This window comes from Streptomyces xylophagus (genome assembly GCF_000716435.1).
GTDB classification, from domain to species: Bacteria; Actinomycetota; Actinomycetes; order Streptomycetales; family Streptomycetaceae; genus Streptomyces; species Streptomyces xylophagus.
The window spans coordinates 685310-741732 of record NZ_JNWO01000007.1 but is presented as its reverse complement, the minus strand read 5'-3'; the positions used below and the strand labels follow the sequence as shown (position 1 = coordinate 741732).

Annotated in this window: 51 protein-coding genes and 3 tRNA genes (1 of these 54 cut by a window edge); 27 read left to right on the top strand and 27 right to left on the bottom strand. The window is 71.2% G+C overall.

Annotation, left to right across the window (positions count from 1 at the left end; translation table 11 throughout):
• Positions 1 to 724 carry the end of a phosphocholine-specific phospholipase C gene (locus OO70_RS18285; protein ID WP_043671637.1) on the top strand. It extends 1331 nt beyond the left edge of the window, so only the last 724 of its 2055 coding nucleotides appear in the window; its start codon lies beyond the left edge, outside the window; its stop codon occupies positions 722 to 724.
• Positions 725 to 776: 52 nt separating this feature from the next.
• Positions 777 to 1607, top strand: a complete 831-nt coding sequence (locus OO70_RS18280) for a phospholipid scramblase-related protein (protein WP_043671634.1) — start codon at positions 777 to 779, stop codon at positions 1605 to 1607.
• Between the two features lie 6 nt (positions 1608 to 1613).
• Here the strand turns inward: OO70_RS18280 and OO70_RS18275 are convergent, their stop codons facing one another.
• The gene (locus OO70_RS18275; protein ID WP_043671629.1) at positions 1614 to 2579 is read right to left on the bottom strand and encodes a DMT family protein; all 966 of its coding nucleotides are present in this window, start codon (positions 2577 to 2579) and stop codon (positions 1614 to 1616) included.
• On the bottom strand, positions 2576 to 3373 hold the full coding sequence (locus OO70_RS18270) for a phosphatase PAP2 family protein (protein ID WP_043671626.1): 798 nt from the start codon (positions 3371 to 3373) through the stop codon (positions 2576 to 2578). Before OO70_RS18270 ends, OO70_RS18275 begins: the two co-directional genes overlap by 4 nt.
• A gap of 235 nt (positions 3374 to 3608) precedes the next feature.
• Between OO70_RS18270 and OO70_RS18265 the strand changes: the two genes are divergently transcribed.
• Entirely contained in the window at positions 3609 to 4268 is a 660-nt protein-coding gene (locus tag OO70_RS18265; RefSeq protein ID WP_051741346.1) for a TetR/AcrR family transcriptional regulator, read from the top strand.
• Positions 4269 to 4554: 286 nt separating this feature from the next.
• On the opposite strand, the gene OO70_RS18260 is transcribed toward OO70_RS18265, so the two are convergent.
• From OO70_RS18260 to OO70_RS18250, 3 genes are all read right to left on the bottom strand, one after another.
• Positions 4555 to 5610, bottom strand: a complete 1056-nt coding sequence (locus OO70_RS18260; protein WP_043671624.1) for a DUF2510 domain-containing protein — start codon at positions 5608 to 5610, stop codon at positions 4555 to 4557.
• A 219-nt stretch (positions 5611 to 5829) separates the two neighbouring features.
• On the bottom strand, positions 5830 to 6984 hold the full coding sequence (locus OO70_RS18255) for an anhydro-N-acetylmuramic acid kinase (protein ID WP_043671621.1): 1155 nt from the start codon (positions 6982 to 6984) through the stop codon (positions 5830 to 5832).
• Entirely contained in the window at positions 6905 to 8275 is a 1371-nt protein-coding gene (locus tag OO70_RS18250) for an MFS transporter (RefSeq protein WP_043672728.1), read from the bottom strand. Before OO70_RS18250 ends, OO70_RS18255 begins: the two co-directional genes overlap by 80 nt.
• Positions 8276 to 8432: 157 nt before the next feature.
• On the opposite strand from OO70_RS18250, the gene OO70_RS18245 reads away from it, so the two are divergent.
• Positions 8433 to 11117: an ATP-binding protein gene (locus OO70_RS18245; protein WP_043671619.1), complete on the top strand. Its 2685-nt coding sequence runs from the start codon at positions 8433 to 8435 to the stop codon at positions 11115 to 11117.
• 361 nt (positions 11118 to 11478) lie between these two features.
• Here OO70_RS18245 and pcaDC read toward each other — a convergent pair whose 3' ends face one another.
• From pcaDC to OO70_RS18210, 7 genes are read right to left on the bottom strand one after another with little or no spacing between them, the layout of a single operon-like run.
• Positions 11479 to 12597 carry a bifunctional 3-oxoadipate enol-lactonase/4-carboxymuconolactone decarboxylase PcaDC gene (pcaDC, locus tag OO70_RS18240; RefSeq protein WP_043671616.1) on the bottom strand — a complete coding sequence of 373 codons (1119 nt, stop codon included), beginning with the start codon at positions 12595 to 12597 and terminating at the stop codon, positions 11479 to 11481.
• Positions 12594 to 13928 carry a 3-carboxy-cis,cis-muconate cycloisomerase gene (pcaB, locus tag OO70_RS18235; protein WP_043671613.1) on the bottom strand — a complete coding sequence of 445 codons (1335 nt, stop codon included), beginning with the start codon at positions 13926 to 13928 and terminating at the stop codon, positions 12594 to 12596. Before pcaB ends, pcaDC begins: the two co-directional genes overlap by 4 nt.
• On the bottom strand, positions 13925 to 14530 hold the full coding sequence (gene pcaG, locus OO70_RS18230) for a protocatechuate 3,4-dioxygenase subunit alpha (RefSeq protein ID WP_043671610.1): 606 nt from the start codon (positions 14528 to 14530) through the stop codon (positions 13925 to 13927). Before pcaG ends, pcaB begins: the two co-directional genes overlap by 4 nt.
• Before the next feature lie 6 nt (positions 14531 to 14536).
• Positions 14537 to 15310: a protocatechuate 3,4-dioxygenase subunit beta gene (pcaH, locus tag OO70_RS18225; RefSeq protein WP_043671607.1), complete on the bottom strand. Its 774-nt coding sequence runs from the start codon at positions 15308 to 15310 to the stop codon at positions 14537 to 14539.
• Positions 15311 to 15318: 8 nt separating this feature from the next.
• Positions 15319 to 16521: a thiolase family protein gene (locus OO70_RS18220; RefSeq protein WP_043671603.1), complete on the bottom strand. Its 1203-nt coding sequence runs from the start codon at positions 16519 to 16521 to the stop codon at positions 15319 to 15321.
• The gene (locus tag OO70_RS18215) at positions 16518 to 17162 is read right to left on the bottom strand and encodes a CoA transferase subunit B (protein ID WP_043671600.1); all 645 of its coding nucleotides are present in this window, start codon (positions 17160 to 17162) and stop codon (positions 16518 to 16520) included. The genes OO70_RS18220 and OO70_RS18215 overlap by 4 nt, the downstream gene beginning before the upstream one ends.
• The gene (locus OO70_RS18210; RefSeq protein WP_043671598.1) at positions 17162 to 17923 is read right to left on the bottom strand and encodes a CoA transferase subunit A; all 762 of its coding nucleotides are present in this window, start codon (positions 17921 to 17923) and stop codon (positions 17162 to 17164) included. The genes OO70_RS18215 and OO70_RS18210 overlap by 1 nt, the downstream gene beginning before the upstream one ends.
• Positions 17924 to 18145: 222 nt before the next feature.
• On the opposite strand from OO70_RS18210, the gene OO70_RS18205 reads away from it, so the two are divergent.
• Positions 18146 to 18610, top strand: coding sequence for a MarR family winged helix-turn-helix transcriptional regulator (locus OO70_RS18205; protein ID WP_043671596.1), 465 nt, complete (start codon positions 18146 to 18148; stop codon positions 18608 to 18610).
• Positions 18611 to 18629: 19 nt separating this feature from the next.
• On the opposite strand, the gene OO70_RS18200 is transcribed toward OO70_RS18205, so the two are convergent.
• Both OO70_RS18200 and OO70_RS18195 read right to left on the bottom strand, forming a co-directional pair.
• Positions 18630 to 19634 (bottom strand): DUF3048 domain-containing protein, encoded by a 1005-nt coding sequence (locus tag OO70_RS18200; RefSeq protein WP_043671594.1) that lies wholly within the window; start codon positions 19632 to 19634, stop codon positions 18630 to 18632.
• Positions 19635 to 19761: 127 nt separating this feature from the next.
• Complete coding sequence (locus OO70_RS18195) at positions 19762 to 20868, bottom strand: ATP-dependent DNA ligase (protein ID WP_051741345.1); 1107 nt, start codon at positions 20866 to 20868, stop codon at positions 19762 to 19764.
• 75 nt (positions 20869 to 20943) lie between these two features.
• Between OO70_RS18195 and ligD the strand changes: the two genes are divergently transcribed.
• From ligD to OO70_RS18180, 3 genes are all read left to right on the top strand, one after another.
• Complete coding sequence (gene ligD, locus OO70_RS18190; RefSeq protein ID WP_043671592.1) at positions 20944 to 21978, top strand: non-homologous end-joining DNA ligase; 1035 nt, start codon at positions 20944 to 20946, stop codon at positions 21976 to 21978.
• Positions 21979 to 21982: 4 nt separating this feature from the next.
• A complete protein-coding gene (locus OO70_RS18185) occupies positions 21983 to 22912 on the top strand; it encodes an ornithine cyclodeaminase family protein (protein ID WP_043671591.1) in 930 nt (309 codons plus the stop codon).
• 89 nt (positions 22913 to 23001) lie between these two features.
• Complete coding sequence (locus OO70_RS18180) at positions 23002 to 24048, top strand: LacI family DNA-binding transcriptional regulator (RefSeq protein WP_043671589.1); 1047 nt, start codon at positions 23002 to 23004, stop codon at positions 24046 to 24048.
• Between the two features lie 25 nt (positions 24049 to 24073).
• On the opposite strand, the gene OO70_RS18175 is transcribed toward OO70_RS18180, so the two are convergent.
• Positions 24074 to 24865, bottom strand: coding sequence for a VOC family protein (locus OO70_RS18175; protein WP_043671587.1), 792 nt, complete (start codon positions 24863 to 24865; stop codon positions 24074 to 24076).
• A gap of 287 nt (positions 24866 to 25152) precedes the next feature.
• Between OO70_RS18175 and OO70_RS18170 the strand changes: the two genes are divergently transcribed.
• From OO70_RS18170 to OO70_RS18155, 5 genes are all read left to right on the top strand, one after another.
• Positions 25153 to 25398 (top strand): WhiB family transcriptional regulator, encoded by a 246-nt coding sequence (locus OO70_RS18170; RefSeq protein WP_199827333.1) that lies wholly within the window; start codon positions 25153 to 25155, stop codon positions 25396 to 25398.
• 97 nt (positions 25399 to 25495) lie between these two features.
• A tRNA-OTHER gene (locus OO70_RS54640) sits at positions 25496 to 25568 on the top strand.
• Between the two features lie 10 nt (positions 25569 to 25578).
• Positions 25579 to 25650: transfer RNA gene (locus tag OO70_RS18165), tRNA-Ala, on the top strand.
• A gap of 29 nt (positions 25651 to 25679) precedes the next feature.
• Positions 25680 to 27032 (top strand): SDR family NAD(P)-dependent oxidoreductase, encoded by a 1353-nt coding sequence (locus OO70_RS18160; protein WP_043671581.1) that lies wholly within the window; start codon positions 25680 to 25682, stop codon positions 27030 to 27032.
• Positions 27029 to 28261, top strand: a complete 1233-nt coding sequence (locus tag OO70_RS18155; RefSeq protein WP_234336862.1) for a leucine-rich repeat domain-containing protein — start codon at positions 27029 to 27031, stop codon at positions 28259 to 28261. Before OO70_RS18160 ends, OO70_RS18155 begins: the two co-directional genes overlap by 4 nt.
• 1 nt (position 28262) lies before the next feature.
• On the opposite strand, the gene OO70_RS18150 is transcribed toward OO70_RS18155, so the two are convergent.
• Positions 28263 to 30089, bottom strand: a complete 1827-nt coding sequence (locus tag OO70_RS18150; protein WP_043671578.1) for an AAA family ATPase — start codon at positions 30087 to 30089, stop codon at positions 28263 to 28265.
• Entirely contained in the window at positions 30090 to 31496 is a 1407-nt protein-coding gene (locus OO70_RS18145) for a DUF2201 family putative metallopeptidase (RefSeq protein WP_043671575.1), read from the bottom strand.
• 90 nt (positions 31497 to 31586) lie between these two features.
• Between OO70_RS18145 and OO70_RS18140 the strand changes: the two genes are divergently transcribed.
• Positions 31587 to 31663 (top strand) — tRNA-Trp (locus tag OO70_RS18140).
• A gap of 4 nt (positions 31664 to 31667) precedes the next feature.
• Here OO70_RS18140 and OO70_RS18135 read toward each other — a convergent pair.
• The 4 genes from OO70_RS18135 to OO70_RS18120 all read right to left on the bottom strand — a co-directional run bounded on the left by OO70_RS18135 (position 31668) and on the right by OO70_RS18120 (position 36338).
• A complete protein-coding gene (locus tag OO70_RS18135) occupies positions 31668 to 32516 on the bottom strand; it encodes a hypothetical protein (protein ID WP_043672719.1) in 849 nt (282 codons plus the stop codon).
• Positions 32517 to 32590: 74 nt separating this feature from the next.
• Positions 32591 to 33565 carry an acyl-ACP desaturase gene (locus OO70_RS18130; RefSeq protein ID WP_043671572.1) on the bottom strand — a complete coding sequence of 325 codons (975 nt, stop codon included), beginning with the start codon at positions 33563 to 33565 and terminating at the stop codon, positions 32591 to 32593.
• 216 nt (positions 33566 to 33781) lie between these two features.
• Positions 33782 to 34558 (bottom strand): dimethylargininase, encoded by a 777-nt coding sequence (gene ddaH / locus OO70_RS18125; RefSeq protein WP_043671569.1) that lies wholly within the window; start codon positions 34556 to 34558, stop codon positions 33782 to 33784.
• Positions 34559 to 34715: 157 nt separating this feature from the next.
• Positions 34716 to 36338: an ABC-F family ATP-binding cassette domain-containing protein gene (locus OO70_RS18120; protein WP_043671566.1), complete on the bottom strand. Its 1623-nt coding sequence runs from the start codon at positions 36336 to 36338 to the stop codon at positions 34716 to 34718.
• A 335-nt stretch (positions 36339 to 36673) separates the two neighbouring features.
• On the opposite strand from OO70_RS18120, the gene OO70_RS18115 reads away from it, so the two are divergent.
• The gene (locus OO70_RS18115) at positions 36674 to 37498 is read left to right on the top strand and encodes an isocitrate lyase/PEP mutase family protein (protein WP_043671563.1); all 825 of its coding nucleotides are present in this window, start codon (positions 36674 to 36676) and stop codon (positions 37496 to 37498) included.
• 10 nt (positions 37499 to 37508) lie between these two features.
• On the opposite strand, the gene ssgD is transcribed toward OO70_RS18115, so the two are convergent.
• The gene (gene ssgD, locus OO70_RS18110) at positions 37509 to 37925 is read right to left on the bottom strand and encodes a spore wall synthesis regulator SsgD (RefSeq protein WP_043671560.1); all 417 of its coding nucleotides are present in this window, start codon (positions 37923 to 37925) and stop codon (positions 37509 to 37511) included.
• A gap of 242 nt (positions 37926 to 38167) precedes the next feature.
• Here ssgD and OO70_RS18105 point away from each other — a divergent pair, with 242 nt between their 5' ends.
• The 3 genes from OO70_RS18105 to mmpA all read left to right on the top strand — a co-directional run bounded on the left by OO70_RS18105 (position 38168) and on the right by mmpA (position 40265).
• On the top strand, positions 38168 to 39262 hold the full coding sequence (locus OO70_RS18105; RefSeq protein WP_051741339.1) for a WD40/YVTN/BNR-like repeat-containing protein: 1095 nt from the start codon (positions 38168 to 38170) through the stop codon (positions 39260 to 39262).
• 101 nt (positions 39263 to 39363) lie between these two features.
• Positions 39364 to 40053, top strand: a complete 690-nt coding sequence (locus tag OO70_RS18100; protein ID WP_043671557.1) for an endonuclease V — start codon at positions 39364 to 39366, stop codon at positions 40051 to 40053.
• A gap of 74 nt (positions 40054 to 40127) precedes the next feature.
• A complete protein-coding gene (gene mmpA, locus OO70_RS55360; RefSeq protein WP_199824137.1) occupies positions 40128 to 40265 on the top strand; it encodes a morphogenic membrane protein MmpA in 138 nt (45 codons plus the stop codon).
• Positions 40266 to 40486: 221 nt separating this feature from the next.
• Here mmpA and OO70_RS18095 read toward each other — a convergent pair whose 3' ends face one another.
• Positions 40487 to 41665 carry a saccharopine dehydrogenase family protein gene (locus tag OO70_RS18095; RefSeq protein ID WP_043671554.1) on the bottom strand — a complete coding sequence of 393 codons (1179 nt, stop codon included), beginning with the start codon at positions 41663 to 41665 and terminating at the stop codon, positions 40487 to 40489.
• Positions 41666 to 41756: 91 nt separating this feature from the next.
• Here OO70_RS18095 and OO70_RS18090 point away from each other — a divergent pair, with 91 nt between their 5' ends.
• The 6 genes from OO70_RS18090 (at position 41757) to OO70_RS18065 (ending at position 49486) form a co-directional block, all read left to right on the top strand.
• Positions 41757 to 42146, top strand: a complete 390-nt coding sequence (locus OO70_RS18090; RefSeq protein ID WP_043671551.1) for an MmcQ/YjbR family DNA-binding protein — start codon at positions 41757 to 41759, stop codon at positions 42144 to 42146.
• Positions 42147 to 42252: 106 nt separating this feature from the next.
• A complete protein-coding gene (locus tag OO70_RS18085) occupies positions 42253 to 43434 on the top strand; it encodes a CaiB/BaiF CoA transferase family protein (RefSeq protein WP_051741337.1) in 1182 nt (393 codons plus the stop codon).
• 11 nt (positions 43435 to 43445) lie between these two features.
• A complete protein-coding gene (locus OO70_RS18080) occupies positions 43446 to 44660 on the top strand; it encodes an acetyl-CoA C-acetyltransferase (RefSeq protein WP_043671545.1) in 1215 nt (404 codons plus the stop codon).
• A gap of 98 nt (positions 44661 to 44758) precedes the next feature.
• Positions 44759 to 46936 (top strand): 3-hydroxyacyl-CoA dehydrogenase NAD-binding domain-containing protein, encoded by a 2178-nt coding sequence (locus OO70_RS18075; protein ID WP_043671542.1) that lies wholly within the window; start codon positions 44759 to 44761, stop codon positions 46934 to 46936.
• Between the two features lie 97 nt (positions 46937 to 47033).
• A complete protein-coding gene (locus OO70_RS18070) occupies positions 47034 to 48665 on the top strand; it encodes a thiamine pyrophosphate-binding protein (RefSeq protein ID WP_043671539.1) in 1632 nt (543 codons plus the stop codon).
• An 80-nt stretch (positions 48666 to 48745) separates the two neighbouring features.
• On the top strand, positions 48746 to 49486 hold the full coding sequence (locus OO70_RS18065; protein WP_043671536.1) for an IclR family transcriptional regulator: 741 nt from the start codon (positions 48746 to 48748) through the stop codon (positions 49484 to 49486).
• Positions 49487 to 49507: 21 nt separating this feature from the next.
• On the opposite strand, the gene OO70_RS18060 is transcribed toward OO70_RS18065, so the two are convergent.
• From OO70_RS18060 to OO70_RS18050, 3 genes are all read right to left on the bottom strand, one after another.
• A complete protein-coding gene (locus tag OO70_RS18060; RefSeq protein WP_043671533.1) occupies positions 49508 to 50980 on the bottom strand; it encodes a sugar ABC transporter ATP-binding protein in 1473 nt (490 codons plus the stop codon).
• A 1-nt stretch (position 50981) separates the two neighbouring features.
• On the bottom strand, positions 50982 to 52049 hold the full coding sequence (locus OO70_RS18055) for a sugar ABC transporter substrate-binding protein (protein ID WP_043671530.1): 1068 nt from the start codon (positions 52047 to 52049) through the stop codon (positions 50982 to 50984).
• 85 nt (positions 52050 to 52134) lie between these two features.
• On the bottom strand, positions 52135 to 53205 hold the full coding sequence (locus tag OO70_RS18050) for an ABC transporter permease (RefSeq protein WP_043671527.1): 1071 nt from the start codon (positions 53203 to 53205) through the stop codon (positions 52135 to 52137).
• 135 nt (positions 53206 to 53340) lie between these two features.
• Here OO70_RS18050 and OO70_RS18045 point away from each other — a divergent pair, with 135 nt between their 5' ends.
• Positions 53341 to 54066 (top strand): SDR family NAD(P)-dependent oxidoreductase, encoded by a 726-nt coding sequence (locus tag OO70_RS18045; protein WP_043671524.1) that lies wholly within the window; start codon positions 53341 to 53343, stop codon positions 54064 to 54066.
• On the opposite strand, the gene OO70_RS18040 is transcribed toward OO70_RS18045, so the two are convergent.
• On the bottom strand, positions 54052 to 54765 hold the full coding sequence (locus tag OO70_RS18040) for a MerR family transcriptional regulator (protein ID WP_043671521.1): 714 nt from the start codon (positions 54763 to 54765) through the stop codon (positions 54052 to 54054). The genes OO70_RS18045 and OO70_RS18040 overlap by 15 nt on opposite strands.
• Before the next feature lie 80 nt (positions 54766 to 54845).
• On the opposite strand from OO70_RS18040, the gene OO70_RS18035 reads away from it, so the two are divergent.
• Both OO70_RS18035 and OO70_RS18030 read left to right on the top strand, forming a co-directional pair.
• Positions 54846 to 55325 (top strand): macro domain-containing protein, encoded by a 480-nt coding sequence (locus tag OO70_RS18035; RefSeq protein WP_043671518.1) that lies wholly within the window; start codon positions 54846 to 54848, stop codon positions 55323 to 55325.
• A gap of 173 nt (positions 55326 to 55498) precedes the next feature.
• Entirely contained in the window at positions 55499 to 56410 is a 912-nt protein-coding gene (locus tag OO70_RS18030) for an adenosine kinase (protein ID WP_043671516.1), read from the top strand.
• Positions 56411 to 56423: the final 13 nt, after the last annotated feature.

Sequence of the window (56423 nt, the reverse complement as noted above, 5' to 3'; positions counted from 1 at the left end):
CCTGACCACCGCCTTCGACTTCTCCCACAAGGACACCAAGAAGGTCCCGCTCCCGGACACCGACGGCTACCAGCCGCCGGACAACACCCGTCACCCCGACTACGTGCCGACCCCGCCCGCCAACCCGGTACTGCCCAAGCAAGAGCGCGGACTGCGTCCGGCCCGGCCCCTCAAGTACGCGCCCGCGGTGGACGGTTCGGCGGACACGGCGGCCGGGAAGTTCACGCTGACCTTCGCCTCCGGCGCGAAGGCGGGCGCCAACTTCCTGGTCACCTCCGGCAACCGCACCGACGGGCCCTGGAGTTACACCACCGAGGCCGGCAAGAAGGTCTCCGACGCCTGGAACTCGGCGTACTCGAACGGCTCGTACGACCTGACCGTGCACGGCCCGAACGGCTTCCTGCGCGTCTTCAAGGGCCCCGGCAAGAGTGCGGGCCCCGAGGTCACCGCCCGGAACTGCGGCGACGACGTCGAGCTGACCTTCACCAACAAGGGCTCCGGCACAGTGCAGTTGAAGGTCGTCAACGGCTACGGCGGCCGCAGCCGGACCTTCAAGGTGCGGGCGGGCGCCACCGTGCGCCACACCTTCGACCTGGGCGCGAGCAAGCGCTGGTACGACCTGACGGTCACCTCCGACGGCAATGCGAGCTTCCTGCGGCGATTCGCCGGACATGTCGAGAACGGCCGTCCGGGGGTCAGCGACCCGGCGATCGTCACCGCTTGAGGGGCTTTGTGAAGCCGGTTGTTTTCCGGGGCACTCGCGGTAGTGTGCCCCGGTGACCACGCATTCGAACACACCTGCAGGCTGGTACCCGGATCCGCACGGAGCGCCCCAGACCCTCCGCTACTGGGACGGCGCGAAGTGGACCGAGCACACCAACGCGGACCAGCAGGCGCAGCCGCAGGCCGTGCCGCAGCAGCAGGCGGGGCCGGATCCGCGGGCCCAGCGCCAGGTGAAGCAGCAGGTTCAGCAGCAGGCCGGGGTCGCCGGGGGCGGCCCCGGCGGCGGCAGCCTGTTCACCGAGCCGGTCCTCGTGGTGAACCAGAAGGCCAAGCTGATCGAGCTGACCAACGAGTACAAGGTCATGGATCAGAACGGCAATCTGATCGGCTCGGTCAGCGAGATAGGCCAGAGCGCGCTGAAGAAGGCCATACGTTTCGTCTCCAGCCTGGACCAGTTCATGACGCACCGGCTGGAGATCCGGGACGCCCACGGGCAGCCGCAGTTGGTGCTGACCCGGCCGGCGAAGATCATGAAGTCCAAGGTGATCGTGTCCCGTCCGGACGGCTCGCCGGTGGGCGAGATCGTCCAGCAGAACATGATCGGGAAGATCAACTTCGGGATGTTCGCGAACGGCCAGCAGGTCGGCGCGATCAAGGCGGAGAACTGGCGGGCGTGGAACTTCGCGATCGTCGACCACGCGGACAACGAGGTCGCCCGGATCACCAAGACCTGGGAAGGCCTCGCCAAGACGATGTTCACCACCGCGGACAACTACGTCCTGCAGATCCACTACCAGCTGCCCGAGCCGCTGCTGAGCCTGGTGGTGGCGACGGCGCTGACCGTCGACACCGCGCTCAAGCAGGACTCGCGCGGCCTCGGCTGACCCCGGTCACAGTGCGGTGAGATGCCCCGGCTCGGACCGCCGGTCCGGCTGCCGGGGCATCAACGCCGGTTCCGGAGAAGCTGATTGAGCCTCCAGCGCCAGTACGGCGGCCACGGGATGATCGTGGTCGTCGTACTCGTGCATCAGGGGTACGACCGGGACCACCCGGGTCAGCAGCACCACACCCCAGGAAGCGAGTCCGGCCCCGAACAGCGCGAGCAGGATGCCGGCCGCGCCGCCCTGGAGGCGTTCGCCCAGCAGCGCGAGGCCGATCGCCGCGGCGGCCACCGGGTTCGCCAGCGTCACCACCGCGAGCGGGGCGCCGAGACCGCCCCGGTAGGCCGTCTGCGAGAGCAGCAGCCCGCCTGCCGCGAACACCGCGACCAGCAGGGCGACTCCGACCACCTGCGCACTGAGCAACGGGCCCGAGCGGTCCGTCGCCGCGACCGTCACGGTCTGCGTGAGCGCGGAGGCGACACCCGAGGCGACACCGGACGCCGAGGCGTGCCGCAGCCCGGGCTTCGCACCGCGTCGTGCCAGCAGTCCGATCAGCGCGGACGTCGCGCCCGCGACCATCAACGCCTGCGGAACGCTGAGCACTTCCTCGGGCTGGGGCCCGGACGCCGTGACGAGCAGCGCGGACAGACCCAGCAGGGTCAGGGCGGTGCCCCGCCACTCGACCATGCTCACCCGACGCCCGGCCACCCGCGCGCCCATCGGCACCGCGGCGACGAGGGTGAGCGCGCCCAGCGGCTGGACGACGGTCAGCGGGCCGTACTTCAGGGCCACGACGTGCAGCAGCGCGGCCGACGCGTTCAATACGACCGTCCCCCACCACGATCCGGTGGCGAGCAGCCGCAGCATGCCCGCGTCGGAGTTGCGGGACGCGAGCCGTTCCTGGGCCACGGCGGCGGCCGCGTAGGCGACGGCCGAGAACAGGGACAGGACGACGGCGACGAGGGTGGCGTTCATCGGCCGGCTCCGACGAGAACCGGCTGCTTCTCGGGGGCGAGCCCCGGCTGACCGCGTCCTGCCGTGGTCGCCGTGCGGTGCGGCGGGTGGATCAACGCGAGGGCGATGCCGAGCATGGCGGCGGCCACGATCGCGTCGAGCCAGTAGTGGTTCGCGGTGCCCACGATCACCACCAGGGTGACCAGCGGGTGCAGCAGCCACAGCCAGCGCCAGCGCGAGCGGGTCGCGACGATCAGGCCGATCGCCACCATCAGGGCCCAGCCGAAGTGCAGCGAGGGCATCGCCGCGAACTGGTTCGAGAGGTGGTCGCTGGTCGGCGGACCGTACACCGAGGGGCCGTAGACCTTGGCGGTGTCGACCAGGCCCGTCGCGGCCAGCATGCGCGGGGGTGCGAGGGGGAACACGAAGGGCAGCACGAGGGCGGCCGAGGTGAGCGTCGCCAGGACCCGGCGGGCCCAGACGTAGTGCGCCGGGCGTCGCAGGTACAGCCAGACCAGGAAGGCGACGGTGGCCGGGAAGTGGACGGTCGCGTAGAAGGTGTTCGCGATGTGCACGAGGGTGTCGTTGTGCAGCAGTACCGACTGCACCGCGCCCTCGCCGGGGATTCGCAGGGTCCGTTCCAGGTCCCATACGCGGTGGGCGTTGTGCAGGGCCTCACCGGTGTGGCCCGTCGCCAGTTGGCGGCCGAACTTGTAGACGAGGAAGAGCCCTGCGACGAGCAGGAGCTCACGGACGAGCGGAGGCCGCGCTATCGCGCCGGTCTCCTTCTCTGCAGGCTCGGTTCGGGCATTCATCCCCCGGCCCCTTCGCTGACGGTGGTGCGTGTGGTGGTGCTGGCCGGGCTTGTGACCCTTCCGGCGGACCGAACTCATCGGTACGAGTTCGTTCCGATACGACAGTGTACCGATACGCGCGTGTACCGATACGGCGGAGTACCGGTACACTGGCGTATCGATAGCGAAACGAGACACACTGGAGAGCGGGCCCCCGGACCGGTGGCCCGCCGGAGTCGAGCGAGGAGAAGAGCCCATGACGTCGCAGGCTGAGGACGGACCGGACACGGTCGCCGCCTCGCGCCGCTCCAAGATCACGCCCGAGCGTGAGCGGGAGTTCTTCGACGCCGTGCTCGAACAGATCAGAGAATGCGGCTACGACTCCGTCAGCATGGACGGCGTCGCCAGCAGCACCCGGTGCAGCAAGTCCACGCTGTACCGGCAGTGGGGGACCAAGCCCCAGTTCGTCGCCGCCGCGCTGCGCGCCAACCGCCGGGTGCACTTCACCGGCATCGACACCGGGTCCCTCGCGGAGGATCTGCGCCAGGCCGCGCGGGCGGCGGGCGCCTGGTCGGCGAAGGACACCAAGCTCGTCTCGGCCCTCGGCCACGCCGTCATCCAGGACAGCGAACTCGCCCAAGCGGTCCGCGAGGCGCTCGTTCATCCGGAGATCGCCGCGCTGGAGGACATCCTGCGGCGGGGCGTCGAACGCGGCGAGATCCCGGCCGACCACCCGGCCCTGCCGTACGTCCCGGCCCAGATCTTCGGCGTCCTGCGGGCCCGCCCCGTCCTGGAGGGCTGCTATGCCGACCCCGACTACCTCGTCAGATTTGTGGAGGCCGCGGTGCTCCCGGCACTGGGCCTGTCCGGCGGATCAGGTCGCAGTGAAGCATCGGTGACTGGACAGCCGACGTGAGCGGGGTCTGGTGCGTGCAGCTGCAAGGCGGAGGAGGGAGTCATGGCGGAGCCATGGCGAGTGACGACAACGCGGCAGATGTGCGTGCCAGACCCCGCGTCTGCGGCATGATCCGCCGGGGAGGCCCCAGGTCTCACTGAGAATCAGGCCGCCGTCCGTGGGATGACTGGACGGTGACCTGTTCGCGCCGCACCGTGGGGACGGGGGCGGCGCGCACCCCCCGGCCGGGTGGGGTTCCTCTTGAGCGGAGAGGCGCCCCACCCGGCCGACCGGTGTACGGGGTGGATCAGATGGTCTGGCCGTCGCCGCTGATGGAGGCCGCCTTGATGCCGGCGGTGATCTCGTCGATGACGGACAACTTCTGGCCGACGTCGACCCCGAAGCGGACCACGACGATCTGACTGGCGCGGGCCGGTGACGGGAACGCGAGCGACTCGACGTAGCCGTCGGCGCCCTTGCTGGTGACCGCCTTCCAGCGGACCAGATAGCCCTTCTGCCCGGCCACGGTCACGGCCTTGGAGGCGAGCACCTCGTGCGAGGTGATGCTGCCGTAGGTCGTACCGCCGTAGGACTCCTTGGCGTTGGCGGCGATGTCCGCCTTCGCGACCGCCTCGGCCGTGGACCCCGCCGTGCCCAGCACCACCGCGGGGGCCGAGTACGCCCCGCCGTTGGTGCAGGTCTGGGAGGTGTTGCCGGGGCACTTGTAGGACGTGTTCGACGTGACCGACGCGCCGACCTGGATGACCTGGCCGTACCAGTCGGACGGCACCGTGAAGCTGATGCCGTCGAGCGAGTCGATCACGGTGCCGCCGGCCTTGACCTTCGGCTCCGCCGACTGGCTGGGAGCGGGCGTCGCACCGCCCGTGCCACCGGAGCCACCCGTACCGCCGGACCCGCCGAAGGGATCGCTCTGGCCGCCTGTGCCACCGGAACCGCCCGTACCACCGGACCCGCCCGTGCTGCCCTGCCCCTCGGGACCGCCCTGGCCGCCGAAGCCGCCCTGTCCGTTCGGCGCCTGCTGGTTGCCGGCCTGGGTTCCGTTCCCGCTGCCGTCGCCGGACAGCGCGTACGCACCGACACCGATGGCCGCGAGGACCGCGACGGCCACCGCCACGGCTATCCCGGTGCGCAGATTGCGGCGCGGTGCGGCCGGGGGCTGCACGGGATACGTCGGGTAGGCCCCGGGGTACGGCGGCTCCGTCGGGGGACCCCATTCGGCGGCCGACCCGGCGGGGCGGGTCTGGTCCGTCCATGCCTTGCCGTCCCACCAGCGCTCGGTGGAGGGACCGTCATTCGTCTGCCCGGGATCGGGGTACCACCCGGGGGGAGTCACCTGCGTCATGTACCTACCGTATGAGGCGTCGGTGAAAGCGGGATGAGAGGATCCGGCCCAATCGATCGCCGGGGTGGAACGGCGGCCGGGAGCGAGGTGTTCTTCGGCGCCCCGGCTGCCGACGTGACCGACCCCGGGCCCGACGGCTCCCGCCCTGTTCCCGGCTGCACCCGCTCGCCGGAACTGGTCCCACCTCGCTGCTCGACCGCTCACACCACACGAGCCCGCTCACCCCAACACGAGCCGCACCGGCCCCCGTCCCACCGCCGGAGGCAACCGCAAACCCCGCCGCCCCGGCGTCACCGACCCGAGCACGCTCGGATGGCGGGCGCCGGTGCTCGTCGGGACCGTGCCCGGCAGGCCGTGTGCTGTGAGGAAGCCGAGGACGGCGAAGGCATACGCCTCCTTCGCGGCGGACGGCAGGCCCAGTTCGTCGGAGGTGCGCAGCGGGACGCCCGGGAGTTCGGCGGCGAGCAGGGCCATCAGGACCGGGTTGCGGGTGCCGCCGCCCGAGGTGATGACCTCCGTCGCGGCCACCGAGCGGACGGCGTCCGCGACCGTGCGGGCCGTGAGAAGGGTGAGGGTCGCGATGACGTCCTCGGCGGGCAGGGTGCCCAGACCGGCCAGCGCGTCCTGGAGATAGCCGAGGTGGAACAGCTCCTTGCCGGTCGTCTTCGGTGCGGGCAGCGCGTAGTACGGCTCGCTCGACAACCGCTCCAGCAACGGCTCGTGGACGGTTCCGCGCGCCGCGAGGGCGCCCTCCGCGTCGTAGGCCAGTCGCCCGCCGCTGAACCCGCGCGCCGCCGCGTCGATCAGTGCGCACGCCGGTCCGGTGTCGAAGGCCGTGCCGTCGGGTGCGGTGAGGTTGGCGATCCCGCCGAGGTTGAGCGCGACCGGGGTGCCGGGACGGCCGCGCAGCCACAGCAGGTCGACCAGGCTGACGAGCGGCGCGCCCTGGCCGCCGGCGGCGATGTCGCGCGGCCGGAAGTCGGCGACCACGGGCAGCCCGGTCGCCTCCGCGATCCAGGCCGGCTGCCCCAGTTGCAGGGTGCCGTGCACCGTGCCGCCCTCCACCCAGTGATAGACGGTCTGCCCGTGCGAGGCCACCAACTCGGCCCGTCCGTCGCACAGTTCGCCGTTCGCCCGCACGGCCGCCGCGGCGAAGGCCCGCCCGATCAGGGTGTCCAGCCGGCACACCTCGGCCAGCGTGGTGGCCGCCGGCGGCAGCGCCGCCGCGAGCGCCTCGCGCAGCTCCTCGTCGTACGGCGTGCTCACCATCCCGAGCGGCTCCAGTACGACACTGTCACCGACGAGGTGCAGCCCGGCCGCCGCCGCGTCGATCGCGTCGTACGACGTCCCGGACATCAGCCCGATCACCCGCATCCGTGTCCTCCCAACTTGCTTTTTTCGCCGGGGACTTGGCAATCGCGAGCGCGCTCACCGCGCAGGCCGCCGCCGCGTAGTACGCGGGGATGTCCGCGTTGCCGGTCCGTTCGACGCTCTGCGTGATGATGAGCCCGGCGCACCCCGAGAAGACGGCATTGGACAGGGCGTAGGCGAGTCCCAGACCGGTGCAGCGCACGCTCGTCGGGAACATCTCCGAGAGCATCGCCGGGCCGGGCCCCGCCATGAGCCCCACCACCGCACCCGCACCGAACACCCACGCACCCTTCACCAGGTTCGAAGTCCCGTCGTCCTGAAGGAGGTTGAGCAACGGCACGGACAGCACCACCACCAGTCCGGCGCCCGTCAGCATCACCGGCCGCCGCCCCACCCGGTCGCTCAGCAGCCCGGCCGGGAGGATGCTGACCGCGAAACCCACGTTGGCCAGGGCCGTGGCGAGCAGCGCCTGCCGGAAGCTCGCGCCGAGCGTGTGCTGCAGATACGACGGCAGCACCACCAGGAAGGTGTAACCGGCCGCCGCCCACCCCATCACCCGCCCCGCGCCCAGCACGATCGCCGCGCGGACCTCCCGTGCGGGCGGCACCTCCCGTACCGGCTCGCTCCGGAACGACGGCGTCTCGTCCAGCCGCAGCCGGAGCCACAGCGCGCCGAGCCCCAGCGGCAGCGTCAGCAGGAACGGCAACCGCCAGCCCCAGTCGCCCAGTTGACCGGGACCGAGCACGCTCGCGAGCAGCGCCGCCGCCCCCGCCCCGCCCAACAGCCCCAGCGCCACGGTGAACGACTGCCACGCCCCGTACAGCCCCCGCCGGCCCGGCGGTGCGAACTCCGTCAGCAGCGACACCGCACCCCCGAACTCCCCACCCGCGGACAGTCCCTGAACGACCCTCAGAAACGTGAGCAGCCAGGGCGCGAGGGCGCCGACCGCGGCGTACGTCGGCAGCGCGCCGATCAGCGTCGTCGCGCCGGTCATCAGCGCGATCACCAGGATCAGCACCGGGCGCCGGCCCACGCGGTCGCCGAGCCGGCCGAACAGGGCGGCGCCGACCGGCCGGAAGAAGAACGCCAGCGCGAACGCGGCGTACGTCCGCACCAGCCCCTCGGCGGTGCCGGCGCCCTCCGGTGTGAAGAACCGCGCGGCGATCACCGTCGCGAAGTAGCCGTAGACACCGAACTCGTACCACTCGAGGAAATTGCCCACCGAGCCCGCGATCAGGGCCCGTACGGCAGGCCTGTCCGGGACGGGTCGTGATTGATTGGAAAACACCTTCATTTCAGCGCCTCTTGACCGTTCGTCACGTTCATCCGTCCTGACTGCGGTCAGGTGTCACCCGATGCGGCAACAGCTCCCCGGACCGGCCTCCACTTCGGCATCCGGACGGCTACGCTCAAGGGTTGTACGTCGTTCGGGCCACTGGGGAGGTATCGGGATGACGGAGGAACGGCCTCCGGAGGCCTCCTCGGCCTCTCTGTGGGAGCGCGACGAGGAACTCGCGGGTGTGGCGCGGGCGATCGACACCCTGCGCGCGGATCAGTCGTCCTCGGGCAGCCTGCTGATGGTCGGCGGCGAGGCCGGATTCGGCAAGACGGCGCTGCTCGCGGAGGCCCGGCGCATCGCCGAGGCACGCGGCTGCACGGTCTGGCAGGCCCGCGGCGGCGAGACCCTCAAGTCCGTCCCCTTCAACGTCGTACGGCAGTTGCTGCAGCCCGCCCTGATCTCGCTGATGCCCGAGGAGGCACGCGAGTACCTCGGCGACTGGTACGACATCGCCGGCCCCGCCCTCGGCGTCACCGAACCGGGCGAGCGGCAGGCCGATCCGCAGGGCGTGTGCGACGGTCTGGTCGCCGCGGTGCGCCGCCTCGCCAAGCGCGACTGGCCGCTGGTCCTGATGGTCGACGACGCCCACTGGGCCGACCAGGAGACCCTGCGCTGGCTCGCCGCGTTCGTCGAACGCCTCGACGACCTGTCCGTCCTGCTCCTGGTCGCCCGCAGGCCCGGCGAGGCCGGCGGCGAGAGCGCCCGCCACCTGGACGCGATCGCGGGCTCCGCCGGCCAACAGATCACCACCCTGAAGTCCCTCACCCCGGAAGCCACCGCCGGACTCACCCACGCCACCCTCGGCCCGCACGCCGACGCCGCGTTCTGCCGCGAGGTGTGGGCGGTCACCGCGGGCAACCCGTACGAGACCGTCGAACTGCTCGCCAAGGTGAAGGACAGCGCACTCGAACCCGTCGAGGCATCGGCCGCCGAACTGCGCGCCCTGAACCGCTCCGCGCGCGGCGGCGGACTCGTCGCCCGCCTGGACGACCTGGGTCTGGAAGCCACCCGGTTCGCCTGGGCCGCCGCCATCCTCGGCACCGGCATCTCCGTGAACCTCGTGGCCAAGCTCGCCACCATGGGCCGCGACGAGGCGGGCCGCTGCGGCGAGCTGCTCCGCAACGCCCGCATCCTCACCGCACCCGACCCCGCCGCGTCCCAAGCCGGCGCAGGCGAGCTGGAGTTCGTCCACCCGCTGATCGCCAGCGCCGTCTACGACTCCATCCCCGGTGGCGTGCGGACGGCCATGCACGGCATCGCCGCCCAGGTCGTCACCGACTCCGGGCTCGGCGCCGCCTCCGCCTCACGGCACCTCCTCCAGGTGCACCCGGACGACGACCAGGAACTCGTCGAGCAGCTGCGCGAGGCCGCCCGGGAACACCTCTCCATCGGCGCCCCCGACGCGGCCCGCCGCTGTCTGGAGCGTGCCCTCCTGGAGCCGCCGCTCGCCGAGACCCACGCGCACGTGCTCTACGAACTCGGCTGCGCCACCCTCCTCACCGCGCCCGCCACCACCATCGGCCACCTCCAGACCGCCCTCGGCATGCCGGGCCTCGACGGCCACGCACGCGTGGACGCCGTTTTCCGGCTGTCCCAGGCACTGCTCCACAACGACCAGCTGGAGGAGGCCGTCCGCACCGTGGAGGCGGAGGCCGCCCGGCACGCACCGGGCGCCGCCCGGATGCGGCTGCAGGCCGTGCAGTACATGTGGGAGGGCATCCACGCGGGCGAGAGCACCTCCCCGGGACGCTCCGAGCGGCTCGCCGAACTCGCCGCGACCTGCGCCGGCCGGGACAACTCCGAGCGGGCCCTGCTGATCCTGCGCGGCTTCGACGCGATGACCCACGGCGAGAACGCCGAGGAGGTCGTCGAGCTGTGCGACCGCGCTCTCGTCAATGGACGGCTCGCTCCCGGACTCGGGTGGACCGACACCGAGTGGGGCCTCGAGATCCTCATGATGCTGGCCAGCGCGTACGCCTACACGGACCGCCTGGACCGCGCGGAGAGCCTGTACAACGAAGCCCTGCGCACCTACGTGTCCGCCGGCTGGAGCGGCGGCCACCTCTCCATCGCGCACGCCTACGTCGGCCTCGGCCACCGCAGGCGCGGCCGTCTCCGCGAGGCGGAGATCTCGCTGCGCGAGTCCCTGCGCCTGGCCGAACGCGTCGGCCGCGGACTGCCCCTGTACTGGTCGGCGACCTTCAACCTGGTCGACACCCTGCTCGCCCGCGGCCATGTCGACGAGGCCTGGGAGATCGCCGACCAGTACGGCTTCGCCCCGCCGTACCCGTCCACCATCGTGCTGCCCGACCCGCGCTGCGTGCGCGGCCGGCTGCTGCTCGCCGTCGGCCGCACGAAGGACGGCATCAACGAACTGGAACAGGCCGCGAAGGCGGCGACCGTACGCGGCCACCACAACCCGGTACTGGTCCCATGGGCCGTCGACCTCGCCCGCGCCCTCGCCGTCGAGGACCCGACCCGAGCCGCCCAACTCGCCTCCGACGCCCGCCGCCAGGCCGAACGCTTCGGCACGGACACGGCGATCGGCGAGGCCCTGCGCTGCGCCGCCGCGCTGGAAACGGGGCAGCGCGCGGTACGGCTTGCTGCGCAGGCTGTTGCGTACCTGGAGTCATCCCCTTGTCAGTACGAGCATGCGGCGGCGCGGGTGGAGTACGGCATCGCGGCGAGGTCGGTGGCGGAGATCAACAGGGGTCTGACGCTTGCGCGTTCGTGTGGGGCGGACGGCTTGGTGACTCAGGCGCGGGAGGTGTTGGAGACGGGGAGGGGGTTGCGTTGAGTTGTTGTTCGGCTGCGGGCCGGTGGGGGCTGGTCGCGCAGTTCCCCGCGCCCCTTGAAAACGCAGGTCAGCCCAAGCTTCTAAGAGCGCGAGGATATACGCGCTCCTGAAAAACTCAGGCCAGCCCAAGTCTTTAGGGCGCGAGGATATGCGCGCTCCTGAAAAACTCAGGCCAGCCCAAGTCTTTAGGGCGCGAGGATATGCGCGCCCCTGAAAAACTCAGGCCAGCCCAAGTCTTTAGGGCGCGAGGATATGCGCGCCCCTGAAAAATTCAGGCCAGCCCATGTCTTTAGGGGCGCGGGGAACTGCGCGACCAGCCACGACGCAGCCGCAGCCGACACACAACGCCACCCCCACCCCCTTAGTCGCCCTCTTCCCCCAACACCCGCTGCGCCACAGCAAACGCCGAGTTCGCCGCAGGCACCCCGCAATACACCGCACTCTGCATCAACACCGCCCCGATCTCCTCCGCCGTGAGCCCATTACGCCGAGCCGCCCGCACATGCATGGCCAACTCGTCGTAATGCCCATGAGCGATCAACGCCGTCAGCGTGACCATGCTCCGCTCGCGCCGCGTCAATGTCGGGTCGGTCCAGATCTCCCCCCACGCATACCGTGAGATGAAGTCCTGGAACCGCGCGGTGAACGCCGTCTGCCGAGCCTGCGCCCGGTCCACGTGGGCATCACCGAGCACCTCCCGCCGGACCTCCATCCCACGCTTCGCACCCCCGCCGAGATGAGCCCGCAGCGCCGTGAGAACAGCCTCCGGGCACTGCGCGACCGCCAGATGTGAAGCACCCGGAATCTCGACGAGGGCCGAGCCCGCCACCGCGTCCGCGATCTCCCGCAGATGCGCCGGCGGCGTCGCCGGGTCCTCGCGCCCCGCGATCACCAACGTCCGCGCGCCGATCTCCGGAAGCCGCTCCCGCAGGTCGTACGCGGCCAGCGCGTCACAGCACGCGGCGTACGCGCCCGGGTCGGCGTCACGCTGGTCGGCCACCAGCTCCGGCACGGTGAACCCGGGCGTGAACCAACGGGAGTCGGCGTTCTCGACCAGCCACCCCAGCCCTTCGCTCCGTACCCGCGCGGCCCGTTCCTCCCACGGCTTCGCCCCGTTGAAGTGCGCCGAGGAACAGATGACGCCGAGCGACGACACCCGCTCGGGATGCTCCACCGCGAGATGCAGCCCGACCGCACCCCCCAACGACACGCCCGCGTAGGCGAATTGCTCGATCCCGAGGGAGTCGGCGAGCGCGAGCACCAGGTCGGCGAGGTCACCGACTGTCGCCCCGGGACCGATCAGCCCGGCCGCCGAACCACCGTGCCCGGGCAGGTCCCAGCGGATCACCCGGTGGGTGATGGACAGTTCGGGCGCGACCTTGTCCCACAGGGCGTACGACGTGCCCAGCGAGGGCCCGAGCAGCAGCGGGGGAGCGGAATCGGGCCCCTCGGCACGGAAGTTGAGAAGTGTCTCGGTCAACGTCGCTCCAGCGCACGGTCGGTGAGGGCTCCGGCGGAACCCGTGTAACGGGCGGGGTCGGTCAGCGCGGAGAGATCGAGATCCTTCAACTCCGGCTCACCGGCGAGAAGTTCGGGCAGCGGTCGGCCCTCCGCGTACGTCCGCCGGGCGACCTCCGTCAGCAACTCCTTCGCCCGCGCCCGCCCGAGCAGCGGCGCCAGCTCGGCCGACAGCCGCTCGGAGACGATCAACCCATGGGTAAGACCGAGGTGTTCACGCATCACGTCCGGGTGCACCCGCAGCCCCTCGGCCAGCTCGGCGGCATCCCGCGCGGCACCGCCGACCAGCCGCAGCAGGTCCCGCAACGGCTCCCACTCGGCATGCCAGGCACCGGCCGGCCGCTCGTCCTCGGCCGTCAACGAGCCGTAGAGGACGGCCGCGAGCTGCGGTGCCCGGCGCGCTGCGGCGGCGATCAGCGTGGACCGGACGGGATTCGCCTTGTGCGGCATCGCCGACGAACCCCCGCCACTGCCCTCCGAGACCTCGGCGACCTCCGTCCGGCACAGGACGAGCACATCGGCGGCGACCTTGCCCAGCGCCCCCGCCGCGAAGGCCAGACACCCGGCGAGATCGGCGATCGGCGTACGAAGCGTGTGCCAGGGCAACAGTGGTTCCCGGAGCCCGAGTTCACGGGTGTAGGCCGCCGGCAGCGCGAGCGCGTCCTCCGCGCCGTACGCCGTGAAGGCGGCCAACGTGCCCGCCGCGCCCCCGAGTTGAGCGGGCAGCCCGTCCCGTACGACACGCACCCGGTCCCGTGCGTCGAGCACCAACGACCGCCACCCGGCGGCCTTCAGCCCGAAGGTCGTCGGTACGGCGTGCTGGGTGAGCGTCCGGCCCGGCATCGCGGTGTCGCGGTGGTCGGCGGCCAGCCGGGCCAGCGCCTGTTCCGTGCGCGCGAGGTCGCCGAGGACCAGGTCCAGGGTGCGGGTGGCGACCAGCATCGTGGCGGTGTCCATGATGTCCTGGCTGGTCGCGCCCCGGTGGACGTAGGGGCCGTACTCCCCGCCGACCGCCTTCGTCAGATCCGCGACCAGGGGAATCACCGGGTTCCCGCCGCCGCGCGCGCGTTCCGCGAGGGACCGTACGTCGAAACGGTCCACGTCGGCCGCGGCCGTCACCGCCGTCGCCGCCTCGGCGGGCGCGAGCCCAAGGGCGGCCTGGGCGCGGGTGAGCGCGGCCTCCGCGTCGAGCAGCGCCCGTAGATACGCGGTGTCGCTCGTCGCGGACGCGGCGGGGGAGCCGGCCCACCCGGGGGCGAGCAGGCCGGTGTCCGACGGATCGGCAGCTGTCACTGGAACTCCAGGAAGACCGTTTCGCCTTCGCCCTGAAGGCGGATGTCGAAACGGTATGTGCCCCTGCCGTCGTCCTGCGCGATCAGCGTGTCGCGCCGCGCCGGGTCCAGCCCGGACAGCAGCGGGTCGGCGGCGAGCGCGGCCTCGTCGCCGGGCAGGTAGATCCGGGTGAACAGGTGCACCAGCAGTCCGCGCGCGAAGACGCACGCGCTCAGGTACGGGGCGCTCTGCCCGCGCGCACCGGGCCGCAGCGTCCGCGCGTACCAGTGTCCGTTGGCGTCGGTCTGGATACGGCCCCAGCCGGTGAACTCCACGCCGTTGCGGCCGAGATAGCCGCCACTGGCCGGGTCGCGCCGGATCGAGCCGTCGGTCGTGGACACGTTGCCGTCGGGGTCGGGACCCCACAACTCCACGAAGGCGTCCGGGAGGGGATTGCCCTCGCCGTCGTAGACGTATCCCTGGACGGTGATCGTGTCCGGGTGCCCGACCGGCGCGATGTCACCGCCGCCGGGGAACGGCAGCGCGTAGCCGTAGAACGGGCCGACCGTGTGCGACGGGGTCGGCAGCACGGACTCCGGGCGGCTCGTGTCGATCTTCGTCATGGCGGGTCAGCGTCCTTCTTCGATCCAGGTGGCGTGCGGGCCGTCGAGCACGATGTCCCAGTGGTAGCCCATCGAGAACTCGGGCACGGACAGGCTGTGGTCGTACGTCGCTACGAGGCGCTGCCGGGCCGCGTCGTCCGTCACCGACTGGATGATCGGGTCGTACGGGAACAGCGGGTCGCTCGGGAAGTACATCTGCGTCACGAGCCGCTGGGTGAACGCCGTGCCGAACATGGAGAAGTGGATGTGCGCCGGGCGCCAGGCGTTGACGTGGTTGCGCCAGGGGTAGGGGCCCGGCTGGATCGTGGTGAAGCGGTAGTTGCCCTCGTCGTCGGTCAACGTGCGCCCGACACCGGTGAAGTTGGGGTCCAGCGGGGCGTCGTGCTGCTCGCGCTGGTGCGCGTAGCGGCCGGCCGAGTTCGCCTGCCAGATCTCCACCAGCTGGTCGCGGATCGGCCGTCCGGACCGGTCCAACAGCCGCCCCGAGACGGTGATCCGCTCACCGATCGGCTCCCCGTTGTGCTGCCGGGTCAGGTCGTTGTCGATCTCCGTGATGTCCCGCTCGCCGAAGGCGGGCGAGGCCAGCTCCACCAGCTCCGGGTCCTTGGAGACGTCGATGGTGACCGGCGGCTGTTTCGGGTGGCGGAGCAGCGAGGAACGGTACGGGGCGTAGTCGCGGCGCGGGTGGTGCTCGACGGGGGCGCCGTCGGCGACCCGCTTCTCGTACGTCGCGTGCTCGGCCGCTATTTCGAGGTCGATGTCATGCTGAGTGAGAGCCATGGGTGTTCCTAGCGTTCGAGGACGAGGGCGAGGCCCTGGCCCACGCCGATGCAGAGGGTGGCGACACCAACTCCCGTGCCCTTGCGGGCGAGTTGGTGGGCGACGGTGCCGGCGAGCCGGGCACCGGAGGCGCCGAGCGGGTGGCCCAAGGCGATGGCACCGCCCTGCGGGTTGAGGATCGCGGGGTCGAACTCGGGCCATTCCGCGACGCATCCGAGCACCTGCGCGGCGAACGCCTCGTTCAGTTCGAGGACTGACAGGTCGTCAAATCCCTTGCCCGCCTTGGCCAGTGCGCGGTTGACGGCTTCGACGGGGGCGAGTCCGAAGTACTGCGGGTCGAGCGCGTGCACGCCGGTGGCGGAGACGCGGGCGAGGGGCTGGCGGCCGGTGGCCTTGAGGCCTTCCTCGTCGACCAGGAGGAGCGCGGCGGCACCGTCGTTGAGCGGGGACGCGTTGCCCGCGGTGACCGTCCCGTTCTCCGTGCGGAACGACGGCTTGAGCTTGGCCATCGCCGCCAGGGAGGCGTCCGGTCGTACGCATTCGTCGGCGGCGAAGGCGACCGGGTCGCCCTTGCGCTGCGGGACCGGGACGGCGGCGATCTCGCTGTCGAAGAGCCCGGCGGCCTGCGCGTCGGCCGCCTTCTTGTGGCTGGCGAGGGCGAACTCGTCCTGCTGCTCGCGGCTGATCTTGTGCTTGTCGGCGATCAACTCCGCACTCTCGCCGAGCGGGATGGTCCACTCCGGGTTCATGGCCGGGTTGACCATGCGCCAGCCCAGCGTGGTCGAGTACAACTCGGTGTGCCCGGCGGGGAAGGGCCGGTCCGACTTGGGCAGCACGTACGGCGCCCGGGTCATCGACTCGACCCCGCCCGCCACGGCGATGGAGGCGTCCCCGGCCGCGATCGCGCGGGCCGCCTGGATGACCGCCTCCAGGCCGGAGGCGCACAGGCGGTTGACGGTCACGCCCGGCACGGAGGTGGGCAGACCGGCGAGGAGGGTCGCCATGCGGGCGACGTTGCGGTTCTCCTCGCCCGCGCCGTTGGCGTTGCCGAAGTACACGTCCTCGATGCGGGACCGGTCCAAGTCGGGCGTGCGGGCGAGGAGTTCGCGGATGGCGTGGGCGGCCAGGTCGTCGGGGCGGACGGCGGCGAGACCTCCGCTGTACTTCCCGAACGGGGTGCGGACGGCGTCGACGATGTAAACCGGGTTCACAGCAGGCCTTCCGGGACGATGAGTTTCGCGTCGGTCTTGGCGACGATCTCCTCGACGCCCACACCCGGCGCGGTCTCGGTCAACACCAGACCTTCGGGTGTCACATCGATCACGCCGAGATCGGTGATGACTCGGTTCACACACGCTTTGCCTGTGAGCGGCAGCGCGCACTCCGCGAGGATCTTCGGGGAGCCGTCCTTGGCCACATGCGTCATCACGACGATGACGGTGCGGGCACCGTGCACGAGGTCCATCGCCCCGCCGATCCCGGTGATCATCTTGCCGGGGATCGCCCAGTTCGCCAGATCGCCTCCCGCCGACACCTGCATAGCGCCCAGCACGGCGACATCGATGTGACCGCCCCGGATCATCCCGAAGGAGAGCGAGGAGTCGAAGAAGGACGCGCCCGGCAGGACCGTCACGGTCTCCTTGCCGGCGTTGATCAGATCCGGGTCGACCTGGTCCTCGGTGGGATACGGGCCGGTGCCCAGGATGCCGTTCTCCGACTCCAGGATCACCTCGACGCCGGGCGGGAGGTAGTTGGGGATCAGGGTCGGCAGACCGATGCCGAGATTGACGTACTGCCCGTCCTGGAGTTCGCGTGCCGCGCGGGCCGCCATCTCTTCCCGTGTCCAGGCCATCAGCTGCTCACCGTCACCGTTCGCTGCTCGATCCGCTTGTCGGCGGCCTGTTCGGGGGTGAGGGCCACCACCCGCTGCACGAAGATCCCGGGCAGGTGCACCGCGTCCGGGTCGATCCCGCCGGGCTCGACCAGCTCCTCGACCTCGGCGATCGTCACCTTGCCGGCCATCGCCGCGAGGGGGTTGAAGTTGCGGGTCGACTTGTTGAAGACCAGGTTCCCGTGCCGGTCGCCCCGGGCGGCGCGGACCAGCGCGAAGTCGGTACGGATACCGCGCTCCAGGACGTACTCGGTGCCGTCGAACTCCCGCACCTCCTTCGCCGGCGAGGCCAGGCTGACGCCGCCGGAGCCGTCGTAGCGCCAGGGCAGTCCGCCCTCGGCGACCTGGGTGCCGACACCGGCCGGGGTGTAGAAGGCGGGGATGCCCGCGCCGCCCGCGCGCAGTCGCTCCGCGAGGGTGCCCTGGGGGATCATCTCGACTTCGAGTTCCCCGGCGAGGTACTGGCGGGCGAACTCCTTGTTCGCGCCGATGTAGGAGCCTGTCACCCGTGCGATCCGCCCGGCGGAGAGGAGGACGGCGAGGCCGGACTCCATCGCCCCGCAGTTGTTGGAGACCACGCCCAGACCGGTCGTCCCGCGCTCGTACAGGGCCTGGATCAGCACGTTCGGCACACCGCTCAGCCCGAAGCCGCCGACCGCGAGCGTCGCTCCGTCCGGCACATCGGCCACGGCCTCGTCGGCCGTGGCGACCACCTTGTCCATCCGTGAAGCTCCGTCCCGTTCGAGCGCCCGGTCAGCTGTTCATCAGGGCACTGAGCATTTCGGTGAAGTTTCCTTCACGCTGCCACCGTGGGGGCTCCCCGTCAAGACCTCGGAGAAGTGTGAGGTCAAGCGTGTGGTCGAGCCGGTGCATGAGGCTGGACTCGGCCGTAGGGCCTCCGGGTATCGTTCAGTGCACGGACGAATATGACTTCGGGAGGGCGCATGGCCGCGGTGGACCTCACCACCCATCCCGGGCACCTCGCCCGGCGACTGCAGCAGGCGCACTATCTGCTGTGGAACACGATGGTCTCCGAGGAGATCACCTCGCCGCAGTTCGCGGTGCTCAACGCGCTCGTCGACGAGCCGGGGCTCGACCAGCGCACGGTGGGGGAGCGGGTGGGCCTGGACCGGTCGACCATCGCCGAGGTGATCAGTCGGCTGAGTCGACGCGGGCTGCTCGACAAGGTGCGCGATCAGCAGGACGGCCGCCGGTTCCTGCTGTGCCTCACCGACGACGGCATGCGCACCCACCGCAAGCTGATCGTGCGGACGGCCCGGATGAACCAGGTCTTCCTCGCGCCGCTCTCCGCCGACGAACAGACCGTCTTCTTCGACCTCATCCAACGGGTCGCGGACGCGGCGGAGGGGCTCCGTAATCCGGGGGAGCCCCTCACCGTCCACCGTTGACCCTTGGTCACTCCCGACGTCAGGACTTCGCGAACACCACCCAGACCTGGCCCTTCGCGAAGTTCACCGGTGTTCCGTCCGGCGTGGTGAACTCTGTTCCGTCCGTGGCCTTTTGGCGCTTCCAGTCGACGCTGTACGTACGACCGTCCCGCAGGACGTCCGCCTTTCCGGAGCCGACGGTCACGGTGTAGGGCGTGTTGTTGCCGAGGACGTCGTGGTAGACGGACCTGCGGATCTTCACGTACTGGATGACGACCGTCGCCGGGGCCACCCGCTTGCCGCTGGTCGTCACGGTGGGTGTGCCGTCCTCGGTGACCAGCCAGCGGTGCTTGCTCCCGGACCAGGTGAAGGTGAAGCGGGCCGCCGGATAGCGCACGGTGCGGGAGGCCGTGGCCGTGCCGCCCGCAGGGGCCGCGCCGTAGCGGAAACCGGTGGTCAGGGCCGCCGCGCCCGGCGCGGAGGAGAGCAGCTTGTTCGGGCGGAGGTAGAGGTTGTGCGGGGCGGACTTGTCGACACCCCGGTAGTAGGCGCTGGCCACCTCGTCGGGTGACGCCGATCGGAGCGGGGCCTTGGCGATCAGCGGCAGCAGCTTGTGCTGTGCCCCGGAGAAGGCCAGCGTCGGGTCGTTGAACTGGCGCAGCAGCTCCAGGTCGGAGACGCGGGCGCTGCGCACCGGTCCGACGGACTTGGGCAGCTTGGTGGCGAACACCGCCATCAGCCGGCTCAGTCCGCCCTCGACCTGCTCCGCGTACACGATGTCCGCCGAGTCCAGGCCTGTCTGCGGGCGGGCCTCGGGAACGTTGTCGATCTTCACCGCGAGCACCTGACCTGCGGCGGGGGCGACCGTGCCGCCGCCACTCGGGCTCTCGGCCGGGCTCTGCGTGGGCGGCTGGCTCTGTCCGCGCCCGTCGTCGACGGGGCTGCCGTGATGTGCCGTGCAGCCCACCGCCAGGGAGGCCGTCATCGTGGCGGCAAGCAGCGCCACTCTCGTCGCGCCGCGCCGCCGAGGCGCCCTTTGTCCCATGCCCACCGTTGCCACCAAGTCTGTGTTTTCGATTGTGCGCTTATAAGTTCATTGATGGCCATACCCGCTCGGTTGTGTTTGTGCGCGCTGATTGGGCCGATCGGCCCACCGGGAAATGCGGAGGAGGTCAGTCCGGAGAGCCCTCCGAGTCCTGCGCATCCTCCGAGTTCTGCGGGCCGAGGATCTCCGCGAGTTCGTAGCCGACCGGCTCGTCCAGCTGCGCGTACGTGCAGCTCTCGGGCGTGCGGTCCGGGCGCCAGCGGCGGAAACGCGCCGTGTGCCGGAAGCGTGCGCCGTTCTCCATGTGGTCGTACGCCACCTCGGCCACCCACTCCGGCCGCAGCGGCACCCAGGAGAGGTCCTTCTTGCCCGACCAGCGGCTCGGTGCACCCGGCAGCCGGGCCGTCTCGTGGGCGGACTCCTCCGCCCAGGCCGCCCACGGATGCCCTGTCGGGTCGTCCATGCGCAGCGGCTCCAACTCCTCGATCAGCTCGGCGCGCCGCTTCATGGTGAACGCGGCGGACACGCCCACGTGTTGCAGGGCGCCCCGCTCGTCGTAGAGGCCGAGAAGGAGCGAACCCACGACGGGGCCGCTCTTGTGGAGGCGGTAGCCGGCGACGACGACATCCGCGGTCCGCTCGTGCTTGATCTTGTACATGGCGCGCTCGTCCTGGCGGTAGCGCAGGTCGAGCGGCTTCGCCACGACACCGTCGAGCCCGGCGCCCTCGTACTGCTCGAACCAGCGCCGCGCCACCTCGATGTCGGTGGTCGCGGGCGCCAGATGCACGGGCGCGGTCGCGCCGAACAGCGCCCGGGCGAGGAGCGCTCGACGGTCGCCGAGGGGCACGTCCAGGAGCGACTCGTCGGCCAGGGCCAGCAGGTCGAAGGCGACGAAGGAGGCCGGGGTCCGCTCGGCCAGCGTCCGTACCCGCGAGTCGGCCGGGTGGATGCGCTCGGTCAGCGCGTCGAAGTCGAGCCGCCCCTCCCGGGCGATCACGATCTCCCCGTCCAGCACGCAGCGCTCCGGCACCCGTTCCTTCAGTGCCTCGACCAGCTCGGGAAAGTACCTGGTCAACGGCTTTCCGTTACGGCTGCCCAGCTCGACCTCCGCGCCGTCACGGAACACGATCGCCCGGAAGCCGTCCCACTTCGCCTCGTAGTGCATGTCCGGCGGAATCCTCGCCACCGACTTGGCGAGCATCGGCTTCACGGGCGGCATCACCGGCAGATCCATGACTCCGATTCTGCGCTCGTACGTCGCTTGTCGCCCGGTGTGCGAGGTATGCGCGGCAGGCCTACCGTGGCTCGCATGGGCGAAGCGGTGGAACTGGAGGCGGGCGGCCGGACCGTACGGCTGTCCAGCCCAGGCAAGATCTTCTTCCCGGAGCGCGGCTTCACCAAGCTGGACCTCGCGCGCTACTACATCGCGGTCGGCCCGGGAATCCTGCGCGCCCTGCGCAACCGCCCCACCACCCTGGAGCGCTATCCGGACGGGGTCGAGGGCGAGAACTTCTTCCAGAAGCGGGCGCCCAAGAACATGCCCGACTGGATCCCGACCGCCCACATCACCTTCCCCAGCGGACGCAGCGCCGACGAGATGTGCCCCACCGAGGAGGCCGCCGTCCTGTGGGCCGCCCAGTACGGCACGCTCACCTTCCACCCCTGGCCGGTCCGGCGCGACGACGTCGACAGCCCCGACGAACTCCGCATCGACCTCGACCCGCAGCCCGGCACCGACTACGACGACGCGGTCCGCGCCGCCCACGAACTGCGCGCCGTACTCGACGAGTTCGGCGGTCTGAAGGGCTTCCCCAAGACCTCCGGCGGACGCGGCCTGCACGTCTTCGTACCGATCGAGCCCAACTGGACCTTCACCCAGGTCCGCCGTGCGGCCATCGCCGTCGGCCGCGAACTGGAACGCCGGATGCCCGACCAGGTGACGATCAAGTGGTGGAAGGAGGAGCGCGGCGAACGCATCTTCGTCGACTACAACCAGACCGCCCGCGACCGCACCATCGCCTCCGCCTATTCCGTACGACCCCGCCCGCACGCCCCCGTCTCGGCACCCCTGCGCTGGGACGAGGTGGACACCGCGCACCCCCGCGACTTCGACCTCGCGACCATGCCGGCCCGGTTCGCCGAACTCGGCGACGTGCACGCCGACATGGACGACCACCGCTACTCCCTCGACGCCCTCCTCGAACTCGCCCGCCGCGACGAACACGACCACGGGCTCGGTGATCTGCCGTACCCGCCGGAGTATCCGAAGATGCCGGGAGAGCCGAAGAGGGTGCAGCCGAGCCGGGCGAAGAAGGACCCCGACGCCACCCCTGACGGATCATGAAGGTATGACGCGCCTCCTGACTCGAAGCGACCTCGGTGACCTCCTGGAACCCTCGGCCTGTCTCGCGGCGCTGCGCGACGGCTTCCGCGCCGTGGGGGCCGAGCCGGCGATCCCGGGCCAACGGGTGCGCACCGACCTGCCGTTCCCCGGTACGGCCACCGCGCTGATACCCGGACTGCTGCCCGGCATCGAGGCCTACACGGTGAAGGTCAACGCCAAGTTCCCTGAAGCGCGGCCCGCGTTGAGGGGGGTGATCTGCCTGCACAGCGGCACGAACGGCGAGTTGCTCGCCCTGCTGGACTCGGCGACGGTGACCGCGTGGCGTACGGGACTGGCGGCGGCACTGGGCACCCACGTCCTGGCGGGCCCGGCGGAGAGTGCCGTGGTGGGGGTGGTCGGCGCGGGGGCGCAGGCCGAGTTGATGGTGCGGGGGCTGGGCGCGCTGCGGTCGTACGGTGAACTCCTCGTCCACGACACGGACTTGGACCGTGCGGCCGAGTTCGCCGTACGGCACGGCGGCCGGGTGCTGGGCTCGGCGACGGAGATCGCCTCGGCCGCCGACATCGTGCTCCTTGCGACCTGGTCCCGCACCCCGCTGCTGTCCCTCCCGGACACCCGCGCGGGCCAGCACTTCACCAGTCTCGGTGCCGACGAACCGGGCAAGCGGGAACTCGCCGCGGACCTGCTCGACGCGGCGCTCGTCGTCGTCGACGACCGCCAACTGGTCGCTTCTGTGGGCGCGTTGGCGCCGGACGACATCGACACGACACTCGGCGACGTACTGCGCGGCGACCACCCGGGCCGCACCGACGCCACCGCCCGCTCGGTGTACGCCCCCGTCGGGCTCCCCTGGCAGGACCTGGCGCTCGCCTGGCTGGCGTACCGGCGTGCGGAGGAGGACGGGGTCGGGCGGCGGGTGAATCTGCTGGGGTGACCCAGGGGATCTCGTCGAGTTGGGAGCGCTCTCACCGTCCGGTCCCGCCGCGGCTATCCTGATCCGCAGCATCGAGGAGGGGTCCAGAAGTGACCGAGACAGCAGCGCGTCCCACGTTGGAGGCCGTGGCCGCGCGGGCGGGGGTGTCGCGGGCCACCGTGTCCCGGGTGGTCAACGGCGGGGACGGGGTGCGGGAGACACTCGTCGAGCGGGTGCGGCAGGCCGTCGAGGAACTCGGCTACGTCCCCAATCAGGCGGCCCGGAGCCTGGTGACCAAGCGGCACGACGCCATCGCCGTGGTGATCGCCGAACCGGAGACCCGGGTCTTCGCCGACCCCTTCTTCGCCATGCAACTGAGGGGTATCAGCAAGGAGTTGACGTCCCACGACTCCCAACTCGTGCTGCTCCTCACGGAAGGACGCGACGACCACGCCCGCGTCGGCCGCTATCTCGCCGGTGGCCATGTGGACGGCGCGCTCGTCTTCTCCCTGCACCTCGACGACCCGCTGCCCGGACTGATCCAACGGGCGGGCGTCCCCACGGTGTTCGGCGGCCGGCCCTGCTGGAGCGAGGGGACGCGCGCCTCCGGGCCCACGGTGTACGTCGACTGCGACAACCGGGGCGGCGCCCGCGAGGCCGTACGGCATCTCGTCGGGCTCGGCCGCACCCGGATCGCGCACATCACCGGCGCGCTCGACCAGACCTCCGCGGTGGACCGGCTCGACGGGTTCCGGGACGTCATGGTCGACGTGGATCCGCGGCTGATCGTGGAGAGCGACTTCACGCCGGGCGGCGGTGAGCGCGCGATGCGGGAACTCCTGGACCGCTGCCCCGACGTGGACGCCGTGTTCGCCGCCAACGACCTCACCGCCTACGGCGCCCTGAAGGTGCTGCGCGAGGAGGGGCTGCGGGTGCCCGAGGACGTGGCCGTGATCGGCTTCGATGACATGCTTCCGGTCGCCGAGCAGACCGATCCGCCGCTCACGACCGTCCGTCAGGACATAGAGGAGATGGGCCGGTTGATGGCCCGCCTGCTGCTGCGCGGCCTCGACCGCCGGGGAGTCAGGGACGGCATCGGAGGCGCGCCGTCCAGCGTGATCCTGCCGACCACGCTGGTCCACCGCGCCTCCGCCTAGGACTTGCCTTCGGCGCCGGGCTTCGTCAGCCCCGCGGCGGCTCGCTCTTGATGATCGCGAAGCGGGCGCCGTGGGGGTCGGTGAGCTGGGCCATGCGGCCGACGCCCTCCATGGTGGCGGCGGGCACGGTGACCTTGCCGCCCGTCTCCAGCGCCTTTGCCACGGTCGCGTCCACGTCGGCGACCTCGAAGTAGGCCAGCCAGTACGCCCCCGCGGCCGTCCCGGTCGCGTCGAAGTCGAGCGGGACGATACCGCCGAACATCGCGTCCTCACCGAGGCCGGCCGGGTTGATACAGGTGTAGTCGACGCCCGCCATGGGAGCGGCCGAGGTCTCCAGACCGAGTGAGGCGTAGTAGAACGCGGCCGCCGCGGCGATGTCCGGCGTGTACAGCTCGACCCAGGTCAGCGAACCGGGGTCGCCCGCCACGTCAACACCCTTGGTCCGCCCCGGCTGCCAGATGCCGAACGCCGCGCCCGCCGGGTCTCGGAGGACGGCCATGTGTCCCTCGCCCATCACGTCCATCGGCTGGAACAGGACCGCGCCGTGCGCCTGTTCCACCGTCTTGGCCGTGGCCTCCGCGTCCGGGCTCTGGAAATACACGGTCCAGGCCGACGAGTCGTGCTCCGGGGGCAGTGGCATGCCACCGGCGACGGTCTTTCCGTCGAGTTGGAAGAAGCCGTAGCCGCCGGCTTCGGGTCCCGCCGACTGGAACTGCCAGCCGAAGAGACCGCCGTAGAAGGAGATGGCGCCGTCGATGTCGGGTGAGCCGACGTCCAGCCAGTTCGGAGCGCCGTTGACGAAACGGGTGGTGAGCATCTTTGCCCTCCTCATTGAAGGGTCCCGTGGGGCAGGGTCCCGTTCTCTGCACAGCCGAGTCTCGCACCGCCCACTGACAATCGCTGCCGGAGCGGCAGGGCGCGTCGGGGATACGGTCGCGATTACCCTCGGTGACCGCTGAAGTTCTCCGTGTTTTCATCGGGTTCCGCGCGCCGCCGTGCGCCGGTGCGGGCGCGGGGCCATCATCAAGGCGGCCGGAGGCCTCGGAGCGCGGCGTTGATCCCGCGTTGATCGAACGTTTTTCGCCGGACGGCACGATCCTGGCCATGCACATCGACACGGTCACCTCGCCCGACCTGGACTGGCAGCAGGAGGCGTTGTGCGCTCAGACCGGGGCGGACTTCTTCTTCCCCGAGCCCGGCAGCTCCGTCAGGGAAGCGAAGCGGATCTGCGGCATGTGCCCGATCCGGTCCGCCTGCCTGGAGTTCGCCCTCGACAACGACGAACGCTTCGGAGTGTGGGGCGGTCTGTCGGAGAAGGAACGCCTGGAGATCAGACGCAACTCCCGCTGAACGGGGTCGCCCGGCTGAACAGGGCCGTCTCTTCGGTACAGGGCCGTTTATTCGGTACGGCCCGCGCGCGGGAGTGCGGTTAGGATCCGGGGGCGCACCCGGGCGTAGCGCAGAGGCAGGCGCACGTCGTGCTCTGACGAATCACATCGGTTCGAATCCGATCCCCGGGCTGCGTTCGGGGGCCCTGTAGAGCAGAGGCAGACTCGCCGCCTTGGCAAGGTGGATACGCCGGTTCGAATCCGGCCGGGGCCCACTTCATGGCACGGCCGGGGCGGGAATCGATGACTGACGAGGGCGGGATCACCGAGGCGGAACTGGCGGCCTTCCATCACGCGGTGGGCAGGCTGCGGGAGTTGCCCGTCGACGATCCGGCGCGCCTGCGCGCGGAACAGGTCGCCGCGTCCTTCGCACGGGACGGACGGCTGCGGCGCCGCAAGGCCCGCGGCGCCGACATGTCCGCGGCCGACGCGGCGGTGATGGCGGCGACCGCGACGGGGGCGGTGGACCGGCGCGAGGACGCTCCATTGAGTTCGGCGGGCGAGCTTGCTCCTGTGGACGCCGGGGGCGTTTATCGCAAGCCGCGTGGTTGCTATGTCTGCAAGTCGCCCTATCGACAGGTGGATTCCTTCTACCACCGGCTGTGTCCCGACTGCGCCGCCGACAACTCCGCGCGCCGGGCGCTGAGTACGGATCTCAGCGGGCGCCGGGTACTGCTCACCGGCGGGCGGGTGAAGATCGGCTTCCAGTTGGCGCTGATGATGCTGCGGGACGGCGCGGAGGTGCTGGTCACCTCGCGGTTCCCGCACGACACCGTGCGCCGCTTCCGCGCGGAACCCGGTAGCGGGAAGTGGCTGGACCGGCTGACGGTGCTCGCCGTGGACCTCCGGGACCCGCGCCAAGTGCTGGGCCTGTGCGAGGAGTTGCGGCAGGCGGGCGAGCCGCTGGACATCCTCGTCAACAACGCCGCGCAGACCCTACGACGCCCTCCGCAGTCGTACGCGCTCCTGGCTGCGGGGGAGCGCGACGCCCTGCCCGCGGGGGCGCGGCAGGCGCCGGGCTTCACGCCGATGCGGATGCTCGTGGGCGGGGCCTCGGCGCTGCCCGTCGTACTGCGCGAGGCGGATGAGGCCGGTCTGCTGCCCGACCCGTCTCCGGAGAACTCCTGGTCGGCGCGGCTCGGCGCCCTCGACCCGGCGGAGGTCCTGGAGACCCAGCTCGTCAACGCACTCGCCCCCGCCCTGCTGTGCGATCGGCTGTTGCCCCTGCTGCTCGCCTCGCCGCGCCCACGCCGGTACGTCGTCAACGTCACCGCCGTCGAGGGCCGGTTCGCCGTACGGAACAAGACGGCCGGCCATCCCCACACCAACATGGCCAAGGCCGCCCTCAACATGCTCACCCGCACCAGCGCCGCCGAACTCGCCGACCAGGGCGTCCACATGTGCGCCGTCGACACGGGCTGGATCACGGACGAGAACCCCGCGCCCAAGAAGGGCCGTATGGCGGAAGCCGGTTTCCGCACACCGCTGGACATCGTGGACGGCGCGGCCCGCGTCTACGACCCGATCGTGCGCGGCGAGTCAGGGGACCCGGTGTCCGGGGTGTTCCTCAAGGACTATCGGGAGGCGGCGTGGTGAGCGGGGACGGGGAGGACATGGGAGACGCCGGCGAGCCTGTGGCGGAGGCTGAGACGGCGATCGGCTTCGCCGGTGTGGCCTACGTCCCGCCGCAGCCCGTCGCTGAACTCGGGCCGCTGCTCGACTGGTTGAGGGCTGGTCGGCCCGCCGGGGAGCGGCTGGACTTCGCCGTGGGGACGGCGTTGCCGGACGGGCGACTCGATCTGTGCAAGCAGGGACTGGGGGCGGAGGGGGCCGCCCTGGTCGCCGAGGTGTTGGCCCAAGGGCCTTCGCCCGTACGGCACTTGCTGCTCGGCACCGACGGGCTCGGGGACGAGGGTGCCGAGGTCGTGGCCGCGGGGAGCGGGGACGTCGAGACGCTCTACCTCGGCTGCAACGGGATCACCGCCGGTGGTGCCTGTCGGATCGCCGACCAGTTGCGTGCCTCGCCGCAGGTCGTCACCGGGGTGTGGCTCAAGCGCAATCCCCTGGGCAGCGGTGGAGGGCGGGCGGCGGCCGAACTCGTCGAGTCCGCGCGGGCGTTGCGCACGCTCGACCTCGTGCAGACCGGGCTCGATCCGGCGGGAGTGACCGTCCTCGCCGACGCGCTGCTCGCCGCCGCCGGCAACGGGCGTCGGATCGAGCGTCTCTTCGTCGGTGGCAACTCGCTCGGCGCGGACGGCGCCGTGCCCCTCGCCGCCGTCATCGCGGCGGGTGCGATCGACGAACTCTACGTATCCGCCGCCCGGTTGGGGGACACGGGCGCCCTCCTCCTCGCCGACTCCCTGGAGCGCGCGCCGTACGGACGGCTGACCCGGCTGTCCGTGGCCAGCAACGGCATCGGCCCGCGGGCCGCGGCGCGCCTGGTGACCGCTGCCACCGCGGCCGGGGTCGGTCTGCTGGACCTCGGCCGGGTGAGGGCAGCGGCTGTGCTCGGCGCGGGCGACAACCACGTCGATCTGCGCGCCGCCGAGAGCATCGCCCAGGCCCTCGTGGGCGCCGAGCACCGCCTCACCCACCTCGTCCTGTCCCACACGGGGATGCGCAGCCGCGAGGCCCACCGCCTCCTCGACACGGCACCCCGCGCGCTCACTCCCACCCGCTTCGTCCTCGGGCAGGGGATCGCCGCCAGCATCAAGCGCCGCCTGGAGTCCCTCACAGCCCATCTCCCCGCACCACCACTCGCCCCCGACGTGGCCGCCGTACGCAGCGTGCACCGCACGGCGCGGCCGGGGGAGGCCGAGCACTAGGTCAGCGACGCGCCATCCCCGTGAAGATGTCCGTCCAGAACCGCTGTTGCTGGGCCGACGCGCCCACCAGATACGTCGCCCGGAGCTTCGCCGGCAGCAGGGCCACCATGCGGGCCACCACCGCGCGGTGTTTCTTCAGCTGGGACAACTCCGCGTTGGCCAGGATCTGGTGGACCACGTCGCTGTCGTTGCCGCCCTCGTCGGTGTGCTCGGCGGCGCGGCGCAGCCGGGCCTCCCAGACGTCCGCGTCACGGGCCAGTTCGCGCAGGCCCGTCACCGGGCGGCCCTTGAAGCGGTCGATCAGGGCGGTGAGCGGCACGGGCGCGTACTCGCCGTCGCCGAGATAGACCGTCGCCATCTCCAACGGCAGCCCTCGCCGGTGCAGCTTGATGAGCCGCTCCAGCGTGCGCTTGGTGATCCAGGCACGGCCCTCGTCGTCGATGTCGTGCTTCCACCACTCCAGCACCGTCTCCGCGTCCGAGCCGTACCGCGCGAGCAGCCACTCGTTCGCCGGGATGTCCTCCGGCTCCACCGTCAGCGAGGCCGTGAACCGGGTCGCCTGCGCGATGTTGTTCCGCGAGACCAGCAGCTTGCGGCCCAGATGGTACGGCGGGTTCTGGACGGCGATCTGCGCCCGCAGGTTCTCGATCCGCCGCCCCGCCAGTGACCACTCCTGGGTGATCTCCATGAGTTTGGCGAACGCTGCCTTGTCCTTGGGGCGGTTGTACTCGTCCCACACGATCGCCTTGGCATCCGGCCCGGTGAAGTTCGCGGCCAGCAGGTTGTCCAGGGTGCCGTCCGCCGAGGGGATCGGCGCGCACAGGTCCTCGACGTTCGTCACCGGGAGCGAGAAGTACAGCGGCTCCCGGCCCAGGCCGGCGCGGACCGTCTCCCGGACCAGCTCCGTCTTGCCGCACCCGGGCGGCCCTTGCAGCAGCACCGTCCAGCGGTTGCGCAGCGCGGCCCGCACCACCTGCCGTACCGGGTCGGGAATCGTGGCCGGGTTGGGCACGCCGAGGGCCTGGGCGACGCGGTCCAGGATCTCCGCCGTGCGGTTCTGGCCGGGCTTTCCGTCGGGGCCGGGCTCGGCCAGCCGCAGCCGCTCGCCGTCGATCAGGGGCAGGCCCCAGCGGAGCGGGAAGCCCTCCTTCGCGTTGGCCAGGACGTGGTCCAGCGTGCGCGGGGAGAGCAGCTCGCGCAGCGCGGGGGAGAGCGACGCCCAGACACTGAACACCGAACTGAGGTCCCAGGGGCGGTACTTGGCGGCCAGATGCCGACGCCAGGACGTGTCGTTCGCCGTGATCCGCATCGTGACCATACGGTCGAGCAGCGCGAGGTCGCCGCGCCGGGCCGACGTCTCGGACAGCGACTCGTTGTCGGTGAGGAAGACACCGACGCAGCCCAGGGCGCGCAGATCGTGCTCGCCGAGCGTCCAGTTGCAGGCGATCTGCATCAGCTGCGACTGGATCGTGTCGCCCGCCTGCAGCGAGTCGTCGATGAGCAGCACGAACGGCGTGCCCGGCTTCAACTGGCTCATCACCAGCTGGCGCAGCACGAGTTCACCGGTGTGCGGGTCCCGCACCGGCGCGTTGATCAGCAGGTCGTCCGGCGTCAGGTTCGCCGCCGGGACGTACACCAGCGCGGTGCCCGGATGGGCGCGGCCGATGTGGGAGAAGAACGTCGCCGTCTTGCCGATGCCGTGCTCGCCGAAGATCTGCCCGGTCTGCCCCATGTCGATCATCGCGTCGATGAACGACTCGAGGCGCGACGGCTCACGCCGGCCGTGCTCGGCCGCCGGGGTCGTCAACTGCCCTGTCTCCATGGTCATTTACCGCGATCCTGTCGTGACGCGATGGCAGTCCATCGCCGGGGTGTGCGCCTCGGGCCACTCGCTGCCGCCCTCGGTGATCAGCCAGATCCACTTGTCCGGCTCGGCGGGTGTGACCGCCGGCGCGTACCCGTCGGTGAGCATCACGACCGCGTCCGGGGTGACGTCGAACCGGCGGCCGTTCACCTCCGTACGCCCCTCGACGTAGTCCGCGACCACCTGGAAGCTCGTGCCGCCACCGCCGTAGACGCGCTCGCCCGGCCTGAACGGCATCACCACGGCGTCGAAGGACAGCCAGTGGGCCTCGACCCCGTCGATGCGGCCGACGAGTTCGGTGAGCCAGGTGATCACGCGGTGCGGCATCGAGCCCGAGGTGTCGTACGCGATGACGAGCACCTTGTCCCGGACCGGGCCGCGGCGCGAGAGCATCGGGTCCTGGCCGAGGGCCGCGAGCAGTGCGCCCCGCTTCTTCGGGTACACCAGCCGCTCGCCGTCGCGCAGCTTCGAGCCGAGGACGTCGACGAGCCAGCGCTGCCACCAGTCGACCGTACGCGTGCGTGCCGTCTCACCGCGCAGCACGCCCGCGCCCAGGTTCCCCCAGATCCGGGCGGCCCGCGCGGAGCCGTCTTCCGTACGGCCCATCAGGTCGAGCAACTCCCGCTCCGCGCCCGCGTGTCCGCGCCGGGCCGCCAACAGGGAGTTCAGCAGCGCGGACGACGCCACGGCGTCCACGGTCTCCTGGTCGGCCGGTACACCGCCGTCCAGCAACAGGTGCACGCACAGGCGCTGTTCCGGGACCGGAGGGTGCCGCATCCGCTTCAGCTCGCCGTAGACCTTCATGTCGGTCGCGGTGAACTCCTCGTACGGGACGGGCTCCAGGCCGTGCGCGGTGAGGTCCTCGCGGTACAGCCGGTGGATCTTCCGGGGGTCGATGCCCGTCGGTTCGCCGTCCAGCAGGGGCAGTTCGGGTCGGCCCAGCCGGACCAGGGCGACATGGTTGATGGAGACCTCGGCGGCCAGCTCGAACACCGGGTCGTCGCGCAGCCCGGGGTCGGCGAACAGGTGGCGCTGCACCAGGTGGCGGGCCTCGTGGAACAGCACGAACTTCACGCCGTCCAGGCCGAGTCGGACGAAGAAGTCCGGGTTGAAGAGCAACAGGCAGGAGCCGTCACCGGAGGCGACCACGGCAGCCGTGTCCACCGCCGTGGTCGGGATCTGGTGATGGCACTTCGCGTACAGCCAGGACGCCACCGCCGACTCCGTCAGCCCGAAGTCCAGCAGCGCGGCCTCCTTCAGCCGCCGCGCCTCGGCGACCGTCGCCTGGTCCGCCGGCCGATACCGCTCCAGCGCCCTGCGGTCGGCCAGATCGACCACAGGGGTACGCCGACCCCGCTCCCCGTACGCCATCCCACGCCCCCCGCGCCGCATTTCCCCCAGTGCGTCATTGGTACCAGGGCCCACTGACATCGGGCCAAGGCATTACGCTCTGCCCCAAGGGCGGGGCCGTAGCGCAGAGGCAGGCGCACTGGTCTCCAGAACCGGAAACACGCTGGTTCGAATCCAGCCGCCCCGCCCCCCTCACGCGATGGCGCCCGCCGTCGCCACCAGCTCCAGCGCGTTCCCGTGGAACGTGTCGATCAGCTGCGCCAGCACCGACCAGGCGTCCTCGCGGTCGCCCAAGTGGTCGCGCACGAGCGGTCGTAGCGCGTCCTCGGCCTCGGCCACGCGCGCGGGGAACAGCAGTTGACCCGTGGAGAGCACCTTCAGGACGTGGGACGCGGGGCCCCAGGAGGTCGCGTAGTCGGCGGGGCCGTCCAGCACGCCGGCCTGCTCCACCCGGTGGGTGAACTTGCGGTGTGTGCCGAACTGGGCGCGCAGTGCGGGCGGACAGTCCGGGCGTATCGCCAGTGCCCAGCGCGCGTAGCCGGGCAGTGGGCGGTCCCGGTCCGCCTCGGAGACCGCCTGCCAGTCGGAGCGCTCCAGGACCATCGACGCGGCCGTCCGCGCGTCCCGCATGGAGGTGCCCTCGCGCAGGGCGCCGACCAGGCCGAAGCGGGTGAAGCTCTCGGGCACCGGCGGTTCCAGCTCCTGGCCCAGGCCCTCGACAACAGTCAAGGTCCCGTCGCCGGCGGGACCGAACGGCACGCCCCGGATGATGGCCCGCCGCATCGCGTTGTCCGCCGACACATGCCGCCAGACGCTGAGGTTCAGTTCCGGATCGTCCTCCTGCAGAACCCACAACAGCACCGAGGCCGGTACCGTCGTCCTCGTCCAGGACCACATCAGGACGTTGCGCCGCGCCTCGGCGCTCCTGTCGTCCTCCGGCTCCGGCAGCCCGATCCGCCGCCGTACCCGCTCGGCGTCGCCGCTGTCGATCAGGCCCAGCAGAAAGTCGACCGCCGCCCCTGACGTGCTGTTCTCACGCATGGCGGCATGATGCCGCAGCCGGGCCGCCGCCCGCACCGGCAAATCGATCGCCGGGCGGGCCGGGGCAGGTCGGGTCAGGCGCTCGCGCGGGCCGCCATGCGGGCCTTGCGGTTCGCCAGCTTCTCGTCGAACTTCGAGGCCTCGGAGTCCAGGCCGCCCATGTAGAGGCCGATCTCCTCCTGCGCCTGCTGTCCCTCGGGGCCGAGACCGTCGATCTCCATGACCTTCAGGAAGCGCAGCACGGGCTGGATGACGTCGTCGTGGTGGATGCGCAGGTTGTAGACCTCGCCGATGGCCATCTGGGCGGCGAACCGCTCGAAGCCGGGCATGCCGTGACCGGGCATCCGGAAGTTGACGAGGACGTCGCGCACGGCCTGCATGGTGAGGTCGGGGGCGAGCTCGAACGCCGCCTTCAGGAGGTTGCGGTAGAAGACCATGTGGAGGTTCTCGTCGGTCGCGATCCGGGCCAGCATGCGGTCGCAGACCGGGTCGCCCGACTGGTGGCCGGTGTTGCGGTGCGAGACACGCGTGGCCAGCTCCTGGAAGGCGACGTACGCCACGGAGTGCAGCATCGAGTGCCGGTTGTCCGACTCGAAGCCCTCGCTCATGTGCTGCATACGGAACGCTTCGAGCTTGTCCGGGTCGACCGCGCGGGAGGCGAGCAGGTAGTCCCGCATGACGATGCCGTGCCGGCCCTCCTCCGCCGTCCAGCGGTGCACCCAGGTGCCCCAGGCGCCGTCGCGGCCGAAGAGGGAGGCGATCTCGTGGTGGTAGCTGGGGAGGTTGTCCTCGGTGAGGAGGTTCACCACGAGGGCGATGCGGCCGATCTCGGTGACCTTGGACTGCTCCTTGTCCCAGGCCTCGCCGTCCTCGAAGAAGCCGGGGAAGTTGCGGCCGTCGCTCCAGGGCACGTACTCGTGGGGCATCCAGTCCTTGGTGACCTTGAGGTGCCGGTTGAGTTCCGTCTCGACGACTTCCTCGAGCGCGTACAGCAGCTTGGCGTCGGTCCAGACTGCGGGGCTGCCGAGGTGCGGGGAAGTGATCGTCACGGGGACTCCAGGGGGACGTGGTGCAAAACTGAACAAACCGGCGAGCGGTGCCGGGACCTGTGCAACTTACGGAATCGTAGGCTACGAACCCGTAGGTTACGAGACCGTAGGTTAAGGGCGCCGTAAAAGGTCGCTGTTCAGGCCGCATTCCCCGGAATTCTCGAACAGTGCCAGGACTGCAGGTCCCGGCGCCGAACGAGTGGTTCGATCACCCGGTCAGGCGTACAGATCCCGGAGCCTGACCGAGAGGCACGTCACACATCCTTCGAGCTTCTCGAACTCGCTGATGTCCACCACGACCGGCTCGTGGCCGAGGTCGGCGAGCAGGTCGGCCGTCTTGGGCGCGCTCGCCGCCATCAGCAGCTTGTCGCCGCCGAGCAGCACCACATGCGCACCGGCCTCCTCGGGCACCGACAGGAAGCGCGGGAACAGCGAGGGCCGGTCCACCTTCGGGATGTGGCCGAGCACCGTCCCGTCGGGCAGCGCGGTGACCGCCGATTTCAGATGCAGCACCTTGCTCACGGGCACGGTGACCACGCGCGCGCCGAGCGGCTCGAACACGGCCCGCAGCTGCTGCACACCGGCCGCGTTCGTACGACCGCCCCGGCCGACGTAGATCGTGTCGTCGACCTTGAGGACGTCACCGCCCTCCAGGGTGCCGGGCTCCCAGACCCAGTTCACCGAGCAGCCGAGCCGGGCCGCCGCCTCCTCGACCCCGCCCGTCTCCTCGCGCCGGGACTCGGCCCCGGGGCGGGTGATCAGCGCCACGTTCTTGTAGACGACCACCGCGTCCTCGACGAACACGGAGTCGGGGCAGTCGTCGGCCGGATCCACCTCGATGGTCTCCCAGCCGTGCACCCGCAGCGTCTGTACGTACGCCTCCCACTGCTCGAGGGCTTGCTCGACGTCGACCTTCTCCCGCTCGATGTGCGTGACCAGCCCTTCGGCCAGGCGCGGGCTGGGGCGGCGGACGAGGGCCTTCTTGCTGGGCACGAGCGGGACTCCGTATCGGCGGGATCGTTGCGGTGCGGGCGACGCGGCACCGATGGGCCATCATGCGTCACGTGTCCGTGTCGACAAAACCCCTCACGTGATGCTGTGGCCCTCCTGAGACGCGCCCGAAGGGCCCGGACCGGGTACCGTGCGGGCGTTATGCCGGGTTTTCGACGTCCTCCGGTGTGATCGTCCGCAGCTCCCCGTCCAGCAGCAGCCAGCGCGTGATGCCGATCGACTCCAGGAACGGCAGGTCGTGACTGGCCACGATCAGCGCCCCCTCGTACGACTCCAGCGCGGTGGTCAGCTGCCGCACGCTCGCCATGTCGAGGTTGTTCGTCGGCTCGTCCAGCATCAGCAGCTGCGGGGCGGGCTCCGCCAGCATCAGCGCGGCCAGCGCCGCGCGGAAGCGTTCGCCGCCGGACAGGGTCGCCGCCTTCTGGTCGGCGCGGGCGCCCCGGAACAGGAAGCGGGCCAGCCGGGCCCGGACCCGGTTGTTGGTGGCGCCCGGCGCGAACCGGGCCACGTTCTCGGCCACCGTCAGCTCACCGTCGAGGACGTCGAGCCGCTGCGGCAGGAAGCGCAGCGGGACATGCGCCTTCGCCTCGCCCGACACCGGCTCCAGCTCACCCGCGATCGTGCGCAGCAGGGTCGTCTTGCCCGCGCCGTTGCGCCCGATCAGCGCGATCCGCTCCGGCCCGCGCAGATCGAGCCCGCCGCGCACCCGGGCGCCGTGGGCGAGTTCCAGATCCAGGAGGGTCAGGACCGTACGGCCCGGCGGTACGGCCGTGTACGGCAGGTCGACGCGGATCTCGTCGTCGTCCCGTACGGCCTCCACCGCCTCGTCGAGCCGCTCCTTCGCCTCGGTGAGCCGCTCCTCGTGCAGGATGCGGTGCTTGCCCGCGGACTCCTGCGCGGACCGCCTGCGTGCGCCCATGACGATCTTCGGCTCGCGCTTCTGCTCGAACATCTTCTGCCCGTACTTCTTGCGCCGGGCCAACTTGACCTGGGCGTCGGACAGTTCGCGTTTCTGTTTGCGGAAGTCCGCCTCGGCGACGCGCACCATCCGTTCGGCGGCGTCCTGTTCGGTGGCGAGGGCCTCCTCGTAGGCGGAGAAGTTGCCGCCGTACCAGGTGATCTCGCCGGAGCGCAGGTCGGCGATCTGGTCGACGAGGTCGAGGAGTTCACGGTCGTGGCTGACCACGATCATCACTCCCGGCCAGGACGCGACGGCCGAGTACAGCCGTCTGCGGGCGTACAGGTCGAGGTTGTTGGTCGGTTCGTCGAGGAGCAGGACGTCCGGTCGGCCGAGCAGCAGCGCGGCCAGTCGCAGCAGTACCGACTCGCCGCCCGAGACCTCGCCGATGGTGCGGTCCAAGTCGATGTGTCCGAGGCCGAGTTCACCGAGGGTGGCCAGCGCTCTCTCCTCCACGTCCCAGTCGTCGCCGAGCGTCTCGAAGTGCTCCTCGGCCGCGTCGCCGGCCTCGATGGCGTGCAGGGCGGCCCGCCGCGCGGCGATGCCGAGGGTCTCGTCGACGCGCAGGGCGGTGTCGAGCGTGACGTTCTGCGGGAGGTAACCGACCTCGCCCGCGACCCGCACGGTGCCCTCGGCCGGGGTGAGTTCGCCCGCGATCAGCTTCAACAGGGTTGATTTTCCTGATCCGTTGACGCCGACGAGGCCGGTTCTGCCGGGTCCGAAGGAGACCTCCAGGTCATCGAGGACGGAGGTGCCGTCGGACCACGCGAAGGAGAGGGACGTACAGGTGACGGAGGTATGCATGAGGGCCTCGCGGTTGCTTGACGCGGTCAGGGGCGGACGCGTAGCGAGACACCGCGGGGCGGGAGACTGGTCCAGGGGCACAGGAAAAGCCCTGTTCCGGAGGACGGCTCGGACGCCGAGGTCGTACACGACGGACACACCTCAGGGGTGTGTGACGCGGTGTCTCAGAACCTCAGACGAGCAACGTCCTTCTCCAATCGACGGCAACAGGACCGAGGGAAACGCTACGAACGGTGCCGGAGGGCTGTCAACGCATTAAACGGCGCCCGCGCCCGCCACCTCGATGTCGGATTCCTGCCAGCCAGCGGCCGTCCGGGGCTGCTTGGGTAGGGCGTATGACGAACCAGAACACCCTCCGTGACCGGGCTCTGGCCTTCCGCTCGCTGCATGTGCCGGGGCGCCCGCTCGTCCTCCCGAACGCCTGGGACGCGGCGAGCGCCCGCATCGTCGAGGACGCGGGCGCGTCCGCCGTGGCGACCACCAGCGCGGGCCTCGCCTGGGCCCTCGGCGTCCCGGACGGGGACCGGTTGGACCGGGAGCGGGCCCTGGAGGCGGTCGCCCGGATCACCGCGACCGTCACCGTGCCGGTGAGCGCCGACATCGAGAGCGGCTTCGCGAAGGACCCGGCGGGCGTCGCCGACACGGTCCGCGCGGTGCTCGCCGCGGGTGCGGTGGGGGTGAACATCGAGGACGCGCTCTACGGGGGTGAGGGCGTCCTGCGTCCGGTCGCCGAGCAGGCCGAGCGCATCGCCGCCGCCCGTGAGGCCGCCGACGCGGAGGGCGTGCCGTTGTTCGTCAACGCGCGGATCGACACGTATCTGCGGGGCGTCGGGGGAGTGGACGAGACCCTGGAGCGGGCCGCCGCCTTCAGCGCCGCGGGCGCGGACGGGATCTTCGTCCCCGGGGTCGTCGAACCGGGAACCGTCAAGGAACTCGCCGACGGGATCGACGCACCGCTCAATGTGCTGGTCGGCCCCGGCGCACCGCCGGTCGCCGAACTGGCCGCGCTGGGCGTCGCCCGCGTGAGCGCCGGCTCCAGCGTCGCACTGGCCGCGTACGCCGTGGTCCGCCGTGCCGCGCGGGAGCTGCTGGACACGGGTACCTACGACGCGCAGTCGGGAGGGCTCGGCTACGGCGAGCTCAACTCGCTGCTGGGGTAAGAGGGTTGGCTCAGCAGGCGTCCCGCATCAGCTCGGCGAGGTCGTGGTCCAGGTCGAGCTGGAGGTGTTCGAGACCGGCGGGCACCAGCTGGTCGGTGGCCTGGAGGAAGCGGCGCACCTCGGACGAGTGGATGTGCACGACAGCGGTGCCCTCGGGGGCGTGGAACTCGAGGACGGTGCGGTCGAAGCCGTAGGGCCGCACCCGGACGTCGCCGTGGCCCTCGGCGCCGTGCAGGCCGGCCGCGAGGAGTTCCCGGGCGAAGGTCCAGCAGACCTCGACGCCCTCCAGGGTGGCCGGTGCCGGGAAGGTCATCCGGACGGCGAAGGGGTCCCGCCGGTCGTAGTGAAGGGTGGCGGGAATGCTCGGCATCCGCGGTGCGGCGGCGACGAGACGGGCCTCTACGGGCTGCTCGATGACGATGGACAACGCCTTGCTCCCTTGTGTGACGGCGGTACGGACTGCGGTGACGACCGGACGGACTCCCGAAAAGATTCCGGAACGGACCCCCGATTGGATTGGTCCGCACTGGAAGAGACGCCGGAACGGGCCAATCCGTGCACATGAATTTCTAGTGACCTCTGTCACCGCCGCCCATATGCGCTCAAGGCGGGCGAGGGCCATCTGGACGGTCCGGGGGGAGTGGGCTAGCTTCGCCCGCCATGAGGCGCATGGGGAAGACGCGACAGGTGGGACGTACATACCGCAGGCTGGCGGTCGGGATGATGTGCGGGGCGGCACTGGCCGTCCTGACCGCCGTACCGGCGCAGGCGCGGGACACGGCGCACCGGACTCCGCACTGGGAGCTGAAGGACAGCGGGGCCGCCGATGTGCGCTTCCGTGGGCTGTCGGCCGTCAGCCGGAACACCGCGTGGGTGGCCGGGACCGCGGGCACGGTGCTGCGGACCACCGACGGCGGGGCGAGCTGGCGGAACGTCTCGCCGCCCGGCACCACCGATCTGCAGTTCCGGGACATCGAGGCGTTCGACGCGCGCCGCGCGGTGGTGCTGGCGATCGGCGAGGGCGAGGCGTCCCGCGTCTACCGCACCGACGACGGCGGGACGACCTGGACCGAGTCCTTCCGCAACACCGACGCGAACGCCTTCTACGACTGCATGACCTTCTTCGACAGCCGCCACGGGCTCGCGATGAGCGACCCGGTGGACGGGAAGTTCCGCATCCTGTCGACCGGCGACGGCGGCCGTTCCTGGAAGGTGCTGCCCAGCACCGGGATGCCGGCCGCGCTCGACGGAGAGGCGGGCTTCGCGGCCAGCGGCCAGTGTCTGGTGAGTTCCGGGCCGAGGGACGTCTGGCTGGCCACCGGCGGGGGTGCACGCGCGCGTGTCCTGCACTCCGCCGACCGCGGCCTCACCTGGACGGCGACCGACACACCCATCCCTACCGGTGACCCCGCGCGCGGTGTGTTCGCGCTCGCCTTCCGCGACCGTACGCACGGCCTCGCGGTCGGCGGTGACTACAACGCGGGCCAGCCGTCACCGCTCGCGGCGGCCGTCACGGGCGACGGGGGCCGCACCTGGCGTCCCGCCACCACCCCGCCGCCCGCATACCGCTCCGGCGTCACCTGGCTGCCCCGCAGCCGCGGCACCGCCCTCGCGGTCGGCCCCACCGGCACGGACCTCACGACCGACGCCGGGCGCACCTGGCGGACGGTGGACACCGGCTCGTACGACACCGTGGACTGCGCGGCCGACCTCAGCTGCTGGGCCGCGGGGGAGAAGGGGCGCGTGGCGCGGCTGGAGGGCTGAGCGGGACAACAAGCGGCAACTCAGGCGCGCGCTGGACAAGTGAGGCCGGGGGCACGGCGGCTTCGCCGTGCCCCCAAGATCCCCGTACCCTCGGCACCACCATGACGACCGTACGCATTCCCGCGGGCTGGCCCGCGACCGAGGAGCAGGCCCGCGCCGTCCAGGACGAGTTGCGGGAGCGGGTGGTGACCGACGAACCGGGACCGCCGCCAAGGACGGGGCACGTCACGGGAGTTGACGTCGCCTACGACGACGAACGGGACGTGGTGGTGGCAGCGGCCGTCGTGCTGGACGCGACCGACCTCACCGTCGTCGCCGAGGCCACGGCCGTGGGCCAGGTCTCCTTCCCGTACGTGCCGGGTCTGCTCGCCTTCCGTGAAATCCCCACGGTGCTGGCCGCGTTGGACGCCCTGCCGTGCCCGCCCGGCCTGGTCGTGTGTGACGGCTACGGCCTCGCCCACCCCCGCCGCTTCGGCCTCGCCAGCCACCTCGGCGTCCTCACCGGCCTGCCCACGATCGGCGTCGCCAAGAACCCCTTCGCCTTCACCTACGACGACCCGGGCACCCCGCGCGGCTCCGCGTCCCCGCTCCGTGCGGACGCCGACGAGGTCGGCCGCGCGCTCCGCACCCGCGAGGGTGTGAAGCCGGTCTTCGTCTCCGTGGGCCACCGGGTGACCCTCGACAACGCCTGCGCCCACACCCTCGCGCTGACCCCCGCGTACCGGCTCCCGGAGACGACCCGCAGGGCCGACGCGCTGTGCCGGCGGGCGCTGCGGGAGGCGACCGCGTGAGTACCCGTACTGAGTACGTGGTCTGAGTACTTGTACGGATGTGGCGGCCCCCGTGTGATCGGCAGGCTGTCCGCATGACAACGCACCGTTCCCCGAAGCCCGTTGCCCACCCGAGCCAGCCCGTCGAGCGCGCCGTGACGATCGCGCTGGTCCTGTCCGTGGCGGCGGGCCTCGCCTGGATCGGCGGCATGATCTACACGCTGTGGCCGTGACGCCAACTCCCGCACCGGCGCGGGAAACACACGAGCCCCACACCGCAACAAGCGGCATGGGGCTCGGACTTGAGCGCCGGGCAGGCCTTGCACCTGCATCTCCCCGCAGGAAGCGGGACGTCTTTCCTTGGACCACCAACGCGCGACCAGACTCCGGGAGTTCCGGCGACCGGCTCGTGATCAACTATAGCCCATCGGGGTGAGGGCCCGACCCCGCCCGTTCACCTGCTCGCCGCCACCCGGAACACGATGCCCGCGGCGCGCAGCCGCTCGATGAGCGCGTCGCCCATCGCCACCGCCGTCGTCACCTGCCCCGCTGTGGGCGGGAGTTCGTCGAGGGCGAGGCAGAGGGCCGACTCGGCGAACATCTTCGCCGTCTCGTCGTAGCCGGGGTCGCCGCCCGCGACCTCCGTGAAGACGCGGCGGCCGCCGCCCTCGCCCACGAACTTCACGGAGAACCAGCTCTTCGCGCGCTTCTCCGCGCTCGGTCCGTCGCCCGGCTTGAGGCGGTCGGACAACCAGCGGCGGGCGGGCGGGAGTTGGGCGGCCGTGGCCAGCGCGCCGACCGCTGTGACACCGCCGAGCGCCACGGGAAGGTGTCGTACGGCCGCGTAGTGGCGGTAGCGGAAGTCGGGGCCGTAGCGCTCCAGGGCCCTGGCGGATCGTTCGACGACCTGCGGGTCGATGGTCGGCAGCGGCACCGCCCAGGAGCCGACCTCCCCGGCGAACCGCGGTGCCCCCATGGGCGCGGCGGCCCGGCGGCCCACCAGTCGTGGTTGGTGGCGTCGCCGCTCCCGGGCGGCGGCCAGCACCTGTCGGCCGCGCCCGAGTTGGGTCAGCGCCGTGGCGAACGTGCCGCCGGAGAACATCGCGTCGGCGGTCACGAAGCCGTCCACCGTGAGGGGCACCCCCTCCGGCAGTTGCCGGACGGTGAAGTACGCCCCCAGGTCGTGCGGAATCGAGTCGAAGCCCGCGGAGTGCACCAGCCGTGCACCGGTCTCACGCGCGCGTGCGTCATGGCGGACGTACGTCAGGTCGACGAACTCCGGCTCGCCGCTGAGGTCGAGATAGTCGGTGCCGGTGTCCGCGCACGCGGCGACCAGGTCCTCGCCGTAGGTGACGTAGGGGCCGACCGTCGTGGCCACCACGCGCGCGTGCTCGGCGAGTTCGCGCAGGGAGGCCGGGTCGGACACGTCCGCCCGCAGGACGCCCACCGACGTGCCGCCGGGCAGCCGTTCGCGCAGGCGCTTCAGCTTCAGCTCGTCGCGGCCGGCGATCGCCCAGCGCAGGCCCTCGGGCGCGTGCGCGGCGAGATACTCCGCGGTGAGCACGCCGACGAAGCCGGTGGCTCCGAAGAGCACGATGTCGTAAGGACGATCCGTCCTGTTCAGCCTGCTCATGACACTCCTGGGTCCCGCAGCCCGCGCCGCTGTCGGTGGCTGAGGCTAGCGTGAAGAGTGCGGAGCCCGACGACGAGCCCGGAGGTATCAGGTGGCCGTGCCCAGGAACGCCCTGAAGAAGTGGGCGAAAGTACGCGAGTTCGCCCTCGGGCTGCCGGGTGCCACTGAAGAGTTCCCCTGGGGCGAGAGCGTCGCGAAGGTCAACAAGAAGGTGTTCGTCTTCCTCGGTGTCGACGACGGCAGTTACCCGCTCGCGCTCACCGTGAAGCTGACGGACGAGTCGGCCCACGCACACGCGCTCACCTCACCCGGCGCCGAGCCCGCCGGCTACGGCCTCGGCAAGGCCGGCTGGGTGCGCGTCCCCCTCGCCGAGCCGGGCGCCCCGGCCGCCGAGCTGCTGTGCGACTGGGTGGAGGAGAGCTACCGCGTGATCGCCCCCAAGCGCTTGATAACCGAGTTGGACGCAGCCGATCACGGTTGACGGCGGGTAACTTGGCTAAGCGCTTGCTCGCCCAGGTCTTGTGTCGAGTGGAACACGTTCCTAACATCACTGGTGTTACATCAGTTGTGTCACAGCTGGGGGCTGGATGACAGCGGCAACGACGCCCGGGCACGGCCCGCTCTCCGGCGTGCGCGTCGTCGAGCTGGCCGGCATCGGCCCCGGCCCCTTCGCGGCCATGCTCCTCGCCGACCTGGGCGCCGACGTCGTCCGCGTCGACCGGCCCGGCGGCCCCGGACTCGGGATCAGCCCCGAGCACGACATCACCAACCGCAACAAACGCTCGGTGCTCGTCGACCTGAAGTCGCCCGAGGGCCCCGCGCGCGTGCTCGACCTGGTGGCACGCGCCGACATCCTGATCGAGGGCAACCGCCCCGGCGTCACCGAGCGCCTCGGCGTCGGCCCCGAGCCCTGCCACGCCCGCAATCCCCGGCTCGTCTACGGCCGGATGACCGGCTGGGGCCAGGACGGACCCCTCGCCCAGCGCGCCGGACACGACATCGCGTACATCGCGCTCACCGGCACCCTCGGCATGATCGGCAGCCCGGGGGAGCCCCCGCCCGCTCCCGCCAACCTGCTCGGCGACTACGCGGGCGGCTCGCTCTACCTCGTCGTCGGCGTCCTCGCCGCGCTGCACCACGCGCGCGTGACCGGCACCGGCCAGGTCGTCGACGCCGCCATCGTCGACGGCACCGCCCACCTCTCCGCGATGATCCACGGCATGCTCGCCGCCGGCGGCTGGCAGGACCGGCGCGCCGCGAACCTCCTCGACGGCGGCTGCCCGTACTACGGCACGTACGAGACCGCCGACGGGAAGCACATGGCGGTGGGCGCCCTGGAGCCGCAGTTCTACGCCGAGTTCGTACGCCTGCTCGACCTCGCCGACTTCGCCGACGCCCGCCGGGACTGGACCCGTTGGGGCGAGCTGCGCGAGGCGGTCGCGGCCCGCTTCCGGAGCCGTACGAGAGACGAGTGGACCGTCGTCTTCGAGGGCACGGACGCGTGCGTGGCGCCCGTGCTGTCGCTCCGTGAGGCCCCTGAGCATCCGCATCTCGCCGCGCGCGGGACCTTCACCGAGCACGGCGGGATCACCCAGCCCGCCCCCGCACCCCGGTTCTCCGGAACGCCCACCTCGGTACGCGGCGGGCCCGCCCTACCGGGTGCCGACACCTCGGACGTGGCCCGTGACTGGGACGTCCCCCGGCTTGCCGACGTCGTTGAGGACGGTGATCGGGGAACACCTCGACGCGTCCTCGAAAACCCTCAGTGAAAGGCTTGGCAGTGAGCACCGAAGCGTATGTCTACGACGCGATCCGCACCCCGCGCGGGCGCGGCAAGGCGAACGGGTCCCTGCACGGGACGAAGCCCATCGACCTGGTCGTCGGACTCATCCACGAGATCCGCGACCGCTTCCCGGACCTGGACCCCGCCGCGATCGACGACATCGTGCTCGGTGTCGTCGGCCCGGTCGGCGACCAGGGCTCCGACATCGCTCGGATCGCCGCCGTGGCCGCCGGGCTGCCGGACACGGTGGCCGGCGTACAGGAGAACCGCTTCTGTGCCTCGGGTCTGGAGGCCGTCAACATGGCCGCCGCCAAGGTGCGTTCGGGCTGGGAGGACCTCGTCCTCGCCGGTGGCGTCGAGTCGATGTCACGGGTGCCGATGGCCTCGGACGGCGGTGCCTGGTTCAACGACCCGATGACGAACCTCGCCGTCAACTTCGTGCCCCAGGGCATCAGCGCCGACCTGATCGCCACGATCGAGGGATTCTCGCGGCGTGATGTGGACGAGTACGCGGCGCTCTCCCAGGAGCGGGCGGCCACCGCGTGGAAGGAGGGCCGCTTCGACCGGTCCGTCGTCCCGGTCAGGGACCGAAGCGGGCTTGTCGTCCTCGACCACGACGAGCACCTGCGCCCGGGCACCACCGCCGACTCCCTCGCCCGGCTGAAGCCGTCCTTCGCGGACATCGGGGAACTCGGCGGCTTCGACGCCGTGGCCCTCCAGAAGTACCACTGGGTGGAGAAGATCGACCACGTCCACCACGCGGGCAACTCCTCCGGCATCGTCGACGGCGCCTCCCTCGTCGCCATCGGCTCCAAGGAGGTCGGCGAGCGCTACGGCCTCACCCCGCGCGCGCGGATCGTCTCCGCCGCCGTCTCCGGCTCCGAGCCGACCATCATGCTCACCGGGCCCGCACCGGCCACCCGCAAGGCCCTCGCCAAGGCCGGGCTGACCATCGACGACATCGACCTGGTCGAGATCAACGAGGCATTCGCCGCGGTCGTCCTGCGCTTCGTGCGGGACATGGACCTGTCCCTGGACAAGGTCAACGTCAACGGCGGCGCCATCGCGCTCGGCCACCCGCTCGGCGCCACCGGCGCGATCATCCTCGGCACGCTCATCGACGAACTGGAGCGCCAGGACAAGCGCTACGGCCTCGCCACGCTGTGCGTCGGCGGCGGCATGGGCATCGCGACGATCGTCGAGCGCCTCTGAGGAGCCCGGCGGCCACCGGAGATCACCGCTGCGACCAGCGATCTCCGCGGCCACCCGAGGCTTCCGCGGCGACCAGAGACTTCTACGGAGAACCCCTCATGACCGAGAGCACCACCATCCGCTGGGAACAGGACGACACCGGCGTCGTCACCCTCGTCCTCGACGACCCCGACCAGTCCGCGAACACCATGAACGCGGCCTTCCGCGACTCCCTCGCCGCGATCACCGAGCGCCTGGAGGCCGAGCAGGACTCCATCCGCGGCATCATCGTCACCTCCGCCAAGAAGACCTTCTTCGCGGGCGGCGACCTGCGCGACCTGATCCGCGTCACCCCGGACACCGCACAGGAGTTGCTCGACGGCGGCCTCGCCATCAAGCGCAACCTGCGCCGCATCGAGACCCTCGGCAAGCCGGTCGTCGCCGCGCTCAACGGCGCGGCCCTGGGCGGCGGTTACGAGATCGCCCTCGCCTGCCACCACCGGGTCGCCCTCGACGCGCCCGGCTCCAAGATCGGCTGCCCCGAGGTCACCCTCGGCCTGCTCCCCGGCGGCGGCGGAGTCGTCCGTACGGTACGGCTGTTGGGCATCACCGACGCGCTGCTGAAGGTGCTGCTCCAGGGCACCCAGTACAGCCCGCGACGCGCCCTCGACAACGGCCTGATCCACGAAGTGGCCGCCACGCCCGACGAGTTGATCGCCAAGGCCCGCGCCTTCATCGACACCAACCCACAGTCGCAGCAGCCCTGGGACAAGCCCGGCTACCGCATCCCGGGCGGCACCCCGGCCAACCCGAAGTTCGCGGCCAACCTGCCCGCCTTCCCGGCCTCCCTGCGCAAGCAGACCAACGGCGCTCCCTACCCGGCCCCGCGCAACATTCTGGCCGCCGCTGTCGAGGGCGCCCAGGTGGACTTCGAGACCGCGCAGGTCATCGAGGCCCGCTACTTCGTGGAGCTGGCGGCCGGCCAGACCTCGAAGAACATGATCCAGGCGTTCTTCTTCGACCTCCAGGCCGTCAACTCCGGCGCCAACCGCCCGAAGGGCATCGAGTCCCGCCCGGTCCGCAAGGTCGCAGTCCTCGGCGCCGGGATGATGGGCGCCGGCATCGCTTACTCGTGCGCCCGCGCGGGCATCGACGTCGTCCTGAAGGACGTGGCGGACGAGGCGGCGGCCAAGGGCAAGGCCTACTCCGAGAAGCTCTGCGCCAAGGCGGTCTCCCGCGGCCGTACGACCCAGGAGAAGGCGGACGCGCTGCTCGCCCGCATCACCCCCACCGCCGATCCGCAGCAACTCGCGGGCTGCGACGCGGTGATCGAGGCCGTCTTCGAGGACACCTCGCTCAAGCACAAGGTGTTCCAGGAGATCCAGCACATCGTCGAGCCCGACGCACTGCTCTGCTCCAACACCTCCACCCTCCCCATCACCGCCCTCGCCGAAGGCGTGGAGCGTCAAGTCGACTTCATCGGGCTGCACTTCTTCTCGCCGGTCGACAAGATGCCCCTCGTCGAGATCATCAAGGGCGAGCGCACCGGCGACGAGGCCCTCGCCCGCGCCTTCGACCTGGTCCGGCAGATCAATAAGACGCCGATCGTCGTCAACGACTCGCGCGGCTTCTTCACCTCACGCGTGATCGGGCAGTTCATCAACGAGGGCGTCGCGATGGTCGGCGAGGGCATCGAGCCCGCGTCCATCGAGCAGGCCGCCGCGCAGGCCGGCTACCCGGCCAAGGTCCTCTCCCTGATGGACGAGTTGACGCTCACCCTCCCGCGCAAGATCCGCAACGAGTCGAAGCGGGCCGTCGAGGAAGCGGGCGGCACCTGGCCCGCGCACCCCGCCGAGGCCGTCATCGACCGCATGGTCGACGAGTTCGGCCGCACCGGGCGCAGCGGCGGCGCGGGCTTCTACGACTACGGCGACGACGGCAAGCGCGCCGGTCTCTGGCCGGGCCTGCGCGAGCACTTCACCCGCGAGGGCGCCGAGATCCCCTTCGAGGACATGCAGGAACGCATGCTCTTCTCCGAGGCGCTCGACACGGTCAAGCTCCTTGAGGAAGGCGTCCTGACGTCCGTCGCCGACGCCAACATCGGGTCCATCTTCGGGATCGGCTTCCCCGGCTGGACCGGTGGTGTCCTGCAGTACATCAACGGCTACGAGGGCGGCCTGCCCGGCTTCGTGGCACGCGCGCGTGCGCTCGCCGAGCGCTACGGGGAGCGGTTCACGCCGCCCGCGCTGCTCGTGGAGAAGGCCGAGAAGGGGGAGCGGTTCACCGACGCGCGCTGACGTATCGCTGAGCGACACGCTGCCCTTGCCCTCGGGGGACGGGACCCCGACGCTGACCGGCGAACCGGTCACCGGTCCCGTCCCCGAGGAGCCCCCCATGGGTCACCGTCCCGCCCTCGCCTTCCTCGACATCCTGCGCGACGAGGGCGTGGACCGGATCTTCGGCAACCCCGGCACCACCGAACTCCCGTTCCTGGCCGCCCTGTCGGAGACCGAGAACGCCCCCGAGTACGTCCTCGGCGTCCACGAGGGCGCCGTCGTCTCCATGGCCGACGGCTACGCACGCGGCACCGGCCGCCCCGCCTTCGTCAGCCTCCACATCGCCGCCGGACTCGCCAACGGCCTCATCGGCCTTCTCAACGCCCGCCGTTCGCGCACCCCGCTCGTCGTCACGGCCGGCCAGCAGGACCGCCGCCACCTCCAGCAGGACCCCATGCTCTCCGGCGACCTCCTCGGCCTCGCGCGGCCCGCGGTGAAGGCGACGTACGACATCCAGCACGCCCGCGACCTGCCCCTCGCCCTGCGCCGCGCCTTCGCCCACTCCCAACGGCCGCCCGCAGGACCGGTGTTCCTGTCTCTCCCCATGGACCTGCTCGCCGAGGACACAGAGATCGAGGTCCCCGCCCGCACCGCCCCGCCCCGGCCGGGCCCCGCCGCCGGACTCGACCGGGCCGCCGTACTGCTCGGCGGCGCCGCCCGCCCCGCGATCGTCGCCGGGGACGGAGTGGGCCGCGAGGACGCGGTGGCCGCGCTGGTCCGTACGGCGGAGGCCTGCGGGGCGACCGTCCACCACCAGCCGATGGCCGACTGCCTCAACTTCCCTCCCACACACCCCCTTTACGCCGGCATGCTGCCACCCCGCCACGACGCGATCCGGGCCGCCCTCGCGTCGTACGACGCCGTCCTGATCGTCGGATCCCACGCGTTCACGCCCCACCACTACAGCCCGGGTCCCGCCCTGCCGCCCGGTATCACCGTCGTCCAACTCGACTCCGACGCCGAGGAGATCGGCCGCAACTTCCCCGCCGACGCGGGGCTCGTCGGCGCGCTCGCACCCTCGCTCCACCGGCTCGCCGAGCTGCTGCGCGAGCAGGTGCCCGACCACACCGCGAAGGCCCGCGTCCTGCGCGCGGGCGAACGGCACACCGCCGAACGGGAGCGTGCCGAGTACGCCGCCCGCGCCGCCTACTCGTCCGCGCCCCTCGCCCCTTGGGCCGCCGCCCATGCCGTGGCACGCGGGCTGCCGCCGGACGCCGTGGTGGTCGAAGAGGCCATCACCGTCGGCCTGTTGCTCCGTCGGCTGCTACGACTCGACCGTCCCGGCAGCTACGTCCACACCGTCGGCGGCGGCCTCGGCTGGGGCATCGGCGCCGCCGTCGGCCGCTCGCTCGCCGAACCCGGGCGGCCAGTCGTCTCGGTCCTCGGCGACGGCTGTGCGCTGTTCGGACTCCAGGGGCTGTGGAGCGCGGCGCGGCAGCAGGTCCCGGTGCTGTTCGTGGTGATGGGCAACGGGAGTTACCGCACGCTCCAGGACACCTACGAGGCGATGGGCGGCAACGGACGTTGCCCCGGCACCGAGTTGGGCGCCCTGGACTTCACCCGGGCCGCGCGCTTCTTCGGGGTCGACGCGGTCCGGGCGGAGAGCGCGGACCACCTGCGTGAACTGGTCGCCGGAGTCGACGAGTTGACGCGCCCGATGCTCGTCGACGTACCGCTGCGGACCTCGTAGAGATACCGCTTCGATTGCGGTCGCGACTCACCGTGACCCACACCTTGTCACCCGTGCGCGGAAGCGACCACCATCGGTCCATGACGGACGGGCCGCTTCCGAAGTCGGTGCTCGCACGCGGGGTGTTGCTGCTCCGCGCCTGCGGCGACGCCGAGACCGCGCTCTCCCTCGCCGAACTCGCCCTGCGCACCGGGCTGCCCAAGCCGACGGCACACCGGCTGATCGGCGAGCTGGTCCGGCTCGGCCTGGTGGACCGCACCCCCGAAGGCAGCTACCGCATCGCGCTCGCCCTCTTCGTCCTCGGTCAATCGTCGCCGTCCGTACGGGAGTTGCGGGACGTGGCGCTGCCCTACCTGGGCGATCTGCACGAGGCGACCCACGAGAACGTCCACCTGGCCGTCCCGGACGGCACCGACACCCTCTTCCTGGAGAAGATCACCGGCCGCCGCGCCACCCCGATCGTCTCCCGCACCGGCGGCCGGCTCCCCGCCCACTGCACCGCCACCGGCAAGGTCTTCCTCGCCCAGGACCCCCGCCCGCCCCACCGCACCCTGCCCCGCCTCACCCCGCGCACCCTGGTCCTCCCCGGCCAACTCGCCCGCGACCTCGCCCTCACCCGGGCCCGCGGCTACGGCGTCAACCTCGAAGAGGCCGAGATCGGCATCTCGGCGGTCGCGGCCCCCGTCTACGCCCCCGACCGCGGCCCCCGCCCGATCGCCGCGATCTCCGTCACCGGCGGCACCCGCCGCCTGGACGTGGACCGCATCGGGGCACGGCTGTGCGCGGCGGCACGGGCGATCACCCGGACCCTGTCGGTCTGACGCGGCCACCTCCGGACCCCGTCAGTCCGACGCCGCCACCTCCGGCCGCTGCATCGCCACCGCCAGCCCGTGCTCCGTCAGCCGCTCACCGCGCACCTCCTCCGTGACCCGCCCCCGCACGAACACCAGCACCCGGTCGCACACCTCCGTCAGTTCCGCGAGATCCGTCGAGGCGATCAGGACGGCCGCGCCGCCCGCCGCCAACTCGCCGACGATACGGTGCATTTCGGCGCGTACACCGACGTCGACACCCCGGGTCGGATCGTCCAGGACGACGATCTTCGGCTCCGTCGCGAGCCACTTGGCGAAGACGACCTTCTGCTGGTTGCCGCCGGACAACCGGGCGACCAGGTCGTACGGCCCACCGCGCAGCCGTAGCCGCTCGGTCAACTCGACGGTGCGGCGCACCAGTTCGGAGCGGGAGGGGGCGATCCCGCCCCGGCCCAGCGCCAGCCAGCTGACCGCCGTGGTGTTCTCCCACACCGTACGGTCCACCATCAGCCCGTACCGTTTGCGGTCGCTCGGCACGAAGGCGACACCCGCGCGTACCGCGTCCCGCAGCGAGCGTGGCAGCCCCCGGCCGCCGACGTCCACCCGGCCCCCGGAGACCGCCGTACGCCCGCACACCACCGCCAACGCGTCGAGATGGCCCGCCCCTTGCAGCCCGGCGACCCCGACCACTTCACCCGCCCGCACGGTGAAGGTCACGTCGGTCAGCCTTCCGGGGACCGTGACCTCGGACAGCACCACCGGCGGCGGCAGGTCGACCAACGACCGGGCCCGGCGCGGCGGTTGCTCCGGTCGGCCGCCCAGCATCGCCGACACCAGCTCCGGCACGTCGACCTCGGCGCGCTCCACGCCCGCCAGCGCGACCCGCCCGTCCCGCAGGACCGTCACGCGCTGCGCGAAGCGCATCACCTCGTCGAGGAAGTGGGTGACGTAGAGGACGGCGATGCCCCGGTCGGTCAGCGTGCGCAGGACGCGTTCGAGGCGGTCGACGGCGGCGGCCGGGAGCGCCGACGTCGGCTCGTCGAGGATCAGCAGCTTGGGGCGCCGCAGCAGAGCCCGGGCGATCTCCGTCAACTGCTGGTCAGCGAGGGGGAGTTCACCCAGTTCCGTGCGGGGGTCCACGTCCAGGCCGAGTTCCGCGAGGACCGGTCGGGCCGCCCGGTCCATGGCGCCCCGGTCCAACAGGCCCAGGCGCAGCGGCGGATGCTGCGGGAAGAGGTTCTCCCGCACGGTGAGGTCCGGGAAGAGGCTCAACTCCTGGGAGACGACGGCGATCCGGGCGTCCTTCGCAGCCCGCACCGTCCCGCCGTCCGCGCCCAGCGTCCCCGACAGGATGCGCACGAGCGTCGACTTCCCGGCACCGTTCTCACCCACCAGCGCGTGCACCTCGCCACCGCTCAGCCGGATCGACGCACCGTCCAACGCCCGTACGCCGCCATAGGACTTGACCAGTTCCTCCGCCACGAGGATGTCGCCGTGGGCCATGTCAGCGCGCGTCCTTCAGTGGCTTGAGGTTGGCCGTCTGGTCGCCGAGCAGCTTGTCGATCGTCGGCTTGTACCAGTCGTACGCGGCCTGCGCCGACTTCTGCCGGGCGATGATCTCGTCGATGTTGGAGGAGTCGACGACTCCGCCGGGGGACAGGAACCAACCGTCGGGCAGCTTGCCCTTCTTGTCGCGCACGGCCTCGATCAGCATCGCCGTGGACAGATAGCCCTTCAGGAAGTGCTGCGGGTCGATGGTCACGAAGTTGGAGCCGTCCTTCACCGCGTCCAGGGTCTTCGGGTCGACGTCGAAGCCGGCCGTCAGCCACTTGCCGTGCTCGGCCTTCTTGATCTTCGCGAGGTTGTAGCTGTCGGCGTCACCGACACCGAGGAAGGCGAGCGCGTCCGGGTGCGCGTTCACCTGCGCGGACCAGGAGCTGTAGTTCTGCCCGGGATCGCTGTACGTCTGGAAGGGGCCCAGGATCTTGACCCCGGGCGCCTCCTTCTTGAAGGTGTCGGCGATGCCCTTCGCGCGGTTGTCGAGGACCGGCGTCCCCGGGTTGGGCACCCCGATCACGACCTGCCCCTTCGGATCGCTGCCGAGCCGTTTCAACGCCTCCTTCGCCATCAGCTCGCCGAGCGCGTAATTGTCGTTCCCCACATAGAAGTTGACCTTGCTGCCGTCGGTGGGGGACGTGTCCAGGGCGACGATCGGGATGCCCTGGTCCACGGCGCGTGCGGCGGGCCGGGTGAAGATCGGCGGGTCGAGGTTCTCCAGGACGATGCCGTCCTTGGCGATCGCCGTGAGGTTCTGGAACAGCTGCACCTCGGCGGGCCCGTCCGTGTTGGGCGGTCCCACGGCCTTGAAGTCGACCTTCCCCGCGTGGCTCGCGGCGCTCTGCGCGCCCAGCACCATCTCGTGGGCGAAGTTCAGGGAGATGTTGGCGACCGAAATCCCCATCTCCAGCTTGCCGTTCTTTCCGCCGGAGCCTCCGACGCTGCCGCAGCCTGCGGTGGCCAGCAGGACCAGGGCGCCGAGCGCCGCGGACCACGTACGCGAACGGGGGTGCATCACGGCCTCCAAAAGGCTGGACCACAGGGGGACTTGGACGGCGCGGGGGGCTTGGACGGCTGAGGGTTCGGACGCTCGGGGGAGTTCACCTGCGACGGCGTCCGGTGCGGCGCAGCGCGCTGTCGGCCGCGACGGCGACGAGGATCACCCCGCCGGTCGCGAACGACGTCCAGTTGATGGGTACTTCGAAGAACACCAGGCCGGAGGCGACGACCGACAGGATCATCGCCCCGGCCACCGCGCCGACCACCGAACCGCGGCCCCCGGCCAGTGGAGTGCCGCCGATGATGCACGCGGCGATCGCCTGCAACTCGTAGCCCTGGCCGAGTGTTGGGTCCCCGGCGCCGTAGAAGGCGAGCGCGAGCGCGGCGGCGCACGCCGTGGTCAGGCCGGACAGGGCCAGTGCCTGGATACGGGTGCGGACGACCGGGATGCCGCTGAAGGCGGCGGCGTCGGGGTTGGACCCGATCGCCCGCACCCGGGCCCCGAAGCGCGTCCGGGACAGCACGACCGTCAGCACGACGATCACCGCGAGCAGCACCCACAGGGCGAATGGCACCCCGCCAGGATCGCCGCCCGCGAAGGTGAAGAACGAGTCGTTCAGGGGGAGATCGGTGATCTGCTTGCCGTCCGCGAGCGCCAGTCCGACACCCCGGAAGAGCATGAGCGTGCCCAGGGTGACGATGAACGACGGCAGCGCCAGCAGCGTCGTCACCAGCGCGTTGAACACGCCCAGCGCGATCCCGGTGGCCAGCATCACCGGCACCGCCAGCCAGGGCGCGGTGCCGTCCCGGATCAGCAACGCCCCGACGACCAGGCACATCGCGTAGGTCCCGCCCACGGACAGATCGACCTCGCGCATCGACAGCGCGAAGACCATGCCGCACGCCATCAGCGAGATGTAGACGGAGTTGTGGGCGGTGGACAGGAGGTTGTTCGTGTCGAGGAAGTCCGGGTAGGGGATGCCGATCCCGGCGATCAGCAACCCCAGCACGAGCAGCACACCGAACTCGTCCCGGACCCACCGACGCGGCACCGGCTCCGACGCACGCGCGGACGGCCTGAGTCGACGCCACCGGCGCGTCAACCGGCCCTGCCCGCCGCCCTGTTCGCGGGCGCGCTCGGCGTCGTCCACGGCACGCTCGGTCTCGGTCATCGGGCACGGCTCCCGTACGGCTGGTGCTGGGGTCGTCACGCAGGGTGGGCCCACCGGGCGTGAGCGGCAACCGGGGCGTTTCAGCGAGTGGAATGTGCTCTTGCCCGACGCCTGACGGGTCATCACACTCGCCCCATGGAGACGCGTACCGCGCTGGTGACCGGAGCGGCACAGGGCCTCGGGCAGGAGTTCGCCGTCGCGCTCGCCGGCCACGGCTACCGGGTCGCCGGACTCGACCTCGTCGCACAGCCGGAGACCGCCGAAAGGGTCCTGGACTATGTGGAGTTGATCGGCGACGTCACAGACGAGGACCAGATCCAGGGGGCGTTGGAGCACCTCATCGACCAGTTCGGCACCCTGCACGTCCTGGTCAACAACGCCGGCGTCTACCCGGCCCGCCCCTTCGAGGAGACCACGCCCGAGGAATGGCGCCGGATCATGCGCGTCAACCTGGAGGCGCCGTTCCTGCTGACCCGAGCGGTCCTGCCGTATCTGAAGGCGGCCGGGTGGGGCCGTATCGTCAACATCGTCTCGGCGGCCGTCCTCACCGCACCGCCCACGATGGTCCCGTACGTCGCCTCGAAGATGGGACTCATCGGCTTCACCCGATCCCTCGCGGCGGCGCTCGGCCCGTACGACATCACTGTCAACGCGATCGCGCCCAGCATGGTCCGCACCGCGACCGCCGAGCGGACGGTCGGCGCGGACGGCGGCTTCGAGTACGTCCGTGACCAGCAGGTGGTCCCGCGCACGCAGCAGCCGTCCGACCTCGTCTCGACCCTGCTGTACGTGGTCGACGAGGGCAGCGGGTTCCTGACCGGGCAGACGCTGAACGTGTCGGGCGGTTCAGCCTTCCTCTGACTCCGTCGGCTCCCTGAGCCACTCGCGGAGTTCCTTCCGCAGCGATCGCTGAAAAGCCGTCAGGAGGGCCTGCACCACAAGGGGTTGCATGTGCGCGGACAGCGACTTCACGTCCTGCGCGGCACGTTGCGACACCTCGTCGCGGAACACCTGCGACAACTCGTGGGCCGCCGCGCGGGAATGCTCGATCAGCACGTTCCGGGACGCGAGGATCGCCTCCTGCGACACCGGCACGTCGAGCAGCCGCACGCCGAGCCGCAGCAGACCGGCGTCGACACGGTACGAGGCCCCCTCGATCCCGACCACGTCCATCGCCACGAGCCGCTCCACGTCCTCCTCGCTCAACGCCCGGCCCGCCCGCCGCTCCAACTCCCGCCGGTCCAGGATCTCCGTCCCGTCCGGCGCCCATGACGCCACCACGGCGCGATGGATCGCGAGGTCGTGCGCACTGAGGTCCGGCGGCAGCTGCCCCACATACCGCTCGATCGCGGCCAGCGTCATGCCCTGATGCTGCAACTCCTCGATCAGTGCGAGCCGCGCCAGGTGCTCCTGCCCGTAGTGCCCGACCCGCCGCGCCCCGATCACCGGCGGCGGCAACAGCCCCTTGGTGCTGTAGAACCGCACCGTGCGGACCGTGGTACCGGCCCGCGCGGCCAGTTCGTCGATCGTGAGCGTCGGCTCCTCGGTGTCGGTCGTCATGCGGAGCAGTATCGCTGTCTCACCACTGCTGTGAAACCACCGGAGGGCCGTTGTCAGTGGTGCCGCCTACGGTGGGTGTCATGGGGGAGATCAACTATGTCCGGGGTGACGCGACCGTTCCGTCGGTCAAGGGCGTCAAGGTGATCGCGCATGTCTGCAACGACATCGGGGGCTGGGGAAAGGGCTTCGTGCTGGCGCTCTCGCGCCGCTGGCCCGAGCCGGAGAAGGCGTACCGCGCCTGGCATCGCGCCCGCGCGTCCAACGACTTCGGGCTGGGCGCGATCCAGCTCGTGCAGGTCGAGCGGTATGTCTGGGTGGCCAACATGATCGGCCAGCGGGGGATACGCACGGGCAGCAAGGGTGTGCCCGTGCGCTACGAGGCGATCGACACGGCGCTGGGCCTGCTGGCCGACCGCGCGGCGGAGCTCGGCGCGTCCGTGCACATGCCCCGCATAGGGTGCGGCCTCGCGGGCGGCACGTGGTCACGGGTCGAGCCGCTGGTGACCGAGCGGCTGGTCCAGCAGGGGATCGCGGTGACGGTGTACGACCACGAGGACTGAACCACCGGACCGAACTCGCCTCACGCTGATAGGAACGCGGGCTGACCCCGCCGGGCCCAACTCGCCTCGGGCTGAAAGAAGTTGCGGCATCTTGCGCAACTCCTTGCGATGATCCCCGCCCCCTGCTTGACTCGCTGCTCGCAGCCGTGAAGGAAAGTCATCGAGGGAGAGCCATGAGCCGTGACATCGACGTCCTCGTCCTCGGCGGCGCCGGCGTCGACACCATCGTCCACGTCCCCGAACTGCCGCTGCCGTACGCCGACAGCTACATGATCGACCCCGGCATCCGCACCCGCGCCGGCCAGACCGGCGACTTCGTGGCCCTCGGCCTGAGCGTGCTGGGCCTGCGCACCCACCACCTCGACATGCTCGGCGCCGACCCCGAGGGCGACCTGGTCCGCGCACTCCACCGGGACCACGGCATCCCGCTCACCGAAGTGCCCGGGCCCGCCGGCACCAAGCGCGCCGTCAACCTCGTGGGCCCCGACGGTAGACGGCTCTCCCTCTACGACTCGACCCGCGCCCACCCCGACGACCGCCTGCCGGAACCCACGGTCCGCGCCCTCGCCGAGGCGAGCCGCCACGCCCACGTCTCCATCACCCAGCCCTGCGCCCACGCCCTGCCCACACTCCGCGAGGCCGGCGTGACGATCTCGACGGACCTGCACAACTGGGACGGCAAGAACCCGTACCAGGAGGAGTTCGCCCACGCGGCGGACATCGTCTTCCTCTCCACCACCGCACTGACCGGCACCCCCGAACACACGATGCGCGCGATCGCCGAGCAGGGCAGGGCCCACCTGGTCGTCGCCACGGCCGGAGCGGAGGGCGCCTACCTGCTGGCCGACGACGAGGTGACCCACATCCCACCGGTCACCCCGCCGTCCCCCCTGGTCGACTCCAACGGCGCGGGCGACGCCTTCGCCGCCGCGTTCCTATATGGCTGGCTCAACCGAGAGACACCGCAACGCGCGGCCCTCTACGGTTCGATCGCGGGCGCGCACGCCTGCACAGTGCCGTCCACGGAGACGGGGTCGATAACCCGCAGCGACCTCCTGACAAGGGCAAGGACAGCGCCCCGTTAGGGGCGCGGGGAAC

Excerpts from the sequence above, each read along its gene's own strand:
- OO70_RS18275 (WP_043671629.1), bottom strand. The coding sequence starts at position 2,579 with ATGAACGCCACCCTCGTCGCCGTCGTCCTGTCCCTGTTCTCGGCCGTC.
- OO70_RS18270 (WP_043671626.1), bottom strand. The coding sequence starts at position 3,373 with ATGAATGCCCGAACCGAGCCTGCAGAGAAGGAGACCGGCGCGATAGCG.
- OO70_RS18265 (WP_051741346.1), top strand. The coding sequence starts at position 3,609 with ATGACGTCGCAGGCTGAGGACGGACCGGACACGGTCGCCGCCTCGCGC.
- OO70_RS18260 (WP_043671624.1), bottom strand. The coding sequence starts at position 5,610 with ATGACGCAGGTGACTCCCCCCGGGTGGTACCCCGATCCCGGGCAGACG.
- OO70_RS18255 (WP_043671621.1), bottom strand. The coding sequence starts at position 6,984 with ATGCGGGTGATCGGGCTGATGTCCGGGACGTCGTACGACGCGATCGAC.
- OO70_RS18250 (WP_043672728.1), bottom strand. The coding sequence starts at position 8,275 with ATGAAGGTGTTTTCCAATCAATCACGACCCGTCCCGGACAGGCCTGCC.
- OO70_RS18245 (WP_043671619.1), top strand. The coding sequence starts at position 8,433 with ATGACGGAGGAACGGCCTCCGGAGGCCTCCTCGGCCTCTCTGTGGGAG.
- pcaG (WP_043671610.1), bottom strand. The coding sequence starts at position 14,530 with ATGACGAAGATCGACACGAGCCGCCCGGAGTCCGTGCTGCCGACCCCG.
- pcaH (WP_043671607.1), bottom strand. The coding sequence starts at position 15,310 with ATGGCTCTCACTCAGCATGACATCGACCTCGAAATAGCGGCCGAGCAC.
- OO70_RS18215 (WP_043671600.1), bottom strand. The coding sequence starts at position 17,162 with ATGGCCTGGACACGGGAAGAGATGGCGGCCCGCGCGGCACGCGAACTC.
- OO70_RS18210 (WP_043671598.1), bottom strand. The coding sequence starts at position 17,923 with ATGGACAAGGTGGTCGCCACGGCCGACGAGGCCGTGGCCGATGTGCCG.
- OO70_RS18205 (WP_043671596.1), top strand. The coding sequence starts at position 18,146 with ATGGCCGCGGTGGACCTCACCACCCATCCCGGGCACCTCGCCCGGCGA.
- OO70_RS18200 (WP_043671594.1), bottom strand. The coding sequence starts at position 19,634 with ATGGGACAAAGGGCGCCTCGGCGGCGCGGCGCGACGAGAGTGGCGCTG.
- OO70_RS18195 (WP_051741345.1), bottom strand. The coding sequence starts at position 20,868 with ATGGATCTGCCGGTGATGCCGCCCGTGAAGCCGATGCTCGCCAAGTCG.
- ligD (WP_043671592.1), top strand. The coding sequence starts at position 20,944 with ATGGGCGAAGCGGTGGAACTGGAGGCGGGCGGCCGGACCGTACGGCTG.
- OO70_RS18185 (WP_043671591.1), top strand. The coding sequence starts at position 21,983 with ATGACGCGCCTCCTGACTCGAAGCGACCTCGGTGACCTCCTGGAACCC.
- OO70_RS18175 (WP_043671587.1), bottom strand. The coding sequence starts at position 24,865 with ATGCTCACCACCCGTTTCGTCAACGGCGCTCCGAACTGGCTGGACGTC.
- OO70_RS18170 (WP_199827333.1), top strand. The coding sequence starts at position 25,153 with ATGCACATCGACACGGTCACCTCGCCCGACCTGGACTGGCAGCAGGAG.
- OO70_RS18160 (WP_043671581.1), top strand. The coding sequence starts at position 25,680 with ATGACTGACGAGGGCGGGATCACCGAGGCGGAACTGGCGGCCTTCCAT.
- OO70_RS18150 (WP_043671578.1), bottom strand. The coding sequence starts at position 30,089 with ATGACCATGGAGACAGGGCAGTTGACGACCCCGGCGGCCGAGCACGGC.
- OO70_RS18145 (WP_043671575.1), bottom strand. The coding sequence starts at position 31,496 with ATGGCGTACGGGGAGCGGGGTCGGCGTACCCCTGTGGTCGATCTGGCC.
- OO70_RS18135 (WP_043672719.1), bottom strand. The coding sequence starts at position 32,516 with ATGCGTGAGAACAGCACGTCAGGGGCGGCGGTCGACTTTCTGCTGGGC.
- OO70_RS18120 (WP_043671566.1), bottom strand. The coding sequence starts at position 36,338 with ATGCATACCTCCGTCACCTGTACGTCCCTCTCCTTCGCGTGGTCCGAC.
- OO70_RS18115 (WP_043671563.1), top strand. The coding sequence starts at position 36,674 with ATGACGAACCAGAACACCCTCCGTGACCGGGCTCTGGCCTTCCGCTCG.
- OO70_RS18105 (WP_051741339.1), top strand. The coding sequence starts at position 38,168 with ATGGGGAAGACGCGACAGGTGGGACGTACATACCGCAGGCTGGCGGTC.
- OO70_RS18100 (WP_043671557.1), top strand. The coding sequence starts at position 39,364 with ATGACGACCGTACGCATTCCCGCGGGCTGGCCCGCGACCGAGGAGCAG.
- mmpA (WP_199824137.1), top strand. The coding sequence starts at position 40,128 with ATGACAACGCACCGTTCCCCGAAGCCCGTTGCCCACCCGAGCCAGCCC.
- OO70_RS18095 (WP_043671554.1), bottom strand. The coding sequence starts at position 41,665 with ATGAGCAGGCTGAACAGGACGGATCGTCCTTACGACATCGTGCTCTTC.
- OO70_RS18085 (WP_051741337.1), top strand. The coding sequence starts at position 42,253 with ATGACAGCGGCAACGACGCCCGGGCACGGCCCGCTCTCCGGCGTGCGC.
- OO70_RS18075 (WP_043671542.1), top strand. The coding sequence starts at position 44,759 with ATGACCGAGAGCACCACCATCCGCTGGGAACAGGACGACACCGGCGTC.
- OO70_RS18070 (WP_043671539.1), top strand. The coding sequence starts at position 47,034 with ATGGGTCACCGTCCCGCCCTCGCCTTCCTCGACATCCTGCGCGACGAG.
- OO70_RS18065 (WP_043671536.1), top strand. The coding sequence starts at position 48,746 with ATGACGGACGGGCCGCTTCCGAAGTCGGTGCTCGCACGCGGGGTGTTG.
- OO70_RS18060 (WP_043671533.1), bottom strand. The coding sequence starts at position 50,980 with ATGGCCCACGGCGACATCCTCGTGGCGGAGGAACTGGTCAAGTCCTAT.
- OO70_RS18055 (WP_043671530.1), bottom strand. The coding sequence starts at position 52,049 with ATGCACCCCCGTTCGCGTACGTGGTCCGCGGCGCTCGGCGCCCTGGTC.
- OO70_RS18050 (WP_043671527.1), bottom strand. The coding sequence starts at position 53,205 with ATGACCGAGACCGAGCGTGCCGTGGACGACGCCGAGCGCGCCCGCGAA.
- OO70_RS18045 (WP_043671524.1), top strand. The coding sequence starts at position 53,341 with ATGGAGACGCGTACCGCGCTGGTGACCGGAGCGGCACAGGGCCTCGGG.
- OO70_RS18040 (WP_043671521.1), bottom strand. The coding sequence starts at position 54,765 with ATGACGACCGACACCGAGGAGCCGACGCTCACGATCGACGAACTGGCC.
- OO70_RS18035 (WP_043671518.1), top strand. The coding sequence starts at position 54,846 with ATGGGGGAGATCAACTATGTCCGGGGTGACGCGACCGTTCCGTCGGTC.
- OO70_RS18030 (WP_043671516.1), top strand. The coding sequence starts at position 55,499 with ATGAGCCGTGACATCGACGTCCTCGTCCTCGGCGGCGCCGGCGTCGAC.